Here is a 57,671-nt window from a genome sequence, read left to right on the forward strand (position 1 = left end):
AACATAAGATGAAAGAGAGAATCGCCATAGTCTGCCCCGGTCGCGGCACCTACAACCAAAATGAATTGGGCTACCTGAAACGCCATCATGGCGACCGATTCACCCTGCTCAGCGAATTCGACACCTACCGCGCGCAGCAGGGACAGGTGACGCTCAGCGACCTTGATGGTCGCGACAAATACTCCCTGAAAGAACACTCGTCCGGAGACAACGCCTCCGCCCTTATTTACGCCTGCGCCTACGCGGACTTTCTCAGCATCGACCGGGATCGCTATGAGATCGTCGCCGTCACCGGCAACAGCATGGGCTGGTATATCGCCCTCGCCTGCGCCGGCGCGCTGGCGCCGATGGACGCCCTGCATCTGATCAACTACATGGGTTTGGCGATGCACAACGCGCTTATTGGCGGCCAGTTGGTCTACACCCTGCTCGATCCGCAATGGAATCCGCTTCCCGGTCGGCGCGAGCAGGTCCTGGCGCTGCTTAACGACATCAATGACGAACTGGGCGCAGAAGAAGCCTTTGTCTCCATTGAGCTGGGCGGCATGCTGGTGCTGGCCGGCAGCGATCGCGCCTGCAAAATGATGATGGCGCAGTTACCGCCGGAGCAAGAACGTTTTCCCATGAAGCTGCACAACCACGCCGCTTTCCACACCCCATTGCAGAACCCCGTTATGCAACAGGCGCGCGGGGAACTCCCATCAGCGCCGTTCCGCGCGCCGCAGGCGCCTTTAGTGGATGGTCGCGGCGTTATCTGGACGCCTTGGAGCACGGATACCCAAGCCCTGTGGGATTACACACTGGGGCATCAAGTGGTCGAGCCCTATGATTTCACCAAGGCCGTGGAAGTTACGCTGAAAGAATTCGCCCCTGACCGCGTCGTCGTGCTCGGCCCCGGCGATACCCTGGGCGGCTCAGTGGCGCAAACCATGGCGCGCATTCACTGGCGCGGCGTCGAGGATAAACACAGCTTCTCCGCAAGACAGAGCGCCGATCCGGTTCTGTTGGCCATGGGACGTGAAGAACAAGCGGCTCCCCTGCGTAAAAAATAACGCCGGGGATTTTGCCTGTTGATTCACCGCCAGAGCTTTTGTAAGCTACTGGGCGGTTACGATATTGTTCATGCACCAGAGACCCAGGTTTCAGTGAATATAAAAAACGTCCTGAACATCTTTCTTCCCTCCTCCGTCTGGACTCGATGGCGCTAGGCGCCGCACATCTTTTTTTGCCGTTTCATCGGCATGCCTATATTTCAAATCTTTGTATTTTAGTGCTTAGCTTATTCGAGCTCGGAGGCGAGATTCATCATGACACCCGAACAATTGGCCGCCTATCATCAGGCGGGATATAACCGCGTCCCGGTCGTCCGCGAAGTAATGGCGGACCTGGACACCCCGCTGTCCACCTATCTGAAACTGGCCAACGCGCCCTATACCTACTTACTGGAGTCCGTTCAGGGCGGCGACAAATGGGGGCGCTACTCCATTATCGGCCTGCCCTGCCGCAGCGTGCTCAAGGTCAACGGCCATCAGATCAACCTCTATGATAACAACGCGCTGACGGAATCCACCGAATGCGCAGACCCGCTGGCCTACATCGAAACCTTTCAGCAACGTTTCAAGGTGCCGGACGTAGAGGGCCTGCCCCGTTTCAACGGCGGCCTGGTGGGCTACTTCGGCTATGACACCATCCGCTATATCGAGCCGAAGCTGGCCAAGAGCACGCCTCCCGATCCGTTGGGAACGCCGGATATTCTGTTGATGGTCTCGGATGAGCTGGTTGTGTTCGATAACCTGAGCGGCCGTCTGATGTTAATACATCATGTCGATCCCGGCGCAGCGGAAGCCAGCGAACGCGCCCAGGCGCGTCTGGATGAGTTGGAAACCCTGCTGCGACGACCGATCCCCGAGCATAATCTGCATGTCCAGCAAGACCTGCAGATTGCCGAGGAGGATTTCGCTTCAGGTTTCACGCAGCCGAACTTCGAAGCCGCCGTGGAGAAGATCAAGGAATACGTACTGGCTGGGGATGTTATGCAAACGGTGATCTCCCAACGTATGTCCGTCCCCTTCACCGCCGAGCCCATCAACCTGTATCGTTCTCTCCGCTGTCTCAACCCCTCTCCTTATATGTACCACCTGGATCTCGGCGATTTCCATGTGGTCGGCTCCTCACCAGAAATTCTGGCGCACCTGGAAGATGGCGTCGCCACCGTGCGGCCCATCGCCGGCACCCGTAAACGGGGCGCCACCGAGGCGGAAGACAAAGCGCTGGAAGAAGAGCTGCTGGCGGACCCCAAAGAACTCGCCGAGCACCTGATGCTGATCGACCTGGGCCGCAACGATGTCGGCCGCGTCAGCGATATCGGCAGCGTCGAACTGACCGACAAGATGGTGATCGAACGCTACTCTCATGTGATGCATATCGTCTCCAACGTCACCGGCAAACTACGCCAGGGCTTGAGCGCCATTGACGTGCTGCGCGCCACTCTGCCCGCCGGCACGTTGAGCGGAGCCCCGAAAATCCGCGCCATGGAGATCATCGACGAACTGGAGCCGGTAAAACGCGGCGTTTACGGCGGCGCCATCGGATATCTGTCCTGGAACGGCAACATGGATACCGCCATCGCCATTCGCACCGCGGTTATCAAGGACAAGACGCTTTATATTCAGGCCGGGGCCGGCGTAGTCGCCGATTCCGCGCCGCGCCTGGAATGGAAGGAAACCCTCAACAAAGGCCGCGCCGTGTTCCGCGCCGTGGCTATGGCGCAAAAAGGGCTATGAGCCTGCGATCACATGACGGCGAATACACAGACAGAATTTTGAGGGTTAGAACATGTTGGTGATGATTGATAATTACGACTCTTTTACATACAACGTCGTGCAGTATCTGGGCGAACTGGGCGCCGACGTGCGCGTCTATCGTAACGATGAAATCACGGTAGAAGAAATTGAAGCGCTGCAACCGCAGCATCTGGTGATCTCTCCCGGGCCCTGCACGCCCAACGAAGCGGGGATTTCCGTCGCGGCGATCAAGCACTTTGCAGGCAAGCTTCCCATTTTAGGCGTATGCCTGGGCCATCAAAGCATTGGCCAGGCCTTTGGAGGCGAAGTGATTCGCGCCGGCAAAGTCATGCATGGCAAGACTTCCAAGGTGTACCACAACGACGTCGGCGTATTCAAAGGCCTCAACAATCCGTTTGAGGCAACGCGCTATCACTCACTGGTCATCCGCGCGGACACACTGCCAGATTGCCTGGAAGTCACCGCCTGGACCCAGAATGACGACGGCGATCTGGAAGAAATCATGGGCGTGCGTCACAAGGAACTGGCGATAGAAGGCGTGCAATTCCATCCAGAGTCCATTCTCACGGAGCAGGGCCACGACTTACTGCGTAACTTCTTGCAGCAATCGGTCAGCCACTGAGTCAGAGATCAGCCAACGGCGTAAGCTTAGGTTTAATTGCGCGCCGAAAAAGAAAACAACATAGTCTAAAAACTACGAGGAATTGCGCCATGGATATCAAAGCCGCTATCGCCAAGGTTGTCGATAGAAAAGACCTCACCACCGAAGAAATGATTGAGGTCATGCAGCAGATCATGACCGGACAGGCCACTCCCGCACAGATTGGCGGGTTCTTGGTGGCGCTGAGATTTAAAAGTGAAAGCGTCGGCGAAATCACCGGCGCCGCCCAGGTGATGCGTCAACTGGCCAGCAAAGTCGATATCGATGATCCACACCTCGTGGACACCTGCGGCACCGGGGGCGACGGCTCTAACCTGTTTAACGTCAGCACCGCCGCCGCCTTTGTGGTGGCCGCCGCCGGCGGTAAAGTCGCCAAGCACGGCAACCGCAGCGTCAGCAGCCGCTCCGGCAGCGCCGATGTGCTGGAAGCCGCCGGCATCAATCTGGACATGACCGCCGAGCAGGTCGCCCGCGCCATCAAGGAAATCGGCGTCGGCTTTCTATTCGCGCCAGCCCATCACAGCGCCATGAAGCACGCGATCGGGCCGCGCCGGGAAATGGGCATTCGCACCATCTTTAATATGCTGGGCCCCCTGACCAACCCCGCCGGCGTGACCAAGCAGGTCATTGGCGTATTCAACCCATTGCTGTGCCTGCCTCTGGCGGAAGTGCTGCAACGACTGGGCAGCACACACGTTTTAGTCGTTTCCGCAGCGGACGGCCTGGACGAAATCAGCCTCGCCTGTGAAACCCATGTGGCGGAACTGAAAGACGGTAAAATCTCCGAATACACGCTTACTCCAGAAGACGCTGGAATAATGCGCCGCTCTCTGGACGGTTTGACTGTCGCCAGCGCTGAGGAAAGTCTCACACTCATTGAGGCCGCATTGACCAAAGTGACGGATCAAACGTCGCAAAAAGCCCGGGACATTGTCGCCCTGAACGCTGGGGCGGCGATTTACGCCGCAGACCTGGCCAGCTCTTTCAAAGAAGGAGTGGAAATGGCTCAGGACGCGATAGGTTCCGGGCTGGCCTTTGCTAAACTAAAAGAGCTGGCCAGTTTTTCGGCCTGCTTTAAGGAAGAGGAATAAAGGTCAACCTATGAACGACACGCCTACGATTCTGAGAAAGATCATTGACCGTAAAAAACAGGAAGTGGAAGCGCGCAAGATGCGCCAGCCTTTGTCCGTGCTGAAAGACAGTCTGCATCGGGCGGGCCCGGTGCGTGGCTTCGCCCGCGCCATCGAAAAGCGGTTTCAGCACAATGCGCCGGCGGTTATCGCTGAAATCAAGAAGGCGTCTCCCAGCAAAGGGGTGATCCGGGAAAATTTCGATCCCGAGGCCATCGCCAAAAGTTATGAACAAGGCGGCGCCGCCTGTCTTTCCGTGCTGACTGACATTGACTTCTTTCAGGGCGCCGATCAGTACCTGATCCAGGCTCGCAGCGCTACGTCGCTGCCGGTGCTGCGCAAGGATTTCATTGTGGATGAATATCAGGTGTATGAAAGCCGCCTGCTCAATGCGGACTGTATTCTGTTGATCGCTGCAGCGCTAACGCCGCAGCAAATGAAAAGCTACTGCGCCAAAGCCAGAGAGATCGACCTGGATGTGCTGGTGGAAGTGCATAACGCCCAGGAACTGGAATACGCTCTGGAATTGAATACGCCGCTTGTGGGCATCAATAATCGCGATCTGCACACCTTTGACGTCTCTCTTGATACAACGATCAACCTGCTTGATCGCATTCCGGAAGATCGCATCGTGGTGACGGAAAGCGGCATCCATACACCAGAGGACGTGGCGCTGATGCAGCACCACCGGGTCAATACCTTCCTGGTGGGTGAGTCCTTCATGCGCGCGGACGATCCCGGCGCCAAGCTGCGCGAGCTGTTCCTCTAGACCCAGCCGCGCCGGGTTTTCCACCTGCTACTTCCCATTGACTACGCGCCGCCCTGCTGCGGCGCTGAAGCCGCTTCAATCTCTTGCTGCAGCCACTGGGTGAAATGCCTTAACGCCGCATTGCCGCGGGAGCGTGTTGGCATGACCAGCAAATAGCGCTGGTCTATCTTCAAACTAAAATCGAACAGTCTTACCAAGCGTCCCGCACTCAGTTCTTCTTGCACCAGTATCCTGCGCACCAATGCAACCGCCTGTCCCGCCAGGGCAAGTCGAATCACCTGACTGGAGTCAGAGATGATAATGCGGCGACGCGGCTCCAGGTCAGGATGTCCCGCGGCTTTCTTCCAGGCGCTCCAGTTGAAACTGTCCGGCGCATCCGAATCCACCAGCACATGATCTTTCAATACGCGAAAGTCGCTACCAATGCCCTTGGCCAGTTCCGGACTCGCGGCGAGAAAGATTTCCTCTTCCGCCAGGTCTTTCACAATCAGTTCTGGAAAGGTACGGGAACTGAAACGTATGCCGGCGTCCACATCCACATCACGAAAGTCCACCACTTCATTGGACATAGCGATGCGGATATCAACGTCAGGAAACTCAGCGTTGAATTTATGCAATCGGGGAATGAGCCAGGCGCTGGCGAAGGAAGGCAATACGCTAACGGTAATCTGATTACAGCAACGGCGAATCGCCTCTACGCCTTCTTCCAGATGATCGAATCCTTTACGTAGATGCGGTCCCAGTCGCAGCGCCGTTTGCGTCGGCGTCAGACTTCTCGCGCCACGCTCAAACAGGGGGCCAAACTCTTCTTCCAGAGTCTTGATATGTTGACTGACCGCAGACTGAGTCACGCTCAGTCTCTCCGCCGCCGCTGTAAAGGAGCCGCTGCGCAACACCACATCCAAGACCCACAAGGACTTTAACTGATGAACCAACCTACTCATAAGTTTTACTAATCCATGAATTAGAACATATCGTTTTAACGCCAAGTCTGGCCGCCTTACTATTTTCATAAAATAGGAGGCAAGATATGAAAACCGCAATCAGATTAGCACAGAACGCACAGCAAGCAGAGCCATTAGATTTCCTAACCAGACTTAGAAGCTTGACGCAGCAATGGAGAAAACAGGCGAGAACACGGCGCGAACTGGCCAATTTGAATGACCATCTGCTAAAGGATCTGGGAATTACTGAAGGCGATCGCCGCCAGGAAGCCAGTAAACCCTTCTGGAGAAGCTGAATGAGGCGTCGGATTATTCGCCAAGTTGTAGAACGCCGTTAGCCCCATAATCTCCTTTACAGACAAACGACTGGCGCTGTCGCCGCAAAAATTAGAACATTTTCCGAGCAAATCTGTGAGAACCGCCTATACTTATTTATTGTCAGGCAGACGTCTCGTCTGCCCGCTTTTCGTCAATAAATACAACGATCCCCGCTGGCCCTTTCGCGCCAGCCACTTACACCGCTCTATTAATAAATGCCTTGCAAGGCTTCTGTTTTATTAGGGAGTGCAGTGACAATGAAAACCAACCTCAAAGTCTGCTTGACGGCGTCAACCCTGTTCCTGTCCGCAACCGCTACGCATGCGGCGATGATCAATCAGGTGGACTATTTCAGCTTATCCGGCAATGTCCTCATCGATTTTGAGTCCGTTACAGGCGGCGCGGCGCCGGGTACCAATTACGATGGCGTCATCGACTTGGTCGGCGCCTCGTTCGCCGAAAAGTTTGAAGGCCAAACGCTTTCCACCAGCGGCAATTCGGACATTCTCAGTGGTGCGCCGACAGGCGGGGGATTGACCCTATCGCTTGGAGCCGCCGGTCGTAACCTCAACGTCTTCACCTATAGCGGCGACGGCAACGTTCTCACCGGTCTCGGACATCTGGGGTGGCCCAATTTCGACGCCATCGGCGAAGGCGCCGTCGCCATCCTGTTCGACAACGACCAGTCCGAATTCGGATTCCAGTCAGTAGGCGGCAACCTCGGTTCAGCCGTGTTTGAGTTCTGGGCGCGTGACGGTTCGCTCCTGGACACCATCATGCCAACCAGCCTCGGCACGGACTATTTTGGATTCGCCCGGGAAGGCGGGCTTCAGGATATCGCCGGGATTTCTATCTATAACACTGATCCGGCTGGCATTGGTTTCGACGACATCATCTTTGACGTTCCCGGGCCGGATGATCCACGTAATGTTCCCGAGCCTCCGGTTCTGGCTCTGCTGCTACTGGGCTTATTGGGTCTGCGCCTGACGCCGCGCCGTCAGAAACCCTGACTGTTATGCATAAAAAAACGGCGCCTCGCGCCGTTTTTTTATTCCAATCGCTCGCAGGGCGTTAACGGGTGCCGTACACCACCATGGTTTTGCCTTTGACCTGCACCAGGCCCTGGTCTTCCAGCGCCTTCAATACGCGCCCGACCATTTCCCGCGAACATCCGACGATGCGGCCGATTTCCTGGCGGGTGATTTTGATTTGCATGCCATCCGGATGCGTCATCGCGTCCGGCTCCTTACACAGGTCAAGCAAGGTGCGCGCAACCCGGCCCGTCACGTCGAGAAACGCAAGGTCGCCAACCTTACGGGTGGTCTGCCGTAAGCGCGAGGCCATCTGCTCGCCGATGAAATACAGTACGCGGGGGTCTTCTTGTGCGATTTCACGGAATTTCGTGTAGCTGATCTCCGCCACTTCACACTCGGTCTTGGCTTTGACCCAGGCGCTGCGGGAGCCCATTTGATCCTGATCGAACAATCCCATTTCGCCAAAAAAGTCTCCGGCGTTCAAATACGCCATGATCATTTCACGACCGTCGTCGTCTTCGATGATGACCGTCACGGACCCTTTGACGATGTAAAACAGTGAATCGCTCTTATCGCCAGCATAAATAATGGTGCTTTTGCTGGGATAGCGGCGACGATGACACTGCGACAGGAAGTAATCCAGATGTTTGGTTTTATGCTCGACCGGTTTAGCAATCGTGACCATGTTAATGTCCCATTCATTACCTTAGGCGCAGAAACTTATCCGCCTTGGATGTTTCGCTGAGTTCGGTATAACGTTTTTCTAATTGTTTAATAACCATCACAGGCGTTTCGACTCCGGTATCCGGCGCTTTGGAGTCGCTCCGAAGCCGATCGGCGCTTGGCCGCAACCGCTTAATTATCAAGATGTTCCTTAAATTAAGCACGAATAATCGCTTTAGGCAAGAGACGCCGCGCCCTTAGCCACGCGCCTGACGGAGATCAGGGGACGTCAATGCGGCCTGGATCACATAAGTGTGAATATCTCGCCGGCCGGCCAACTTTCATTTCAACATTTTTCAGTTATTTCAACATTTCAGTTTGCCGGACGCCGGTGATCGTGTTTCACCGTCATGCGACGATCAGGCGTAAATATCCGCCTGCAGGCGTTTACTGCGGGTTACTATCCCCTAGTATAGACCATCTTTTGTGAAACATTTTCCACGACAAGGAGTTATGCTACTCTGACCGCCCCGCGCAGTTGCGGCCATAGCGCATAGCGAGTCAGAAAATCCAGTGGGAGTATGAGATGAAAGCGACCATTACCTGGGGCGGCGACGCCAAGTTCATCGGAAAGTCCGGCTCCGGCCATGACGTAGTGATGGACGGCCCTCCCGATCACGGCGGCCAGAATCAAGGCCCGCGCCCGATGGAAATGCTGTTGCTAGGACTTGGCGGTTGCACCTCTTTTGACGTCATGAGCATCCTGACGAAAGCCCGCGCCGACGTCACCGACTGCGTAGCTGAAATCACTGCGGAGCGCGCCGACGCAGTGCCTGCGGTCTTCACTAAAATTCATATCCACTTCATCGTTACCGGCCGGGATCTGCGCGATCCAGTGGTGAAACGCGCCGTGGACCTGTCCGCCGAAAAGTACTGCTCCGCCTCCATCATGTTGGAGAAAGGCGGCGTGGAGATCACCCACGACTTTGAAATTCGCGCCCCTGAGGACGCCCAGTAAGCGGTTTATTAAAAACTCCACCGTCCTCAAATATTTACACTGTCACCATCGATTACTCTTTATACGGGCGCAACAAGCCGCCCGTTTAATGAAGTTGATAATCGCCCGCCCGGTTTTAATAAGAAAAACTCATAAACGCGACATTAAATTGCACTATCCAACGGCTATCATAGCCTGCATAATATGCGGCTTTTCCGCAGCCGGGACAAATGCCGTCCGGGACCTCTTTTCCGGGCAGTCGTCCGGCGCATTCTCCGGTTTCGCCGGATTGTCTGAAGAGCAGGTCTGAACACTGTGTGAATGTAGGCGCCGGATCTTCCGGCGATGTGTTGAACAGCAAATCTACTGAGGGTCTGAGATGTCTGAAAAGCTCAAACTCCACGGTTTCAACAATCTGACGAAATCGCTAAGTTTCAATATTTACGACATTTGCTACGCGCAATCGGAGAAACACCGACAGGAATATATTGCTTATATTGATGAGCAATATAATGCCGAGCGCCTCACACAAATTCTGACCGACGTTGTGGAAATTATCGGAGCCCACATTCTAAACGTATCCAGGCAGGATTATGATCCACACGGCGCCAGCGTCACCATGCTGATCGCCGAACACGAAGTGCCCCCGCCTGCGGACTCCAGCGAAGAATCGCCCGGACCGCTCCCCGACGCAGTGGTCGCTCACCTGGATAAAAGCCATGTGACCGTACACACCTATCCAGAAAGTCATCCCGACAACGGCATCAGCACATTCCGCGCGGACATCGACGTGTCCACCTGCGGTCTGATCTCTCCGTTGAAGGCGCTGAACTACCTGATTCACAGTTTCGACTCCGACATTGTCACCATCGACTACCGCGTACGCGGTTTCACCCGTGACATCGACGGCGCCAAGCTGTATATCGACCACGACATCAACTCGATCCAAAACTTCCTTAGTGAAGACACTCAGGAAGCCTATCAGATGATTGACGTGAACGTGTATCAGGAGAACCTGTTCCACACCAAGATGATTCTGAAGGAATTTAATCTGGATAATTATCTGTTTGGGACCGGCGTCAGCGAACTGAACGCCAACGAAGCCTCCAACATCAGGGAACGTCTGCAAAAGGAAATGCTGGAGATTTTCTATTCCCGCAATATGCCTTACTGATCCATTCAGTCAGGACAGGCATAAGTTCGACGGAACAGGCATAAATGAGTAATCGCGTATCTTTATCCCTGACGTTGAACAAGATTGGGCTGCTTTTCGCAGCCCTTCTTGTTTTAATGCAAGTCATCTCTCACTGGTACGGCTATCTGCTCAATTTCAATCGCCCGGAAATCATGAGCGGCGATTATTGGCGTTTGATCAGCGGCCATTTCGTGCATCTGAGTTGGGTTCATCTGGCCCTGAACGCTGTTGCGGCCTATCTGATTTACGACTCTTTCGACCACAATTTCAAAAACTGGCGTTTTCCTCTCTATCTGGGACTGCTGAGTCTTTTGATATCCATCGGATTATTGCTGTTTTACAAGACCACCCGCACCTATGTCGGTCTATCCGGCGTATTACACGGATTGCTTGTGCTCGGCGTACTGGCGGGCGGACGCTTTCCACGCTGGGTGTTGATCGCGCTGTTCGTCGGCGTCACCGCCAAGATTATCTGGGAACAAACGCCCTACTACGATGAAGGCCAGATTGCACGCCTGATTGGCGGCCCCGTGGCGGAACAGGCCCACTTGCTCGGCTATTTCAGCGGCTTGATTATCGCCGTAGTCGTACGTTTTCTCGGTAAATTTCGCTGAGTGCGCGTCAGCCCTGGAGCGCTTTTCAGGGCTAAGTCCGACTGCGCTCGATCATCTCCAGCACCATAGGCCGGATAATCAGGTCAATGGCCAGCGCCAGCTTGTTGCCGGGCACCACCAGAGTATCGTGACGGGACGCGAAGGCGTTGGCGATCATGTTGATCAGATAGGGAAAGTCCACTTCCCGGGGATTACGGAAACGGATCACCACAAAACTTTCGTCATGGCTGGGAACCTCCCGCATGATAAAGGGATTGGAGGTGTCCACCGTCGGCACCCGCTGAAAGTTGATATGGGTGTGGGAGAACTGCGGGACGATGCAGCGCACATAGTCCTCCATACGATTGAGAATCGTCGCCACCACCGCTTCCTGGCTGTAACCGCGATCATGCGTATCGCGATGAATCTTCTGAATCCACTCCAGGTTGACGATGGGAGTCACGCCGATCAACAAGTCCACATGGCTGGCGATATCATAATCGTCAGTACTGACGCCTCCATGCAGCCCTTCATAAAACAGACAGTCCGTCTGCCTGGGCAGCGATTGCCAGGGCGTAAACGTGCCCGGCGCCCCCCCGCCGCGAATCAAGTCCAGGTCGTCGTCATGAATATAATGGCGAAACCGACCCTGACCGTTCTGGCCGTAATCGCAGAATAACTCTTCCAGCTTATCAATATGATTGGCGGCCAGAGAGAAGTGATTCCACTGTCCGTAGCGCCCCTGTTTGGCCAGCTCCGCCATTTGTTCTCGGGTGTAGCGATGAAAACTGTCGCCCTCCACAATAGCGACGTTCACGCCCTCTTCCACGAAGATCTTCTGCATGGTGCGGCTGGCGGTAGTGGTGCCGGCGCCGGAAGATCCGGTCAGGGCGATGATGGGATGGCGGGCGGACATGACTGCGTATCCTTCTGTAGCTCCCGGTCGGTGAGCCTTATACGTTTCTGTTTCCGTGCGTTTACTGAACTGGTTGCGCGCGGCGTTTCATGCCGGAGCTGAGGCTATGGTAATCTTGCTTTCAGGATAAACACAACCTTGACGATACCGCAGAGAGCAGAGGCGCCTATGCCCGAAGTACATGACCTGGGACTGATGATTGACTCCCGGATTCCCCTGATTGTGATTCAAAGCCACGAAGAAACCCGGGTGCTGGATACCGTTACCCGTCTGGCGATAAAAAAAAGCCTGCCGCTGTTCTCCTGGACAGTGACGGATGGCCTGAAACGACTGGGTTTCGGCTTTGACCTGGAACAGGAAGATATGCTGAAGGACCCGGAAAAGGTTCTGGAGCATATCAAGCGCAGTCATACCGCCAGCCTCTTTGTTCTTTGCGACTATCATCCCTTTTTGGATGACGAGCCCAAACATATCCGCCTGCTCAAGGATATCGCCCTCACCCATCGTAACAACGGGCACACGGTGATCCTGCTGAGTCATTCTCTGGAGATTCCGGGTGAGCTCAGACATCTCAGCGCGAATTTCAAAATGCGCCTCCCCAACGCGGATCAGTTGATCAATATCGTGCGCGAAGAAGCCGCGCGCTGGTCGCAACAGCACTACGGCGAGAAGGTGAAAACCGACAACAAGACTCTGCAGCAATTGGTGCGCAATATGTCTGGGGTCACCTTCGAAGAAGCCCGTCGTCTGGCTCGCGGCGCTATCTTCGATGACGGAGCCATCACCCAATCGGATATTCCGGAAGTCAATCGCGCCAAGTTTGAACTGATGGAGATGGAAGGCGTGTTAAGTTTTGAATACGACACCGCCAAGTTCACCGACGTGGGGGGATTGGAGTCCCTCAAGAAATGGTTGCAACAACGTCGGGTCGCCTTCGTCGAAGGCAAGTCGGAGGCGCAACTTGATCCACCCAAAGGCATCATGTTGCTGGGCGTGCAAGGCGGCGGCAAGAGTCTCGCCGCCAAAGCCGTCGCCGGTATGTGGGGCTTACCGCTGCTGCGCATGGATATGGGGGCGCTGTACAACAAGTTCTTCGGCGAAACTGAGAGAAACATGCGCGAGGCGCTGCAGCTGGCGGAATTGATGTCCCCCTGCGTATTGTGGATTGATGAGATCGAAAAAGGTCTGGGGCAGGACGGCAATGACCAGGGCGTCTCCAAGCGGGTGCTGGGCACGCTGCTTACCTGGATGTCGGAGAACAAGCACCCGGTCTTCCTGGTCGCCACCGCCAACAATATCAAAGCGCTGCCGCCGGAACTGATGCGCAAGGGCCGTATCGACGAGATTTTCTTCGTGGATCTGCCGACATTGGAGGTGCGCAATATCATCTTCAGTATTCACTTGCAAAAACGCGGACTCGCCCCCGCCAACTTCGATTGCGCTCTATTGGCTGAATCCACCGACGGCTTCACCGGCGCGGAAATCGAACAGGCCGTGGTATCCGCCCTCTACTCCGCCGCCGCTCTGGGGCAACCACTGACGACTGAGTTGGTGCTGGAGGAAATCAGCAACACCCAACCGCTCTCCGTCGTGATGGCGGAAGACATGTTCGCCCTGCGCGCCTGGGCCGCCGCCCGCTGCGTCCCGGCGGACTGAGCCGTTTCCCGATACTGACATGGCGGCGGCCGCCCCAAGCCCGCCGCCTTTTCTTTGACTTCCCCCTACACCTCATCACCTAAGACCAACCGAGAGGCGCCTGTGAGCCCTGAAAACACCCACCCCGTTCGCCCTGAGCCTGTCGAAGGGCGTTATGCAATGCAGGCGTATCAAGGGTTAACCCGCTCTAAAATTTACTGAAGTAAACCAGCGGTGGGGTCTGGCGCTCTGGGAGGTCCTTCGACAAGCTCAGGACGAACGGGGGAATTTTGGAGGGAGGTGGTCCAGTCCTTATTGGGTTACTTCTCGCCAGTAGATGATACGGTCGTGGCCCCGGTATTGCCCAAAGGTGGCGGTGGCGGAAGGGTTGTCGAGGCTGTTGTCGCCATCCCAGTCGAAACGTAGCCACAGATCGGTGTTGTAGCGCAGGCTCACTGTTCCCTCGTTGCCAATGCCGGGACTGGTCAGGTAGACCTCCTGCCCGTCAGGATAGACGGCGGAGGCGAAGGCGCCGCCGGCGCCGGGATTGCCGGCGACTTCCGCCCGGGTTTCGCCGGAATTGAGATTGCCGCTGTATCCGCTCATCGTCAGCGTGACGGGGCTGCTGCTGTAGCTGGTGCAACTGTCCGCAGCGTTTTCGACGAAGCGTGCGCTATTCCAGTGCTCAATGTACATGGGCAGTTCCAGACTGGACGTTTCCGGCCCATAGGCGTTTTCCATGCGCAGGCGGCCATAACGGATTTCTGTTCCGGCAATGCCGGTGATGGTGAAGTTCAGACAGGCGTCCGCATCGCTGGTTTTGTAACAGGCGCCGTCGCTGTCCTGCAGGTCCGCTGCGGCGAAAGTAAGATTCACATTGGCGGCGAAGGGATCGTCATCCGCCAAGGGCGGTGAATTGGATTTCTGATAGGTAAACGTATCGCCGGAGAGGGACAGCGTTCCTGTCCCGTCATACGCCGCGCCGGTATTCAACGACAATGAAGCGCCGCTGCTGTCGAAGCTGAGTATCGAACTGCGTCCGCTGACGTCGCTGTAACTTCGGTTGCTTTGCAGCGAGTTGTTGAATTTAAAGTAGGCGGCGTCGTAGTTCAGCGTCGTGGCTCCCGCTACATTTTTACCAACCAGCGTCAACACCGGACTCACGTCATAGGGGAAACTCTGATCCTGATACGTGAACGCGCAAGCCCAGGGCGGTGTGAATGTCGGCGTGTTGGCGGACACCGCCAGATAGGCGGGGTAAAAACGTCCGATATCACCGCTGGCGCCACTGATTTTCGCGGTTCTGGCTGAACCTGCGCCCAGATAATTACTATCGTCGATGACTGCGCTCAAATTAATGACGCCCACCTCACTGAACTGATAGGCGCCGCTGGCCTGACCGCTGGAGAACAACGTCGAGCCCCCCGGCAGACTTAAATCTCCCGCCAGGGAACCATTCGAGGCCGGCGCAATGCTCGATACGGACAACTGCACCGTCTCCCCTTCATTGCCGAACGACGGAGCCAGACCATTGCCGGACAAATCAGCTCCGGCGTCCGCCTGTCCATCGCCATCCAGATCATCCGCCGCCTGATACAGTACGCCTCCCACATTCAATGTAAAGTCCGCCCCGGCCTTGCGATAGGCCCCGCCACTGGGCCCCACGGCGGCGGGATTGCCCACCGCATCGACCCGAATGACGAACGGCCTGACGATCCAGGGCGCGGAGGCGTTGTCGCTGGCGATAGTCAGTGGATTATCCGACTCGTCCAGAATCAGCCCGCTGCTGTCATCCTGCAGATTCAACACATAGGCGCCCACATCGGACGTATCCCATGCAAAGGTTGCTTCGCCGCTGGTGAAACTCAGGTTGATGTTGGCGCTCGCCGGCTGGGTATCAGGAAGCGTCGCGGTGTTATTGCCTACGATCTGCGGCGCTGCGCCACCAGGATCAGCCCCAGTGCGACTGAGCCAGGCCTTCAGGTTAACGCCGCCATTGTATTCCTCCACCGGCCCACAGCTACCGGCTGCGCCGGGGTCCTTGGCGATCAGCGAGACTTTGAAGTTATGACGACGCCCCGTAATCAGGTCGTAATCAAGGCTGTCGTTCTCTTCGATATACAGAATATTGTCGAGGAACTGGATCGGGCCGCCCGCGCCGCTGATGGAAACGTCCGCATCCGTCGCCGTCAGAGTCAGCGACTCCGCCAGATTATTGCTGAGAGTCAGTTCCGCCACCCCCGCATCCGTCGCGGAAAAGGTATAGGAGGCGGCCCCGTCGTCACTGCTATCCGGATCGGGAGACAAGGTCCCCGCGCCAGTCTGCACCGCCCATACGCCGCGCGAGCGGGAGGTCGTCAACGCTACCGTGCCGGCATAGGTCGATAAGGTGGCGCCGCTGGCGTCCTGGGCTTCGATGCGCACTGTGTGCGGCAGGCAGGTGCTGGCGGTGGCGCCAGTGGTAATAACAAAACGATTCAAGGCGCCGACACTGCACAACGCGCCATAATCCAGCGCGGAAACACTGCCGGAATTGTAGGTGACGTCGACGTCGCTGTTGCTGCTCACATCCTCCGCCGTCATAGCGCCGTAGATCTTGTTCTGATAACCCAGACTCACATCTCCTGCGCTATAGAGCACACCGGAAAATGTCACGGCGGAGCTGAAGGTCACATTGCTATAGGCGTACAGTAAAAATCGACTGGCGTTGGAAGGTGAGCCGCCGGGGGCGTTCAGATAGTCCTGATAACCAATCGATAAGGACTGATTGACAAAAAGACGCGCCGTCCCCGAGCCGGACACATTGATTTCCACCTCGCTTCCCAGCGTGAGCTGGTTAATCCAGTAGTCCCCTGGTTGCAGGTTAACCTTGCCCTGATAGCCAATGCTCAACTGGTTGATAAAATACTCGGAATAGGCGCTCGACACGTTCATGACCGAGGCGTCGCTGACGGACACCGTGCGATACAGGTTGGTGGCGCCGCCCAGTACGCCCGCCCCGCTCACACTCAAATCCGTCACATAGACGCTGGTGTCGGGAAAGGTCCCCGGATTCAGCGTATCCACCGAGTCCCCAGAAGCGACGCAGGTGGTGGCGGTGCAGCTCAACACCGAGGAACCGCCATTCACCGTCACGGTTCCTGCATCCAGGATGTTATCGGGGCTATCGATAACCTGGGAATTATAACCAAAGCTGACGGTTCCACTGGAGTGACTGGAGATAGCGTCCGGGAAAGTTCCAAGACAGGCGCCGCTTCCCGCACAGGGGTGCGTTTCCGCATACAGATCGCCGACTTCCGTCGCGGACAGTGTCTTGTTGTATATCTGCACTTCGTCGATGCGCCCGCTGAAGTAGCGCACGGAGTAGCCCTGATCCTGACCGATCTGCAGCGGATCGGAATTGCTCAACAAGGTTCCAGTATAAGAAGCGGAGCCGCGGGCCACGCCATTCACATAGACTCTCTGCGCGCCGCTTTCGTAGGTGATGACGATATGCCGCCAGGCGTTGGCGACAATATTGGCGCCGCTGGTAGTGATCGAACGCACCGTACCGCCGCTATCGTTCCACCACCAGTATATTTCACCGGCGCTATCGATATGGAACTCGTAGTTCTCGTCTTTGGAGAGGATGGTTTTCAATTCCGACGCCGGAATCTGCGTGGGATAGATCCAGGCGCTCACCGTCAGGTTATCGGTGATGTCCAGCAGATTGTTATCAGCGATTTCAATGTACTGTGAGCTGCCGTTAAACTCCGCATAGGCGCAGGTGCCGGGGTCGCCGGCGATCGCCGGGGCTGTATCCAGTGTCTGCGCGCCGTTATAGGCGCGGCCGCTCAGGTTGTTGCCGCTGGCGTCGCTGACTTCGCCAGCGGAGCCGTTCCAGACCTCATCCTCCATGCGCCAGATGGCGATGGCGGAAAACCCACACGCGCTGGGCGCGCCGCTGGCGGCGATATTAACGTTATCGATATCCATGAACTCGTTAGAGCTATTGTAACGACTATTGATGCGAAAACGGATGCGGGTATTGGCGGAAAGATAGGGCGTCAGATCGATCGTCGCTGTTCCACTTACATCATTACTGTAGGACGCCACCACCGTGTAGCTGGCGCCGCCATTGGCCGACACCGCAACATCAAAGCGGTCCGAGCCTTCGAGATTACCTGAAGTAGAATAGCTATAGGTCAAGGTCGCAGAAGTGTAAGCAGAAAGGTTGACCTCCCGGTCCAAGCCAGGGAGCCCGGAAGAAAAATAGCCATTGAATCGCGCCGCACCTCCAGTTACCTGCACATAGCCTGAACCGGCGCTTCCATTATCATCGACTTCCTGCCAACTACCGCTCCAGCTTCCTAAGCCTCCGCTGTAATCGCCAGAACTGAAGTCATCGCTAAACTCACCAGTAGTGGAATCATCCAAAGTAAACGTAACGCTTTGCGTGGGATAGGTGGTTTGCAGCGTATAGGTCACGCCCGTGCTCAACGAACTCGTGGTGAGCAGCACCGTATCTGAGTCCACCAGGGACGCGCTCAAGACGGAGGCGCCGTTATCCAGGCTGTAATTAGAGGCGTCCACCGCCCGCGCCGGCGAAACCGGTGCGGCGAAATCCACGGTGACCTGAGTGGGCGTCGTACAACTGGCTGCGGCGGCGGACAAGGCGGGAAACTCTCGTCGCCACAGCAAATCAGTGGCGTCATTGACCGAAGCGGCGTCAAAGGAATACTGGGTGTAATCGGAATTATCCACCTCGATACCAATAGTGGCGCTGGCGCCATTGGCGTTGTCATTGCCGTAACGGAACAGCACATTGCCGTTTTCATACAGCACGATCTGTATGGAATAGCTGGCGCCGGCGCCGTTATAGCGGGGAACGCCATTCCAGGAGGCAACGAACCGCCGGTTGGGCGCAGTCCCGGATGTTCCGTAGGTAACGCTGCCTCCCAGAGAGGGCTCCAGATCGTCCCAGTAACCCAGGATGGCTCGGTCGGCGGGCTCTTCATAACCCGGACAGGTCCCGGTGCAGGCCCCTTCTATTGGCAGCGCTTCATTGGTGTAGTCTTTGTAAAACCCCTGGTCTGCGCCAAAATGCAGCGCGCCGTTGGAGAGAATCCGCACCTGGGTATAGCCGGTCTGCCCCAGATAAAACGTGAAGCCGATATTGACCAGTTGGAAGTCGTCATCGCGCGGGTAACCAGTCAATGAGCTATCCCGATTCCAGGTGACTGTCGATGAAGTCGAGTCAAAGGCTGTGCCGGACACCGTCTCCACCACATAGGCGGCAAGCGCGCCCGCACCATGTCCACCCAGACAGACCAGCGCCGTCAGCGTTAACAGAATCCGGCGCAACCGACGCATCAGTGCGCCCTCACTTCAATGGTGCGCGACGCTGTTTCATCGCCGCCGCCGCAGCTTCCCGTGCTGCGGAGGGTGAAATAGTCGTCCCCGCCAGCCGAGTCCGTCAGACACACCACCGATGCGGAACATCCCGCCAGGCCGTCTGCGGTGAAAGTTAAATCCGGAAACCCCACGGAACAATCGTTGTCGGCGCCGCCGGCAGGAAACAAGCGCCCCAACGCCGCCTGCGCGCCGGTTTCCGCCGCGTAGAAGGCGCGCGTGGAGAGTATGTCCATGGATACGCCTTCCGCCGTAGAGCGCTCCAGTTCCGTGATCGCCACCACCAATAGTCCCAATATCACAATGACAAACAAAGCGGCGGGCAATCCCAGACCCGCTTGTCGCTGGCGACGTATCGGATGGATGAGGCGACGATCAGGGCACATTGCGGATGTTGACCTCCTGCTGGATGTCGAAGCTTTCCCCGCCATCGGATACCCGAAAGCTCATCTGCACCACTGCATTACGCACCAGAGACGCGGGCGTATAATTGAAATCCGTCGTGCCCGCCGCCACCAGATTGATCAACATTTCCCGTACGCCGCCGCTTGAAGGAGGCAGATCCGGAGTAGCATTGAAACCATAATTCACATAGCGATAGATCGCCGTACCGGATTGGCAATACGCCACTGGCGTTCCTACCAGATACATCCGGCGTGCGGGTGAGTCCGTGGGAAATTGATGATTCGCGGACAAAGTGACGGTGACGTCATCAGCCCCAGTAGGTAATTGCGCCAGCGCATCGGATAAAGAATTAGGCCCCGGACTTTGCGGGTCATACAGCTCGCTTTGATCAATGGGATAAATAGCCGCCCGTCCAATCACCGCGCTATCCAGACGGGCGCCCACAGCGTCAATGCTGGCGGCGGGACTGGAAATGGGAGCGCTGACATAGTCCGTGCCGGCGAGGACGGGAATAAATTCGATACAGCCGCTGGCGACCCGCACCGAGTTGGGCAGCGCAGAACGGATCGCGCGCGACATTTTTTCCGCTGCGATCAACCCCGCTGTCGCCATTTGCTGACGTTCCGCCGTGTCCACATAACCTCCCACGGTCGCGGTGATAAAGCGGGTCACGCCCACCGCCAGCACGCTGACAATGACGATCACCATCACCAATTCGATCAATGTAAACCCGTGGGAGCGTCCTGTCTTCATACTACGCCTCAAAAATTGGCCCGATAGGCGGAAAAGGTCATCGCCGGGCCGGAAGGCGGCGTTATCGTCACCCTCACCAGCTTGGCGTTCGACGCCGACAAGCCAATGTCCGCGCCCGCGCAGGTCACTGACACGCTCACCAGATAGCCGGGGTAATTATTGAAGTCCGCATCGGTCTGCGAGCGCGGCGCTTCATTGAGGACGCCATCGTAATCGTCCACATCATCGTACTCGTCGCGACTGCCCTCCTCGGTGACGATATTGCAACTGGTCACCGGCGGCGCGCCGCCGGATGGGGTCGCCTCGTCATAACGTTTGCCGAGAATTTCATCCAGATACGCCTGCGCCAATTGAATGGTGCGATTGCGCAACAGCACATCGCTGCTGCGGCCGATGCTGCCGCTCATGGCGGTGACGATCGCCACCAGGGCGACGCCAATCACGATGATGGTGATCACCAGCTCCACCAGGGTGACGCCGCGCTGTCGCTCAGGATTCGCAAAAGCCTTCATAGGCGTATCCCAAGGTGGTGATGCAAATCGGGTAAGCCGTATCGCCGCTGACGCAGATAAGCGTATTGGTGGTTCCGCCGGAAGCCGGATTAATCACATCGCCATCCTGATTAAAGGTGATGGTCGCCGGCAAGGCGCCGCCCCCACAGGAAGTGGTCGCGCTCTGACTCCAGCTGATGCTGACGCCGGAAGCGTCGACCTCGCGTTGCGAGACGTAACCGCCCTGTGCCACCACGCCGGAAAAATCAGCGCCGGACAGCGACAAGGTCAAAGTGGTGGTGGGCGCGGCGCGGCGACCAATGGCGACTTGTTCCGCCAGACGCGCCTGAGAGAGGATTTGATCGGCGACCACACGGGCCGAGTAAGCGTCCCGTGTGGCGAAAAGACTAATGGCCGTGACGGACAGGATTCCGAGCAGAATCATCACCATGATCATCTCGATCATGGTGAAACCGCTATTGAGAGCTTTGACTCCCCCTCGCCGCCGGAATACCTTCACACACGGACCTGACTCAGCTTAAGGTAACGATCAAGGGCAAGTGGTTGTACCGCCAATCACAGGAGCAGTATTTGCCGCCGCGGATTGCGCATAGGTAACCGTACAACTGGTTGCGACAGTGACGGTAGTTGTTCCGCCTGCGTGAGCGACAGTGACATTTCCGCCATCAATTTGTGATGCGGCCTCGATTCCCGTCGCTGTGCCCGCCGGATACCCAAACACGACATCAATCGATGTTCCATCCACAGTCACAGTGCTGGTCGCAGCCTGATCGTCGCAGGAAGTCGTAGCCAGACAGGCGGCATGAACAATCGCCGATGCTGACCTTACTGAGCCCTCTATGCCTGAGCGCGTCGCCGCTTCGGCCTGTGAAGATAAATCCGCAAATTTCGGCAACGCAAACGCCGCCAGTATTCCCAGAATAACGATTACCATGACCAGCTCAATCAGCGTAAAGCCCGACTGCTGTGTCTTTATCTGCCTTTGCATAGTTGTTCCTCCACGAGAACATGTAATCTTTTAATCAAGTATAGACGTCAAGTTATTCTTGTGTTTGTAAAATAGTTAAATATTTCAATCGTTATCAGCGCTTTTGCGTTGTACGGACAGCCTCACTTCGCCGCTTTCGGCGTTATACAGCAGTGAAAAAAAATCCTTCCCCTGTACGCCAATCTGATAGGCGCAGACCGTTCCTACAGCCAATGCATCCACCTTCTCCTGCAACGCCGCCTCCGTCGCGCTGCTGCGGCGCAACAGCAGTGTAGAATACAGGCGCCGGCAGCTTTCATCCGTCATCACCGCCGCGACTGGATGGCTATCGCCAACATCAACAGGCCAGCCTTGCGCGTTCATTCGCAACACGCCGCCGCCCTGCCCCTGAAAATCTTCCGGGCTGAAATCCGAACCCGCCGTCAGCGTCCCCAATTCAACCGAGTCTGAACTCCCTCCCTTCGCCAGCCAGGCGGTATGAGCCAGCCGCAGACTGGTGAGAAACGCCGTCTTCAGTTGTTGCGCGCGCACCTCGCCGGCGTTATCCACCAAGTTGTCCATGGAGCGCAGAAACACACCTGTCAGCACCGCGATCAGCGCCCCAATCACCCATATCTCCACTCGCAGAAACTGGCTCAGCCAACGTCCCGCCATGCTTATTTACCCAGCGCCGCCTGACCCAGACTCCACATGGGCAGGAACACGCCCAGCGCCAGAATCAGCACCATCACGCCCATCACCACCAACAGAATGGGTTCAATGGATTCCGCCAGTCGTTTAAGGGAGTATTCGATTTCCTCATCATAGAAATTCGCCACCTCCACCAGCAGACTATCCACTGAACCGGTTTCTTCTCCCACCGCCAGCATTTGCATTACCAATGGCGAGAACATGTTGGTGGCCCGCGCCGTGCGCACCAGCGTGTCGCCGCGCTCAATACCGTTCCGCATGTCAGCGATAGCGGAGCCGACATATTTGTTGTCCACCGCTTCCGCCACCAAGGTCAGCGCGGAAGTGACCGGCAGCCCCGCCGCCAGCATCATGGAAAAGTTGCGGGAAAAGCGGGACAGCGCCACCAGTTCAAACAAAGGACCAACGATGGGTATACGCAGTTTGAAGCGATCCCAGCGATAGGCGCCCTGAGGCGTTTTTTTCCAACGGATAAAGCCATAAATCGCAGCCGCCAACCCCGCCGCCACAAACCAGCCGTAATTAATCATAAAATTGGACGTCGCCACCAAAATCTTGGTGGGCAGGGGCAAGTCGGCGCCGAACTTGGCGAACACGCCGGCGAAGGCGGGAATCACGAAGAAGTTAACCACCAGCAACGCGATAGTGATCGCCACCACCACCATGATGGGATAGCGCACCGCCTGCCCCACCCGCTTGCGGGTATCCCGCTCCAGTTCGATATTTTCCCCCAATTGCCGAAATGACTCTTCCAGTTGTCCGGTGTTCTCCCCCACCAGAATCATGGAGACGAAAAGCTCATTGAAGGTGCGGGGATGGGCGCGCATGGCGGTGGCCAGGTTCACCCCGCCCTCCAGACGCCGCGCCACGTCGTCCAGCACTTCCGCCAGCGTCTCGGAGCGCGTGGATTCCGCCAGTCCGCGTATGGCGCGAATAATCGGGATGCCGGCGCGGCTGAGCGCATGCATTTGACGACAGAGAATCACCAGCTCATCCAGCGTTACTTTTTTGCGGAAGATGGGCAGTTTTTTCAGCCACAGCAGCACGTCCGTTTGCGCTTCCTGCTCCTGAATGCTGGTGGGCGTCACGCCTTTACGCAGCAGCTCATTGGCCAGCGCTTCCCGGTTGACGGCCTCCTGCACGCCTTCAATCAGCGCGCCCTTGCTGTCGCGCCCTTTAAATGCAAAATTCGCCACGGTCAGCTGAACTCCAGATGGCTCGGTGAGTGCGGCAGATCGCCCAACGACGCCGAGATGCGGAATACTTCGTCCAACGTGGTGACGCCTTCCCGCGCATAGTCCAACGCGCTCAGCGCCAGCGGGCGATAATGCAGAGAACGTTTGGCGGCGTGAGTGAAAGCGCTCTGATCGTTCTTACGCAGCGCATCCAATAGCGCGTCGCTCATTTCCAGTAATTCATAGACCCCGATACGGCCGCGGTAACCGGAGTTGCCGCATTGATAGCAGCCTGCGCCTCTGAAGAAGTGCGTGGGCAAGGATTCCTGAGTCATGGCGTGCAGCCAGATTTTTTCCTGCTCGCTGGCCTGATAAGGCTGCTTGCAGTTATCGCAAATACGTTTCACCAGACGCTGCGCCACCACCGCCGTCAGCGCGCTGGCCACCAGATAGGGTTCAGCGCCCATATCAATCAGGCGCATGGCGCTGGAGATGGAGTCGTTGGTGTGCAGCGTGGATAACACAAAGTGGCCGGTCATGGCGGCGCGCAAGCCGATTTCGGCGGTTTCCTGATCCCGCATTTCTCCCACCAGCACCACATCCGGGTCCTGACGCAATGCGGCGCGCAGCACGGACGCAAAGTCGAGCCCGATTTTCGGGTTCACCTGCACCTGCGTCACCCGCGGCAAGCGGTATTCCACCGGGTCTTCCGCCGTGATGATTTTCACTTCCGGCCGATTCAGTTCCGTCAATGCGCCGTATAGCGTGGTGGTTTTCCCGCTACCGGTAGGTCCGGTAACCAGGAGAATGCCATGGGGACGTTTAATCAGGATGCGCAGCCTGTCCAGCAGCTTCTTCGGCATGCCGGTGGCTTCCAGGTTCAACATGCCTTCGGTCTGATCCAGCAAGCGCATCACCACCGATTCGCCATACTGCACCGGCATGGTGGACAGACGCACATCAATGGAGCGGCCTTTGACCCGCACGTTAAAGCGGCCGTCCTGGGGCAGGCGCTTCTCGGAAATATTGAGGCCGGACATCAGTTTCAAACGCAACACCAGCGCCGCGTTGACGCGTCTTTCCTTCATCACCTGCTCGTGCAGCACGCCGTCGATACGCTGCCGCAGACGCACCACGTTCTCATCCGGTTCGATGTGGATATCTGAGGCGCGCGCCACCACGGCGTCTTCAAAGATGGACTGCAACAGGCGCACCACCGGCGCCTCGGTGTCATCGCCTCCCGCCGCCAGTTCCGCCAGATCGAAGGCGTCTTCGCCGAGCTCGTCTTCCAGTTCGCCGGCGATGCTGGCGATTTCCTCCGTGCGCCGATACACCAGATCCAACGTGTCCAGCAGTTCGCTTTCCCGCACTACCGCCTGCCGTATGGGTTGTTTCAGCACACGCACCAGTTCGTCGTAGCCGAAGATATCCATGGGATCAGACATACCCACCAGCAACTCGCCTTTCTCCTCCGACAACACGATAGCGCGGAAGCGGCGCGCCGCGGTTTCCGGCAGGCGTTTGATCAGCTCCTGATTGAACTGGTAATGGCGCAGTTGCACGAAAGGAATACCCATCTGCTGCGACAGGAAACGCAGCAGGCTGTCCTCATCCATATATCCCAGGTCAATCAGGGTGCGGCCAAGCTTGCGGCCGGCTTTTTTCTGCTCGCTCAACGCCGTCATCAGTTGCTCTTCTGTGATGACGCCGTTTTGCACCAGCAAATCGCCTAAACGTATTTTCTTTTTCGGTTCGACCATAATTACTCTCTATCTCTCCGCTGCGCTTGCGGTGTCAGCCGCCTCCGCCGCCTGGCTCCAATTGCTGGATGCGGCGGCTGGCGTACTGCGCCAGAGTCGTCTGTAATTCCGGATCGCCCACCGCCTGACGGTAGGCTTGCAACGCCGATTGACTGCGCCCGGTCTGATCCAGGGCGATGCCCAGCCCCGCCCACCAGTCGCCCTTGTGAGGGTGCGCTTCAATCAGAGCCGCATAGGAAGTGATGGCCTCTTCATAACGGCGCGCCTGTTGGTATAGCCCCGCCAGCAGGCTGTGGTAATCCGGCGCCGTTTCCACTTCCGGCGCTTCACTCTCTAACAGGGCGATGGCCTGCATGACCGCCCCGGTGGCCGCCAGAGTGCGCGCTTTCATTAGTTTGAAATCCACGCTGCTATATGCGTCGACGCTCTGCATCACTTGCAGCGCCTGGGCGTAATCTCCCCCGCCGATCAACCAGGTCGCCAACTGAAAGCGGCTGGCTTCATGCTCCGGCATTGACGCCAGCAAATCCCGTAAACGTTGCTCCGCCGCCTCAACATTGCCTTGACGATAGTCCTCCCGCGCCTGCTGCAAGGCGCGGGCGGCGATCGCTTCCGGCGTTTGCGACGGCGCAATATTCATCGCGGCGGGAGAGGGCGCCACCTCTTCCACCGGAGCTGCGGCGATAGCAATATGACGCGTCGGCGTAGCCGGCCTTTCCGGCGCGAGTTCCGGCTCCACCGCCCGCAGTGCAGGCGTCTCCAGCGCATTGCGAGACGTCAACGTCGTCCTGGCTTGCTCCTTGAGTTCAATATCCGCCGCGCTATTCATCTGCGCTTCACTGACGACCGGGCTTTCCTGCTTGACGGTGGGGGCCGCTTTTTGCGTCGTCATGGGCTGCAGCGGAGCGTCCTCGACGATCACAACCGGCTCCTGTTTGGGCTGCGTTTGTCGCGCTGGTTCCTGAGCGTATTGCGGCGTCGCGACAACAGGCGTATCCAGCTGCGTGACTTCCGAGGGAGCCTCCGCCATGGGATCAGGCGTCAGCGGCGTCTCGTCCTGAGCCTGCAACGTATTCACCATCGCCACCTGGGACACCACTGGCGTCGGCGGTTCCGATTGCGCCTGCATCCACCAGTAACCCCCTGTCAGTCCCGTCGTCACCAGGGCCAACGCAAGCACGCCTGACCAGCGCCGGGTCGCGCCGGAAGGCGCTTTCTGCAAGCTGTGCGGCGCCGGCGTCCGCAGCGCCGACTCCCGCTTATCCAGATCTCTGAGCACATCGTTGAGTAAGCTCACGCCCAACCTCCCAACCAGGCGAATCGGAGAGGACGGGCGCTTTCCGTATCTTTCACGGCGCGTCGCACATGGCCGGGCGCCACGGTTTTATCGCCATCGCCGTAGGCGGCGAGCATAGCCTTATGCGCCAGTACGTTCACCAGTCTGGGAACGCCGCCGCTGGCGCGAAATATGAGTTTGGCGGCGTCGGCGCGAAACAGGTTGTCACCGTTGTAGCCTGCGGCCATCAGGCGGTGCCGTATATATTGCTCCACCGAGTATTTATCCAGCGGACGGATGTATTCCTGAAACGTGATGCGCTGCTTCAGTTGCCGCAACTGCGGCTGCGACAACATGACATCCAGTTCCGGCTGGCCGAACAGCACGACTTGCAGCAACTTTCGCGATTCGGTTTCCAGATTGGTCAATAAACGCAGCGCCTCAATGGTCTGCTCGGGCATCGCCTGCGCTTCATCGATGACCAGCACGACACGCCGACCTTCCGCGCAATGGGCGATCAGTTGTTCGTTGATGAGTTTCAGCAACTGATGACGACCGCCGTTCAGCTCGCCCAAATTCACCTGCAGTTCGTCCGCCAAAGCCAAATAAAGATCCTGTGGCGACAGGCGCGGATTGGGGATGTAGGCGGACACGTAATCGCCATTGAGAAAATTCAACAAGCGGCGGCACAGCAGGGTTTTCCCTGTGCCCACCTCGCCGACCACTTTGATAAAGCCTTCCATGCTCTCCAGCGCGGCGCGCACCGTTTCAAAAGCGTTACGGTGCGTGGACGCGTCCAGATAAAAATGCGTGTTGGGCGTGAGGGAAAACGGCGCCTCGCGCAATCCGAAATGTGTTTCGTACATACGCCCTCCTTTCGCCGGTCAGAATTGCTCGCTCGCCCGGTGTTGCAGTTTGTCCATGCGCTGGCGGCTGCCGCGCAGATCCTGACGGTAACTTTCGCTGTCGGCGATAATTGGCCGGATCAAAATCACCAGTTCGCTCTTGAGTTCAGTGTCGCGTTTCTGTCTGAACGCATGCCCCAACAACGGGATGTCTCCCAGCAGCGGCACTTTCGCCTGCGTTTTTTCCGTGAGGTTGCGAATCAGACCGCCAATCACCACCACTTGTCCATTGCGGGCCTTGATCACACTGTCGGTCTCCCGCACGGAACTGAACGCCAACGGCAGCACCAGATCATTGGCCCCCAGGGAGATGGTCTTGGTCTGATCCTCCACGTCGCTCACCGTCGGATGCACGTGCAGCGTCACGTCGCCGTTCTCGCCAATCTGCGGGGTGACATCCAGAGCGATGCCGGAGAAAAACGGCGTGATCTCCACTTCCGAAATCAGGTTGCTGGTCCCACTGGTGGTGGTGGCGTCGTTAGTCTCAATGCCGGTGACGAAGAACTCGTCATCCCCCACCTTGATCACTGCTTTCTGGTTGTTGATGGTGGAGATGCGCGGGCTGGACAGCACCTGCACCGTGCCCTGCTCGCCCAGCAACTGCAGCAGCGTCGTGAAGTCGTTGATGCGCAGAGCGGCGCTGAACACGCCTTCCAACCCCGGGTTGGTGACGCTTCGGGAGGTCTGCCCCAACGTCAGGCTTTTGGTGGGGTCGCCGGAAGCGTCCACTTTGGAAGTGAATTCATCGAAATAAGACCAGTTCACGCCTTGCTCAAAGCCTTTGTTCAGCACCACTTCCAGAATTTTCACTTCCAGAATCACTTGCCGCTGCATAACCAGCTGAGCTTTATCGAGATACTCCTCCACCGCCGTCAATTCGCTCGGCGTCGCCCGCACCACCACGATGCCTGCGCCGCCATTCGTCACCACTTTTCGCCCTTCTTCATTGCCGACGATCGTAATCAGAGTCTCCTGCAAGGCGGTCCAGAAATCCGAGTCGGTTTGCGTGGTGATGCGCGATAACACTGCGTTGACGCCGCCGCCGGAATTATTGCTGTTGTTGTTACTATTGTTGTTGCTGGAGCTGCTGGAGGAAGAGCCTGATGAGTTGGACAACTGCCCGGAGCTCACCATGATGTCCGACGCGCCCTTGCGTTTGACGTTCAGGTAATTGATCTGAAAGATGCGGGTTTGCACGCCGCCGGGCAAGACTTTGAACAGATTGCCCTTGCGCTGATATTCAAAGCCATACAGCTGCTGAACGATCTCCATCACCTCATCCAGCGTGACGTTTTTCAAATCCAGGGAAACCGCCCCTTCCACGGCGGGATGCACCACCATGTTGTAGCCGGTGCCTTTCACCAGTCCCATGAAGAAATCTCTGGCCGGCGCGTTATTGACGGTGATGTCAAAGCGCTCCGCCGCCTGCATCGTCTCAGCCGCAGGCATGGTCGGCAGCAGCGCCTGCATGACGTCCGGCGGGGGCGCGGGCTGATGCGCCTGCGCCATCGTTTCTTCGGCTTCCTGCATGGCCTGGCCGATCGCCTGCGCGCTGGTCGGCGGCGGCTCGGGCTCATCCTTCCTGGGCGTAGCGGGCTGACTGGCGCACGCCGCCAGGCCGAAGCCGACCCAAACTGACAACAAGGTCCGCCAAAGACTTCTCATTCTTATCTCCGAATAATCAGCGCATCCTGGGACGCGCCTTGAACACTTTCGTACCAGCGCTGGCCGCGCCAGTCCAATAACACCCTGCGCGCTTCGATTTTCACCACGCGCACGGCGCCGGTTTGCTGTCCTTCCGCCAGGGTGACGCCGTTAATCGTCGCTACCTTGCGGGAAGTGGAATACAGGATCGAGTCCACATTGATCGCCGGACGACTGGGCGCCCCGCTGACCGCCACGCCATCAGCGCGCCATCCCATGGGCCGGGTGGGGTCCGCCAGGACTTCCCCATCCGGCAGCCGGAAGCTCTCTGCGCGGCCATGCATCGCCACGCCCAACAGCAAAAAAAACAGCGGCCATTTCTTTACGTCAAACACCCAGCCACCTCTCATCCAGTCCCAGGGTTTCAAACTCCAGCGTCACCTCCGCCCTGGGATAGACGTCCACCTTGTAATCCATGTCCACAATGCGTAGACGGGACTCATTGCGCTCAATCTTCTGAATGTATTGCAAGGTGTCGAAGTAGCCGCCGGTGAGCACCACTTTCACACGATGACTGAACAACACCGCGGCGGCCTCGCCTTCGCCGTGCTGAATTTTCCGCAGCGGCAGTTTAGCGACGGCGACCACTTGCAAACCGGGATGCTTGTGTAAAAGCGCCATCAGTAATTCAGGCATTTCTTCTGGGGCCACCAGACGCGAAAGGTTTTGTTTCAGTCGCTCCTGGCGGGCGTTGAGCTGGTTGCGCAAGCGCTCGTTTTCTTTGCGTAACGCGGCGTCCGGGTCCTGCGCCAATTGCTTGCGCAGCACGTCCGTCTGAGCGCTAAGGTCCACCAGCTCCAGATTGGCGGCGGCGATCGCCTGCTCCGCCGACCGATTGCTTCGCCACAGCGGCTCCCAGGCGAACTGGGCGTACAGCAATATCAGCGCGACAACCACCGTCGCCAGCAATATGCCTCTCTCCCGTACACTGAAGCGGTTCACGCGGGAGATCCATTTCTTCATCATGGCTGCTTGCCTCCCGCGCTGACCACGGGTTGACTGAGCTCCCGACTGTTCGCCACAGGACGGGACGCCCGCCCTTCCGGCTCTGGCGTCTCCACATAGGTATCCACTTCGAATAATCGGGCGCTGGCGCTTTCCTGCTCCGGTTTCAGGGTCAGCATGTTAAATGCGCGTCCGCGTAAAGCCGGCTCATCGCCCAGCGCCTGCAGATAAGCGGGGAGTAAGTCTGGTTGCAGGGTGGCCCCGCTGAAAATCAGACGCTCGCCGCCTTGTTGAATCCGAATGCGCTGCAACCATAGAGGCTCCTGGCGGTGCCGCGCCAGGGCAACCATCAGCTCGCTGTAGGACATGGCGCCGCCGTCCGCTTTCAGACCGGATTCCAGCGCCGCCAGCAACGCCTCGGTATTCTGCATTTGCAGGCGCAAACGGTTATTGTCCGATTGCAGACGGGTATCGCGGGCGCGGGCTTCCAGTTGTGCGCGCATATTGTCTATTTCCGTCACCAACGCCTGCTTGCGCGATTCGGCGGTTAGCTGGCTCCTCGTCACCTCGGCGCTGCGCCATACCAGATATCCTGTGTAACAACCGCCTAACACCATCACCGCCACTACGGCGGCGATCATCACAGGGATGGAAAGCGGATCTCGTCGCGGGCGAAACGCTTCTACATATAAATTAACCTGTTGCATCAGACGCTTTTCCTTCCCCCGGCGGCCTTGCGCATAGCGCCGCCGCAGGCCACCCAGTGAATGGCCGATGCGAGTTGATCGTCCGGCAGTCCGACTTTGTCTTCCTGCAGCGTTTGCACGGTCAGTCCCAGCGCTTCGTCCAATTGCGACAAGAGCTCCGCCTCATTCACCACAGAGCCCGCCATCAACCGACGGGGCGGCGCTTGTCCCATCTGGCTTTCGAAATAGTCAAAGGAGCGCTGTACTTCCAACGCCAGTTGCTGTCCCACCCAGGACTTGCGCTCGGGGTCGGCCAGCGCCTCCATGTCCGCATCCAGACGACGGGACAGGTAGACGGAGCCGTTTTTGATTAACAGCATGAGGCCGGTGTTTTCCCGCATCATCATCAGGCCAAGGGATTTGCCGTCTTCCTCGAAAGGTTGCGCCAGATTGCGCAGAGCCAATTCTGTGATATCGATGGAAGACAACACCAGGCCGCTGTCGTTGATGACGCGGATGAGTTCTTTTAGCAGGGATTTACGGGCGGTCACGACGTTGACTTGGGCGGGTCTGCCGCGCAAGGCGTCGCTGGGATATTCGAAAACATCGATAATGGCGTCATCAATGGCGTAGTCCAGCAGATCTTTCACCTTCCAGCGCACCGCTTCCCGCAGTTCGCTTTCCTCGACGCTGGGGCGTTCGATTTGATGCAGAGCGTACATTTCCGGCGGCAGCACCAGATTGCAGGCCATTTTCTCCAGTTTGCGCTCGTTCACGAAAGCCTTGAGCGCACCGGCCCGCTGCGCAGCGCGGGCGTCCAGATAATCGATGGCGCGGATATGGGATTGTCCGCCGGCCGGCTCCGAGACGGCGATAGCCATTCCGTCCGGCCTTACTTCAATGCCGACCAGCCCTTTTTTGCCTTTGGAAAAGGAAAGCCATGAAAGCAATCTAATACCTCGTTTTAAGCGCCGACGGCCGCACCACGCGGTGATATCTAACGGCCGGTATCCTTACAACGGGCACACTGATCCTAGTTTTTACATAACTTCAGCTTAGACCACTAACTTATTGTTGCAAATGTAAAAGTGTAAAAAAGGATTTGACAAAAACAGCGTTTTGCAGACTTCTGGAATAGAGATATACGACGTCGTTTGAGGGCTTTCAGGCAGATGAAGATTCAGCGCAGTAATCGTACCTTCCCCTTATCGTTTCACACTGCGCTTGCAACGGAGCGTTAGGTTTCGCCAGCGTCTTACAGCTTGACAGGAAGGCATACGCAGCAACAAAAAAGGGGCGCCGCCGCGCCCCTTGAAAGCCCTTACGGGCGAAGGTGCAAACAAGAGTTCTTACTGCCAGGCCGACAGATTACTGCCGGTCAATTCGGCGACGAATTTCTTCTCGCCGGAGTAGTAGCTGCTGAGCACTTCCCGGCTGTCCGGGTCGATTTTCGGCAGCGGTTTGGAGCTCACATTCAAACGCCTCAGCAGTTCAGGCGCGCCAGTGCGCTTAATGACTTCCGTTAAACGGGTGTAGCCGGATTTGGCCAGCATCCGATAGGTGCGCACCATGATGTTTTCCAGAAACAGAAAACGATAGGAACGCGCCTGATTGCGACGCTGCTCCACGCCTTCGGGCAGGAAGTCCACATCCTGACAGCCGAGAAATTCGTAGACTTCGCGAAAGCCTCTGGCGTAATCCTTGTTGAAGTCCTCCAGCACGATAATTTTGATCTGTTCTTTGGGAAAGCTCGCAAAGAAAGGCTCCAGATACTGGGTGTAACAACCGAACTTCAGGTGCTCTTCATTGCGAATAAACTCCGCAAAAGAAGTGCTGCCGGCGATATCGCCTTTGCGGATGGCGTGCAGGTAATCGGAAAACGTGCGCTGCACCGGATCGCGCACAATAGCGATGATCCTGGCCTCCGGAAAGTGGCGGCGTATGCGCTCCGCCGCACCCGGCCGATACATGTACGTTACCGAGAACTCCCCCTTCAACAGACGATCGTCGCAGCCTTTGAACTGCGACTCATACCAGGCGAATTCATGCTGATCATACAGATCGCTGAAGTAGTTAATTTCTTTTGGGTTGCCGTCGAATATTTCCGGGTGTTGCACCAGATTTTCGAAAAACCAGGTGGACCCGCATTTCCCTGAACCGATGCCGATAAAGTCGACGTTGAATGGTTTAGCCATGTTGCGCCATCCTCTCCTTGGGCTCTTCCACTTTTTCCTCTGTCTTCATGGGAACGATACGCGCGGGATTGCCGATGGCGATCGAGTTGGCGGGCACGTCCGTGATCACCAGACTGTTGGCGCGCACCACCACGTTATCGCCGATGGTGACGTCACCCAGCACCTTGCATCCGGGCTCCAGGGTGACATTGTCGCCAATGATCGCCAGACGCGGCTTGCCGCGAATATTGCCGACCGTGACGCCTTCATACACGGTGAAGTTATCGCCGATCTCCTCCGCCAGTACAAAAATGCCGGAGAAGTTGCACACCACCATGCCCTTGCCGATCCTCGCATAGCTCTGGATGCTGACGCCGGTGAACATTTGCACCAGATAAAACAAAACGAAGTACGCCGCTTTTAACAGCAACGACAAAGGTTTGAATTTGACGTCGCCGGCCTGTCTCCCGAAGCGATACACCATCGCCGCGAGCGTCCCTCTGTGCGGCAATGCGCGCAGACAATTGGCGGTGGAGGCGTCGCCGTAGAGCAGCTCCGCCTTGCGCCTCACATCCTGTTTAATGTTCGTTATCATGTTCCGTCTTCAGTAATTGACCACCTTCTTGCCTTCCCGCTTCTCCGCCATCCAGTTGGTTTCCCGGGAGATAATGCGGGCGGGGTTCCCCATCACCGTGCAATTGTCCGGCACGTCGGAGATCACCACCGAATTGGCGCCGACCACGACGTTATCGCCGATCTTCACACTGCCCAACACCTTGGCGCCAGCGCCGAGGAAGACATTGTCGCCAAGCTTCGGCGGCTCCGGCTGTTCACGCAGGTGACCGGTGGTTACGCCCTGGAACACGATGCAGTTGCCGCCTATTTCGCCTTCGCTGATGAAGATGTTGGAAAAGTTGTGGATGACGAATCCCGGACCGATTTTGGCTTTGGAGGGAATGTAGATGCCGAAACCCAGCACCACCAATACCTTGCCCAGGGCGTAGGGAATGTAAAGAGGAATACGCAGCAGAGCGGGCTTGATGGTGCGCGCCCAGCTCCCATAACGATAGACGATGACGGCGATGGTGCCCGGCTCCAGAAATACCCGTACGTTACGGGTGAACCAGCTTTTCTGGCTGAGAAACCATTGCTGCTTGAATTTGACGTCCGCCTTGATCAGGCTGATAAGTCCCATCTTTTGCATAAGTCCTTTTGCTGTCCGTTGCTCAGACGCCGGCGGATTCCGCTACGCACCCCGCCACATACGTCGCCATGGCGCCGAAGGTGTCGAATGTCTCCGGCTCCAGACTTTCGCTGTCGATTTCGATATCGAACTCTCCCTCCAACGCCACAATCAGTGAAATACGTTGAATGGAATCCAGATTCAGGGGTTCGTCGAGACCCACGCCTTCATAATCGACGCGGGTGACGCCGCCTACAACTGACTTCAAGCGCTCTAGCGTATCCGATTGGCTCATATTATTTTCTCCATGTTCACGTCCATTTAAGCCTTTGTTTCCGTATCCGTTCCTACGGACTGCGCAGCGAAGCGTCAGCCCTTTTTGATATACAGGCGGTAGGGGAATTTCTCAGTTACCTGGATCACCGGGTTGTGACCCACGTAGATATAATAGGTGCGGCAGATCAGTTCGCCGCAATAGTAGCTGGAGCTGCCCGGCACCACTTCCTGTTTGATTTCGCGGTAGATATCGGCGACCTGGCGGTAAGTTTCCAGACCCATTTCCCGCAGCAGCTCGCCAATACCGATTTTACCCTGCAGTAATTGTTCACTGATTTGCTCAGGCAGATCCTGCGTCTTGATGATGGAGGTGGCGTACGCGTAGATGTCGCCGCTTTCCACGCCGCGAATGCAGACATTGCGTCGCAGTACGGTATCGCCTTTCCGGCAGGACATCTCCTCCACGTCCTCTTCCAACGCCTGTTCGTGCTGGCCGAGTTGCTCGACCATCAACGGCTCCCAGTAATAAGCTTCCAGGGTCTTGGTCACAGTGCCGTCAGTGACCAGCAGCGTCCGCAAAATCGGCGGCATCGCGGCGATGTCGAGACTCTCATCGCGCTTGTTGGTAATGATGCCGCCAGCAATATATCCCTTTGCTTTAAAACAATCTAACATGCTCTCCACCTTGTACTTAACTTTGCGGATTAAAGATACTTTCTGAGCACCTTGCCCAGAGGACTCTTTGGAATTTCGTCCACGAATTCGATAATTTTCGGTGTTTTATAAGAAGCCAAATGCTCCGCGCAGCTGGCCGCCACCATCTCCCTGGTGACGCCGGCGCCGGCCTTCACCGCCACCTTGACCATTTCGCCGTACATGCCGTCGGGTTTGCCCAAAGCCACCACTTCCAGCACACCGGGAATACGCCGAATCACAGCCTCCACATCCGCCGGGTCGACTTTATGACCGGCGACATTGATCATCAGCTTTTTGCGCCCGACGATGATCAGATTGCCTGCCTCATCCAGGCGCCCTAAATCTCCCGTATGGTAACCGTCTTTGCGGAAGGTTTCCGCACTTAATTCCGGCAACCCCCGGTACTCATGGGTCATGGCTGGAGAGTCGATCACTACCTCCCCCTCCTGACCTGCCGCTACCGGCTCTCCCTCATCGTCCAGCAGACGAATAACGGAGCCAGACACCGGCTTGCCGACGGAGCGAAAGTTAGCGGCCGAAACATGCGCATTCACCGCCGCGGCGCCGGTTTCCGTAGAGCCATATAACTGCCCCAGAGGTATGCCGAAGGCCTCGCGGAAGCCGGTGAATATGTCTTCCTCCAGCGGCGCTCCAGCCGTATACGCCAAGCGTAATCGGCTCAGATCCGGCGCCTGTTTGAATGGCGTCATCGCCATCATTTTGCACATAAACGGCACGGAAGGCAGCAAGGTCGCCTGATGTTCCGACACCAGCCGCATCATTTTTCGCGCATTGAACTCGCCATGATGAATCAACAGCGTTCCGCCGTTCATCAACGCCGCCAGAAAACAGTTGCCAAAGCCATGAGCGTGAAACAGCGGTACGCTGCAGGCGATAACATCTTCATGGGTGATGCTCAGCGTGGCGGCGGAGCCCTCCACTTCCGCCATCACCTGCGCCTGCGTGCGCGCCACCTGTTTGGGCGAGCCGGTGGAGCCGGATGAAAACATGATGACGGCGTCCGCCGTTCCTGGATAACGGCTTTCCGGGGCGTCCTCATCCGACACAGGCAAAGCGTCATCCAGCCCAATCACACAACGCGCCATCTCAGCGGGAAGCTTCGCTTCCGCTTCAGGAACGACAAAGGCGAAGCGCACTCGGGCGTTGTCGAGGTACAACGCGGTTTCTTCCTGTGTGTAGGCCACGTTTAACGGCAACAGTACGCCGCCGTTGGCCCAGACCGCCAGCGAGATCGCTACGAAGTATATGGAGTTGGGAACCAGCGCCGCCACCGCTTCGCCGGGACCGACGCCAGCCGCCCGCAATACGCGGGCGTATCCGACAGCGGCGCTGATCATTTCGCGATAACTGTAGGAAGTCTCGCGCCAAACAACGGCTTCCTTGTCAGGAAACCGTTGCGCCTGCTCAACAAAACGTGCAAATAACATATGATTACGACTTCACTCTATGCTTTGGTTTGCAGCTCTTTATAGCCGGTGGCCTTCAATTTGCCGTAGAGATTGAACAGCTCTACAAACGCCTTGAAGATGACTAACGGATTGGCGCCGGTGGCGGCCCCTGACAACCTGGGATAGTGACTGACGGGCACTTGCTTGATCGTGCAGTGCATCATGCCCGCCTGAGCCAGAATCTCCGTGTTGATCATGGCGCCTTCCGCCTCAATCCGAATGCTCTGAATAAAATCACGCCGGAAAATCTTGAAGGCGCAATCAATATCCCGCACTCGAATTCCAAACAGGTAGCGCACCAGAACTCCCCAACAGTAAGCGTTCAGCTTGCGATGCCAGGGGTCGGCGCGCTGCGCCCGGTAGCCCACCACGATGTCGTAATCGTTGATGTGCCGCAGCAGCAGGTCGACTTCCTCCAGGTCGAACTGACCATCTGAATCGGAGAAGAAAATAAAATCTCCCCGCCCCGACTTCAGGCCGGTCCTGACCGCGCCGCCATACCCTTTGTTCTGCACATGGTGGATGGGACGCACTTCCTCATGCTCCTGACGCAGGCGTTCGAGGATATCCCGTGTGCCATCGGAGCTGCCGTCGTTGACGACGATGATCTCTACGGTTTCAAAATGCTTCTTAAACGCTCCTATCGCCTTCAGGACCGTCATTTCTATATTCGTTTCTTCGTTATAGGCGGGGAATACAACAGATACGCTAGATAATTTCTTATTTTGCGCGGAAGCCGATGCTTCCGTCTGGGCATCCTCTGTGGGCGCCTTATCCACCTTACGTAATATGATGTCCGCTTCCATTGAACTGTCCTTTGTTTCGCTGGGTTATTCCATTGCGGCGTTGACTTGACCACCCGTAAATCACGCAGCCAGAAATTTGTCCTTGGTGAACACCGTTTGCGGCGTTCGCAGCTCACGGGAACTGCGCCAGGACTGCACGCCAGATAGTTCAAAGTTGAAAGACATCACTTCCACGCCGGCTTTCACCAGCGCTTCCATCACCCGGCGTTTACGGGTGGACTCACAATAGAACATCATGAAGCCGCCGCCTCCGGCGCCACTGACTTTACCGCCCAGGGCGCCGGCTTTCACCGCGTCTTCATAAATCTGGTCGAGTTGACCGTTGGATATGGTCGCCGCCATTTTCTTCTTCTCTTGCCATGCATAATCCAGCAGTTTGCCGAATTCGTCCGGGCGACCGGTCAGCAGCGCTTTTTTCATTTCCACCGCATGCGCCTTGAGGTTGTGCATGGCGTTCAGGCTCGCCTGATCGTTGCGCTCCACGTTCTTGACCTGGGACTCAATGATGCGCGAGGACAGCCGGTTCTTTCTGGTGTACGCCAGAATCAGGTTGTATTCGAGTTCATGAATAACCCAGGGGTCGATGCGCAGCGAGTTGACGATGACGTGGTCTTTCTGGAACTCCATGAAGTTGAAGCCGCCGAAAGCGCTGGCGTACTGGTCCTGCATGCCCCCCAGAATCCCCAGATCGCCACGTTCGATTTCGCAGGCGCGACGGGCGATGTCGTAAGGGCTTAACGCCAGGTTCTTCAATTCTCTGAAAGCGCCGATCAACGACACCACCATGGCTGACGAAGAGCCCAGACCGGACCCTGGCGGGGCGTCATTGTGGGTGACGATGCGTAAACCGGCGGAACCTTCGTAAAAGCGCTTGATCACGCCTTTGGCCAGATCGCTTTCGCCATTGAACTGAAGATCCTTGTTGGCTTTGATGCGGGTAATGCTTTCGAAATCCTGCGAGTAGATTTCTATCTGCGGAACTTCCCGCAATTCCAGATGGGTGTATGCGTATTTGTTTATGGTGACGTTCAGAACATTGCCGCCATATATATCGGAGTAGCTGGCGATATCGGTGCCGCCTCCGGCGAAGCTGATCCTTAGCGGAGCTTTTGATCGGTAAAACATAAAGTCGTCCTTTCCCTAGTTTTGTAACCTAATCACTTTGAATACGTCCAGTTACAACAAACTGCAGTCCTTGCGCTTCAGGAAGCGCGATACAGTGTTGCGTCCCTTTCAACAATAAATTGCTGTGCAATGAGATAACCGATAACCCTCTCCACGCATTCGGACAGGGATAACGCATCGGTATTCAGAGTCAATTCCGGATTGACTGGCGGTTCATAAGGAGAATCAACGCCGGTGAACTTTTCTATGCGGCCCGCACGGGCTTTCTTGTACAAACCTTTGGGGTCGCGTTGTTCACATACGTTGAGAGGCGTCGACACATGGACCTCGACAAACTCGCCGGGCTCCAGCATTTGACGCACTATTTTTCTATCTTCGCGGAAGGGGGAGATGAAAGCGCTCAGAACGATCATGCCGCTGTCGACAAACAACTTGGCGACTTCGCCTATTCGGCGGATGTTCTCGACCCGGGATTCGTCGGAGAAACCCAGGTCTTTGTTCAGCCCATAACGGACGTTGTCACCGTCCAACAGATAGGTGTGGCGCCGCCACTCAAACAACTGCGCCTCCACCGCATTGGCGATCGTGGATTTGCCTGCTCCGCTAAGGCCGGTGAACCACAGTAGGCAAGGTTTCTGCGTCTTGATGGACGCACGCTGGGATTTACTGATTTTATGCTGATGCCAGACAATGTCGGCGCAGACGTCATTCCCAGACTTTATTGTATATTCCTTAGCCACCGTCGTACTCCTGAAGCCATGTGCGAAACGCAAATCCGCGTTCATTTCCTTATCCGTGGGAGCAATCTCAGCAGAGTAAAGCAGCAGCCCAATGTCCTCAGCGAGGCAAAAAGCATGCCCGAGCTACGGCAAAAACAGGGAAAAAACGCAGATGACGCTTATATGACAGTCCAGGGAAAACGCGGGGCCGATGAGCGCCGCTTACGACATGGACAAATAAAGAGCTGTTTTATCTTTCACTTAAGTCGGGTTTAACGATGGCCTACGCGGGAAGAAGTCGAGATAGGAGATCACGACTTTGAGCCTGCGCCTCCGTAAAAAACACTGAGAAAAAATGATTTTTCGCACAGGTCCCAGGATGAAAACGGCCCGATTTTCACACCAAAATTTGATTCATTTAGGGGCGCTGACAAAGAAAAAGGGGCAGCCGCTTATACGCCAAGTGTAAAGAAAATAATAAGATGAATGTCGGTTCAGTTTACGCTTTGGCCATTTTCTCTGCTCACTTATTAATCTCTGTAAACCTTCTCACTACTTTTAACGACCAACAAAACCGGAAGTGTTGAATTTTTTTACATATTGTTTTTGCACCAACTTTGACCATTCAGTCAGATTATCCTCAACATCCCGCGCCACTAAAGGGTTTCCGGCCCATAACCTCTATACATCGGGTATTTCAGCGAGAAAAAGCTGGCGTCAAAAAGGAGAAATTGCGCTCATTTATTGTCATCTCCACGGGTTTTCATTTTACAAACCTGTCATCCTGCCCCACCTCCTTTGGCTCGAATATTGCCTTTTCGGGAGTTAATAACAGGTTAAGCCTGTTTGCTTTTCAGCCAGGATTTACGTCACTTTCAGAAGGAATGCATACAAAGTGAAGCCAGAAAAAAGGAAATTTAAAATCGCCATGGTGGCGGCCTGCCCTTTCCCCGCCAATCATGGATCGCCGGCTTCCATCAGGGAAATGTCGGAAGCGCTGGTAAGCCTGGGCAATGAAGTCCATATCGTCACCTACCCCATTAAAGAGGATATTCCTGTGGTCGGGCCGCACATACACCGGGTGCGGGTTCCGGGGTTCAAGAAAAACGCCATACGGGTCGGTCCTTCCCCTGAGAAGTTCCTGTTTAACCCGCTGATGGTGTTCAAACTCATACGCGTCATCCTCAAATACGATATCGACATTATTCACGCTCACAATTATGAAGGCGTTTTGATCGGCTGGCTGGCCAAACTGATCACGCGCCGACCGTTGCTGTACAACGCGGTCAACAGCATGGCCGACGAATTGCCCACCTACGACTTCTTCAAAAACAAAGACTTCGCCCGCAAGCTGGCGGCTTTTCTGGACAAAACGTTGCCCTTCAAAGGGGATCATGTCACCGCGGTGTCCGATGATCTCAAACACTTTCTGGTGAAACTGGGCGTGGAGGCGGACAAAATCACTGTACTGCCCGCCGGGGTCGTACCTGAGATGTTCGATAACCCCAATCCCGAGCGCATCTACGCCCGTCACCAACTAAGCAAAGACGACCACTATCTGGTTTACACAGGGAGTCTAGACGCCTTTCAGCGAATCGACTATCTGCTGGAGACCATGGCGCGGGTAGCCGCCCGCCGCAATGACGTGAAGCTGTTATTGGTCGGCAATATCTCCAACCCGGAAGCTCATCGAAAATACCAGCGCATGGCGGAGGATCTCGGCATCGCTCATCAAGTGCTGTTCTGCGATCAGGTGCCATTGGACGAGCTGCCGGATTATCTGGCGGTCGCCGATGTGGCGGTGATTCCTCGCCCGGAGTGCCCGGGACACCCGGTAAAAGTGTTGAATTACATGTCCGCCGGCGTCGCCATCGCCGGCTTTCGCGGCGGCGCCAAGGGACTGACTCATGAGTGCAATGCGCTGATCGTGGACAACCATGACTGCGACGCGCTCGCCGACGCTGCGATTCAATTATTGGACGACGGCGCCAAACGCCAGCGTCTGGGACACGCCGCCCGTCAGGTCGTAGACAAGTTCTACACCTGGCGACAGTTGGCGCAAGGCATTGAGGTGCTGTACGAACATTTGTATACGGGAGGAGAACGCGCGCCCAGAGAAAAGCTGCGTGAGTTCATTCTGGAGACTTACTCTCCAAACGACGTAAGATCTTGAAGTGCATAAAAGGAATGGAGTGCGGCAAAGGAACAATCCGTCCTTTTTCAACGCTATCGAAACGCTGGCGCGAATGTGCGGATTCTGGCAATCTGCGCATTCGCCCACATGCAACGGCGAAGCCGGCGTCCGCGTCACGCCGGTGGGGCCTGGCGTCAGCGCCAGCCCTGGGAACGGGCTCTTGCAGCCGATTTATATGGAGGTTAGGTAACCATGGCCGGTTTACTGGCGGCGGATATCCGCAGGAAGCGCTCACACTATGTGCGCATCGACAATTTCGTCAACAAGTACCTGAAAATCACGTTCCAGCTGGGCACGCTCTATCTGTGCTCGTACCGTCTGGGGCACTATGCCGCGCGCGCGCGCAATCCCTTGTTGAAGCTGGCGGCGTGGCTTTTATATTTTCCGACCGAGTTTCTGCTGGGCTCCATCACCGGCATTCGCATCCCTCCCCAGGTCGCTATCGGTCCCGGTCTGGTCATCCATAATTTCTCCGGCGTTTTTATCGACGCGGAAATCGTGGGCGAAGACTGCACCGTCAACCAGTGCGTCACCGTCGGCCCGGACTATCAACGCAAAGGCCGTCCCCGTCTGGGCGACAATGTCTTTATCGGCTCCGGCGCCAAGATTCTGGGAAATATCACCATCGGCGACAATGTGGTGGTCGCCTCCAACGCGCTGGTGATCGACTCGGTTCCGGACAACTGTACTGTCGTCGGCGCGCCGGCCCGGATCGTTTCGCGCAACAACACCAGCAGTTACCTTAAGTTCAAACAACCCAAGCGTTGACGGCGTACTTATGGCGACCACTGTGGCCCACGCACTTTGCGGTATCGACTGTCTCCTGGCGGCCCATGCGCTGCGCGGCGGCGCGGTCATGCCCAAAGCGGCCGCGCTGGCGTTTTTCGCATTGCTCGGCAATGCGCCGGATCTGGATATGCTGGTCGGATATTTCATCAGCGGCGACCATCTCGCTTATCACAGTCGCGCATCTCATGCGCCGGCGACGTTATTGGTTTTGGCCGCCTTATTGGCGTGGCCCCACTGGAGATTTCTGGCGCTCTGGCCAGGCTATTTTCAGCGCTTCGCAGTGATCGTCTGCGCTCTGCTCAGTCATACCCTGCTGGATTTTCTCACCGGCCCACAGCGAGGGCTGCACAGCAGCTTTGGCGCGCCGCTGCTTTGGCCGTTAAGCGACGTCCGCGTCTCCGCGCCGTTCTCTTTATTGATTGGACCTCACCACGACACCCTGGACCGTTTTATCGGCTGGCGCAATGTGTGGGCGGTGGCGTCCGAGTTATTGCTGTTCGCGCCGCTCACCTGGCTGCTTTGGCGCCAGGCGCGCGGGGCCCGCAACACCATAGAAGGATTCAAATGACTGGACGCATGCTGAACATCTTGAAGCGCAATTTCGTCTTTTCCGTATTCATCGTAGCGATCGTCGGATTGATCGGCTACCTGCTGCTGTCCGCCAAGAAGCATATGGAAATCACCAACACGGAAATCGCCCGCAATGTGGGGAACGCCGCGCCAGTGGAGCTGCACAAGGTCGGCGCGGGCGCCGTCACCTCCCGCTTCGCCGCCACCGCCGTCGCCACGGAAGGGGTTTCCGTCGCGATACGTCCGCAAATCGAAGGCGCTATCAGGGCGCAACCGGTCAAGCTGGGCGATCTGGTGGTCGAAGGTCAGGAGCTTTTCCGCCTGGATGACGCCTTGTACAAGTCCAATTACACACTGGCGAAATCTCTGGTGGAGAACCGCAAAACCTTGCTGGACTACTACAGCGCCAATCTCAGTGAAATGAAGAGCCTGCTGGAAGGCGAATATGTTTCTCAGGAGCAGTATAAGACCGCCTTCCTCAACTTCACCCAGTCGCAAAGCAGTCTGGCCGAAGCCACCCATCAACTGAACAACGCCAGCCAGGAACTCAAACAAACGCAAGTGTCCTCGCCGATCTCCGGCGTCGTCAGCGAAGTAAAGAGCTTTCCCGGCGTCTATATCAAGAAGGGCGAGGAAGCGCTGGTCATCAATTCCATCGACCCGATTCTGTTCAAGATTCTGCTGCCGGAAAAAGAGCTGGGCAACTTTTCACTGGGCAAGGCCGTGGATATCCGCCTGTCCGCCTTCACCAACACCACCCTGCGCGGAACGATCTACCGGGTGGACCCGGAGCTGGATGAAAGCCAGGGCGCCGCCCGGGTCTACGTGCAGGCGCCCAATCCCGAGCTGACCGTGAAGCCCGGCATGACCGGCACGGTGTATCTGGAGCAGAACAAAAACACCGTGCGCATTCCTTCCATCGCCCTGATCAATCGCTTTGACGACGACGCGGTGGTGTTTCGGGTCAGCGAATCCGGCGCGGCGGAATTGACCCCGGTGAAGGTAGGCATCGCCGGCGACGGCTATGTGGAAATCATTGAGGGGCTGCATGTGGGAGACGAGATTGTGGTGGCGGGACAGCAGAGTCTGAAAGCCGGAGATAAGGTAAAAGGATAAGGAATTCATGATGTCAGCCAGGTTGTCGCTATCACTCGCCGCCGGCGTCTGCATGACGCTGAGTGCGGGAGTTTGTCATGGCTTTGAAGACCGCCCCGAGTTTAAGGCCCTGTTGAGTAAAATGTGCCGCACCAGCCCGCAATTGCAGGTGCAGCGACTGGAAATCGCCTCTCTGCGCAAAGAGTTCGAATACACATCGGGACAGGCGTGGTATCCGGAAGTGACCCTGAGCGCAGGGCCGCAGTACTACGAAGGCGAATCCGTGGGCAACTTCGCCTTCGAGCAGAATCAGAGCGCCTTCATCGACTCAGACAATGAAACCTCCGTCAGCGGACGCCGCTCCGGATTTGTGAATCAGGCCAAGGTGGCGCTGGACGCGCCCATCTATCGCAATAGCCGCTGGGTGGGACAGGAAACCGACGACGCCGCGATTCTGCGCCAGCGCATCGAATACGAAGCCGCCAAGCATCAGAAGCTGTTTCAGGAAAGCCTGCTGGATCTGGTGGAGGTGCTGGTGTCCCTGCAACAGGCGCAGCAACAGGAAGTTCTGCTGCGGGAACTGTTGGTGGACGCCCAGTCGCAACTGGATATCGCGCACAATGCCGTCCGCGCCCGTCTGATCGAACGCTCGGATCTGCTGGAGGCGGAAGGCGCCGTCGCCGAACTGGAGGGCGAGCTGCAGCAAACGGCGAATAACCGGGATTATCTGAGCCAGAAATTCGCCTTCCTGGCGCAGACCACGGAGGCCATACCAACGCTGGATTTCAAACTGGACTCCCTGCCCCCTGCGGGAGATCTTGAGTCCCTCGTCGAGGCGGCGGAGAACAGCAGCATCGACGTCATTCTGCAACAAGCCCAACTCGCCATCGCCCGCCGCCAGTATGATCAGGCGCGCCACGACAACGGCGTCGCATTTGGCCTGAGCGGCTCCGTGCGCGGTGTGGCGGATGAGGACTTCGGCGAGAGCAAACATCTCGCCACGGTAGGCGTCAGTCTTGAGGTAAAGTTGCAGGACACCCTGCGCGCCAGCGGCAAGTCCCGCTATTGGGCGCTGCAAGTGGAAAAAGAACAGAGGCAGTTGGATCTGATCAGGGCGAACCAGCGCATCGTCACCCTGCAAAATTATCGGGACTATCAACAGCAATTATTGACCTTGAAGAACTCGCTCAGCGCCCTGGAGCGCGCCAGATCCGAGCTGGAGAAGAACCAGGAGCTGTTTCGACTGGGCAAGGTGGGCGTCAGTGAGGTGATCGAATCCCGTTCCGATATCCGACAAATTGAGCTGGGCAAATTGGACGCCTACGCCAAGCTGTGGCTGCTGCAGTTCCGGCTGACGCCGGGCGCGCGATGGTCCTGCTCCGTAAAGGGAGATTAATCAATGTCTTCGAACAAGAAGATTTTCCGCAATATCATCGCCACTTTGCTCGGCGAAGGCGTGGGCGCGCTGCTCAACATCTACGTCATCGTCTTGATCGCCCGCACTCTGGGACCGGAATCCTTCGGCGACTTCGCCTTCATTCTGGCGTTTGTCGGCCTGCTGCAACTGGTCACCGACATGGGCGTCACCAATCTGCTGGTGCGGGAAATCGCGCAGAAGAGGGAGCAATACAAGTATTTCTTCGGCAACGTGCGCCTGCTGGCCTGGACGGTCACCCTGGTCGCCACAGCCCCCACCGCCATCGTCTGCCTGCTGATTCTGGAGGATCGCGACTTCGGCCTGAGTCTTTTCATTATGACGGTCGCCGCGCTGATCGTGTTTCATAGCGTGATTTATGGGGCGCTGTTCCGCGCCTTCGAACGCATGGAATTCAATGCCGCCATTTTCGTCATACACAAAGTGATTCTGCTGGCGCTTACGCTGTACTGGCGCGAGCACGACCCCAGCATCCTCGCGCTATGCGGTTATTATCTGCTGGCGAACATTTGTCAGTTCCTGCTGTTTTACGCTTGCAGCCTGACGGTTTTCAAGCGCATTCCCTGGCGCTTCGATCCCGGCCTGTGGAAATACGTGCTGTTCGAATCGGCTCCCATTGGTTTGTCCATGATGTGTCGTCGCGCCACGCTGCATGTGGACACCCTTATCCTGAAAGCGATGGCCGCGCCCCTCGCACTGGGGTTGTTCAACGCCGCCTATCGGGTGATACAGATCATCGAAATGCTGCCTTTCACGCTGTCCATCCCAATCTATCCCAAACTGGCCCGCCTGGCCCTTGGCGATAAAGCGGACTTCAGTCGCTTTCTCAATCAGGTGCTGAAGTTCTACGCCATCCTGTCGCTGCCCATCGTGGCCTATGTATTCGTCTTCGCAGAGGACATCATTGGACTGATGTATACGCCGGAGTTCGCCTCTTCCGCCAATATCCTGCAAGCGTTGGCGGTAGCGATCTTCTTTATCTTTCCGTCCTCCATCATGATTTACGTTTACTCCGCCATGGGACGGCAACGCCTGTTCACCCTGATCTCCGTCGCCACCCTGGCTACTAACGCCATCCTGGATATTCTGCTGATTCCACACCTGCACGCCTTTGGCGCTGCAGTAGGCACGGTGACTGCAGAAGCCTTGTTCATAGCCGGATCGCTCTGGTTCCTGTATCGCCAGTCCGTGCCGGTGCAATGGGTGCGCATGTCTTACAAGCCGCTGTTGGCGTCATTGTTGGCGGGCTATGCAGTGAACGCGGTTTTCGCCTCTCCGGGACTGTTGCAGTTTATCCTGGCGTCACTGCTGTTCGCCGTCGCCTATCTGGCGCTGATCCTGGTCAGCAAAACGCTGAACCAGCGCGAGTTGGCGTTCCTGACGGCGTTGATCAAGCGTCGCCCCGCCGGCAAAGGTGCGCAGTAACGTCATGAATATGCTGGCGGGGGTTCAGGCGAGTCTGATTCTGGCGATGCTGGGCGCGTTCCTTGCTCCCTGGATCAATCTGCCCTTCGCCGGCGGCGAGTCTGGCGTGCAGTACGCTGCGTCGATGGCGCTGTCTCATCCGGATATGCTGGGCCCCGTCTTATTGCTTTTGATCGCCGCGCCTTTGCTGGCGATCAGCGTCCACTTCAACAAACCAAATCTCGCTTTAACGAGCGCCGCCTTCGCCCTGGCGTTTCTGGCGTGCGTTCCCGGTTACCTCGTCGCTCTCGATCCCCATACGTTGCCGACCTACACCGACAACATTGAGGACTATCGCACGTTGAAGCGGTTCTTCAATTCCTTCTTCACGCCCAATAAAGGCCAGGCTATCGCACTCCCTGACACCGCCAGCTTTGACTCCTTGGGCGGTCGTCTTGAGCTGGCGTTTCTGTGTCTGGAGTGGGGCTGGTATATCTCCATTGGCGCCGCCGTCATCCTCTTCATGATGACGCTGTCCAAGGCCCGCCTGCGCTTCTACCCCATTGCGCTGCTCATCCTGATCACGCCGTTGGCGTTGACGCTGTACCCACCCATGCAGGCGGCCAAATACAAACAGGACGCACAATGGCGTCTGACCCAGGGCAATCCGGCGTCCGCTTTTGGCGCCATGGTCATCGCCTTCAAGCTTGACCCCCTGCTGACTTACTCCGAGCAGGCAAGCCGGCTTTTCTCGCAATTGAACGCAATGGTATTCAAACCGGAAAACCCCGCCTCCGCGCTGTACCAATCGGCGCAGCTGGAAACCGCAGGCAATCGTCAGGAAGCGCTGGACACACTGCATTCCGCCCTGCAACACCGACGCGAGGACGAGTTTTTTCCTTATGTGGCGCATCACACCAAGCGCCGTCTCGCTATTCTGACTGATCGGGTTATCAGCCGCAGCTATCGTCACGAGCAGTGGGACGAGGCCCTGCGGGCGTTGCAGGAAATGCTGCGGGTCTATCCGGAAAGCGACACCCTGCGGGCAATGGCCAGTCTCGCCTATATGCGTCAGGGCGTGCCGGAAAGTTGTCTGAGCAGCGTCTCGGCTTCGCTCGAACGGATACAAGGCTCCAGCCTGCGCGCCGACTTGCTGGCGACACAAGGGGAATGCCTGATGATGATGGGCAAAGTGGATCAGGCGCGACAGTCGTTCCAGCTTTCCATTGACGCGGACAGCGTGCGCAATCTGCGCGCCGTGCGCGGGCTCAGCGGGTCATGACCATGTTGTGGCGAAGCGCGCGACAGGGACTGCAGGCGAGTCGCAAAATCTTTCCGGCGTTGCTGGCTTTCTCCTTGCTGCTGGGGCTGATGACCACTTACGCACTGGAGCTGAAGAACCAGCAAGGCGTACGTTTGAACTGGGACGGAGCCCGGTGGATCACCGCGCCAGACGCCCGCGCCGTCAGTTATTTCCGCAAAGTATTCATTGTGCGCGCCGCGCCTTATAAAGCTTTCTTGAAGCTCGCGGGAACGGAGAATTACAAACTCTATATCAACGGCGTGGAGATTGCGGTGAAATCCGCCCCCACGTCTGAGCCAATCTGGCTCGGCGCGGTGGAGTCGTACTTACGCCCAGGTAGAAATGTCATCGCCGTTCGCGTGGAAAAATCCTCCCTCGGCGGCGCGCCGGCAATGATATTGTCTCTGCGGGTTCAAGACAGCCAGGGGCAGGAACAGCTTCTGGTCAGCGACAACGCCTGGAAAGCGTCCTTCACCCCCGCCAGTGGCGGCGCCGATAACCGCATATGGTATCAGTATGGTTTTTACGACGCTGACTGGCGGACGCCGCATTTAGCCAATGGGTTAGAACCGCCCTCCATCAGCGGCAACGTGGATTACGGCTATTTCCTGTGGAGCCGCACCAGCGCATTGGAGCCAGTCTGGCGCAGCGGCGGCGACAGAGCATCGGAAGCCCGTTTTGTGCTGACCTTGCCTTTCTCCCGCGCCGCGCTGCAAAACGCCTGGTTGATGACGCAATGTAACGGAACCTTCAAGGTAAACGTCAATCAACGCCGTTTGGGCGACTACGCCAGCGACTATCCGCAGATCAAAGTCATTAATCTGTTCCAGCCTTTGGGCGCCGGTCCGGCGAATAAAATTGAGGTATTCGCCGATTGCGATCCGGCGCATGGCATTGGATTGCAGGCCGTGGCGCAGACAGGCGAGGATCGTTTCATCAGCTTTCCCGGCATAGACTGGCGCGTCAGTCCCGTCAGCGCCACGGACGCGCCTGCGCATTACGAGCGCCCCGCCTATACGCCGCATATCCGTCAGGTGTCGACGGAGTCAGTGGAAAACGCGCCAATCCGTTTCGAAGACCCCAGCCTGGAGGTCATGCGGCAAATCAGTTACCCCGAATTGATTTTGCGCGCATTGAAGTGGTGTGCAATCTGGTTATTGCTCAACGTTCTTACCAGCGCAGGACTGTTGTTAGCGCTGGGAGGACTGCCCCGTCTTGTCGCTGCGATAAACTTGCTGCTGACCTCTCTCGCCTGCTTCGGCGCTTTGTTGTGCGCGCTTGCGCTGGATGCGCGTCTGCTCACCACAACGATATTCAATCTGAGCGTCGTCACCGGACTGTTTGGCGCAGCCTTGATGAGCCAGGCTGTATCAGCCTTGCAGTTACGCTCTGCACACTTTGAACCCGGACCTGTTTCCAAAACACAGCAGATCAGCGGCGCGGGCGTCCACCGGCAGGTCCTGGAGGAAAGCCTATGAGCTACCAAGGCGTATCGCAATGGACGAAATGGCCGCGGCTGCGCGACCAGGTTTATTCACTTCCCGTGATCCTGCTGATTGCGACGGCGCTGATTACTCTCTCTTTCAGTCTGCGCATCGGCGGCCTGGATGCGCGCGCGCTCACTATTGACGAAGCCACTATCGCCAGCTTCGTCGAAGGGGTGTTGGACAAGGGTTATCCCCACATTTTCGTCAGCACCATGGAAGTCCCCCTGGCCACTTATGAACTGGTGCCCTACTTTCTGGCGCTGTCAGTGAAACTGGGCGGCTTTTCCGAGTTCACCCTACGGCTGCCGGCGCTGTTATTCTCCACTGGCGTGTTGGGATTGATATTCTGGATCAGCCTGCGTCGCTTTGGACTGGCGGCGGCGATTATCGCCGGATTGCTGTACAGTCTTTCAAGCTGGTCTATCTATTGGTCGCAGAACGCATTTCATCCGGCGCAGACGCAGTTCTTCACGCTGCTAACCGCCACAGCGGTTTATCACCTGATACAGCAGGAGCGGGTTCGGCTGCGTTTCGCATTGTTGGTTTGGGCGCTGTTCTCGGTGACCTATCTGAGCTGGGAAGGTTCTGGGTTTCTGCTTCCAGTGATGGCCGTCATCGTGCTTATCTTCAAACGGAACAATCTGGTCTGGATCTTCCAGCGCAATCTCTGGGTGATGTATCTGCTGGTGATATTAACCCTGGTCGCTCAGGGCGTGCGTCGTGTGGTTCTGCAACAGCCGCACCTGATGCTGGGCTCCGGCAAAGGCGATGTCAGTCTGCCGCAGCTGGGCTTTCTGAAGGACAGCTGGGAGCCGGGCTTTTACTTCATCAACTTCTTCGGCATGGAAACCCATCTCATCACCGGCGCGGTATTCCTGCTCGGCGCTTACTACGCCTGGAAGCGTCCAACGCTGCGCTTTTATTATCTGGTGTTTCTTATCACGCTGTTGTGTCTCAGTAATTTTCTGCTGTTCTACAACGCCCACTATGTGTTCTTCATCTATCCGTTTTTCATTATCAGCGTCGGCGCCATTCTTGCGTTTTTGATTGAGGATGTAACGCGCCTCACTATCCGAGTGAAAGCCCCGGCGGCGGCGGCGATCGCCAGCTTCAATCTGGCGGCGCTCTTATTGATGGCGGTGATGTCGATGAACTCCAACCTGATCCATTTTTACAGCATCGGAAATCTGGGCCATCTGGGCTTTCGTTCTGACTATCGGGACGGTTTCGCCGGCGTGGACTACCGCAAAGTCTCCGCCACATTGAAGCAGGGCTATCGTGAAGGCGACAAAGTCATCAGCATGGCGCCGATGCCGACCAAACTGTACGCCGGCATTACGCCGGACTATTTCCTGCAAACTATTACCGATCGCAAGATCGTCTACGACCGTAACCTGGACTCCCCCTTCTATCGGGACAAGTTTCTGGGCACGGTGGTGCTTCGCAGCGGCAGGGAGCTACAGGATGTACTGAACCAAAACAATCGGGTCTGGCTGGTGGCCTCCCCCTGGAATGCGATGACGCTGGTCATCGACGCGGACACCTTGCAATTCGTCCAACACAGTATGCGCGTGGTGGATGAGAGTTACGACGCCATACTCTTTTTATGGCAGAAATGAACAAGGGGAAATGTAATGAACATGGAAGCTAGAGCAACGCACATTCGCTGCATCATTCTGGCCGGCGGCAAGGGCGCCCGGCTACGTTCACGGGTTGCGGACCTGCCCAAACCCATGGCGCCGGTGGATAACCGCCCATTTCTGGAGTTGCTGCTGGATCAGCTCGAACAGCAGAACATTCACGATATAGTGTTGTCCCTCGGATATAAAAGCGAGCATATCGTGCGCCACTTCGCAGAGCGCCCCCGTGAAACCCAGCGCCTGGAGTTCGTTATCGAAGACGCGCCCATGGGGACCGGCGGCGCCATCCGTATGGCGGCGGAACGACATCCTGCGCCTTACTATCTGGTGCTCAATGGAGACAGCTTTTGCCATACCGACCTGCAGGATTTTATTTCCTCTGTTTACCGCAGTGAGTTCACCAACGGCATGCTGGCCGCGCTACAGCCTGATTGCTCCCGTTACGGCAAACTCACCGTGCACAAACACAGCGGCAAAGTGATCATGATTGAGGAGAAAAAACCGAACGCCGGCCCTGGCCTGATCAACGCCGGCGTCTATTTCCTCAGCGCCGAGTTCTTACATAAACACTGCCTGCAACAGGGCGCGTTTTCGTTCGAACAAACCGCCTTTCCGGCTTTGGTGGGCGGAGGACTGTACGCCTATACCAAGGCCGGTCCGTTTATCGATATCGGCATACCCGAAGACTATGACTTTTTATGCGCCCACAAGGAGCAGTTCTTTCCACAGCGGGAAGCAACCCTTTCTGCGCTTAGTGAGTGAGCCAGGACAATCAGGAGGATGACCAATGAACATTGACATGGAATATGTAAAAGAACGCATCAGAGATTCGATTGCAGTCAAACAGCGCGTGCTCGCGGACCAAGCGCTGATGGAAAAAGTGCTCCGTCTGGGTCAGGTCTGCGTTGAAGTTTATAAAAGGGGCAATAAGGTTATCCTGGCGGGCAATGGCGGCAGCGCGGCGGATGCGCAGCACATCGCAGCGGAATTCGTCAGCCGCTTTGAATTTGATCGTCCCGGATTGCCCGCCCTGGCGGTGACCACGGATACGTCCATGCTCACGGCCATCGGCAATGATTATGGCTACGAGCGGGTTTTCGCGCGTCAGGTGGAGGCCAACGCCAAACCCGGCGACCTGTTTATCGGCATCACGACATCCGGTAATTCCAAAAACATACTGGTCGCTCTGGAGAGCGCCAAAGAAATGGACCTGATCACCGCCGCCTTCGCCGGTTCCGGCGGCAAGGTGCAGGAGCTGGCGGAGCACGTCATCAACGTTCCCTCCACACATACGCCAAGAATTCAGGAATGCCACATCATGATCGGACACATTATCTGCGGTATCGTGGAAGACGCGATATTCGGCGAAGCCGCCGCCTGAACTGGAACTCACAAAACTGACAAGGACACGATTATGTTGGACATACCGCAACTCCTCTCCCGAGTGAAACTGTTCCGTAAAAAGGCCGCTGTGCGCTGCGCCATGTGCTCAATGGGCGGCGTCGGCTCTACCGCTCTGGCGCGCCATATCGGCTCTATCTCCGATAAAACCATCCGCGAGCACGCCTATACGCCCGCTGTATATGACGATGAAGTCGACATCCGGCTCGGTTACATGTTCGGCAATCCTTACGACGCGGTGCTCTCACTGTTTCGCCGCAATTATCAGGACATGCACGCAAAAGCCATGAACGTGAACAGCCCCACTCCGGCGCGTTCGCTGCGCGGCATGACGCTGGAAGAGTATTTGGAAAGAGGCGTGGATGAATTCAATATCGAGCGCCAGTTTGATAACTGGGTCAGTACTTTGTCCCCCAAACACCCGACTATCCTGGTCAAATACGAGAGCCTGGGATCGACCATCGACAAGGTGCTGGAGTTCTTCCAATGCGAGGAGCCGTTCGAGCTGAAACGCAGGAACTCCTCCTGGGTGGATCAGCCTTCACGCATCATTGAAGGGCTGCAGCTGATTTACGGCGATGTCGCCGCCAAGATAGACGCCATGCCGCCATTAAAGATATTACTGCCGGAAAGCGCTCACACCCAGACTCTGAACGCTGTCACCAGCTGATCCCCACACAATCCCGGAGGCGACGCCTCCGGGTTGAGCGCCTACTTGATCGCATTGTTCGCACTGGAGTGAAAACCACCCATTTGCGGAGAAATATCCGTATTCAGTAGGTCCTGGTTCCAGACTTCGATGTATTATTAATCAGGCAGTCAAATAGCTTCCTTCTATTTGTCTGCAACAACAGGGCCTGCACATGTCAGGCCCTGTCTCCCGCGGCTTGCCGCCGCGCAGGCGCATCCATGCGCCTGGTTATTAACATGCCAATATCATTGCCATATTAATAATCTCGCCGCCATGAGGCCTGATCGCATCAGAACGACAGACCACTGATAAGTTCGCAACAACATAGTTTATCCCATAACTTCAGCGCCGGACCTACCGACGAACATGCAATCCATCGCCCGCAACTACCTGAACACGGACATTTGGCGAGGGCATCATATAAGGACGAAACTGATCAAAAAAGAAACGATCTGTAAAAGCAGGGGGAATAGCGACAGCTGTAACCATATTCAAACAAACAGCAATAAATTCATAAGGATATGTTGCAATAAGTGAGTCATAGTCTTCTTTTATAAAGACATGCAACGCTAAAATAGCCAATAAAAAGCATGTCTGTCGCCCAGCAACAACGATGCTGCGAGAGGCCTCAAATCAGCAAAGGGAAGGCAATATGAAAAGCATAATAAAGCTGGCGCTGTCCATCGCCTTGAACGCCAGTATCCTGGGTTGCGCCACGTACTCTCAACCTGTCCGCTTTTACGACGCATCCTCTTGCGAGTACCGAATCACCAGTCTGCGGCAAGACATTCATACCTGTTACGGGGAAGCATTTCCGATCGAGTATGCGGTATTAGTCGCAGCGCAAAGCGACGATCAGATTTTTCGTGGGCAGTTGAAAACGTTGGCGGGCTTCGACTGGGAACATGAACGCGCCATCCTCATTACCGCGCTAGCCAGCAAAGCGAATAACGACGGCTATCACACCGATGTGAAAACTGCTCAGGATGTATTGGGAGCCAGTCATTTCATGATTCAACTGTATTCTCACGAAGGCGAATTACTCGCGGAATCCAATGAGCAGGTGGATTTAGGTTGGATTCGGGCTAATCAGAGGTAGAGGACGGCGAAGCGCTGGTCATCACCGCTTCGCCTTGAGATCGCGAACTGGATTACCAGGGATAAGCCGCTTCTTTCACTTCCGGGGAGGGAGAAGAAGTGACTTTCAGCGCCAACGTCAGTTTCGCGGGAGCGCCGCCTTCGAGCACGATTTTACCTTCTGAAAAAGCGTCATCATCTTTACCGCGTTTACCGATGAGGACTTCTTCCGCGCCATTTTTGGACGCATGGTAAAGCGCTTCCTCCATATCGATCTGAAAGATTCGCCCCAGAATCGTTCGAGTGCCTCTTGCTCTCTCCCATACTTCCAAACAGGGCGAAGGCTTGCCATTTTTGGAGCCCTCTTTAGTGATCAACTCGACTTGATATTCCGTGCCGGTCTCAAAGTCCTTTTTTGCGATATCCAATATTGTAGTCATATCCTACTCCCTTGTTTCTGCTGTTAGTTTTTTTATACGCCGTTATGTCTTAACGGCCTGGCCCCAGCATTATGGCACAATATAACGATTGATTTGGGCGCATGTCCCCTACCAAAGGCCCTCCGTCGCCTTCCAATCACTAACCTACAGGCAGAAACGAGGCGCTCAAGTTACAGCGCCACGGCAGATCCGCTCCAGAAGTTCGGGAAATTCAATACCGGCGGCCCTCGCCGCTTGCGGCAATAGACTGTTCGCAGTCATCCCCGGCAACGAATTACCTTCCAGACACCATACTGCGCCGTTATCCTCCACACGGAAATCGATTCGGCTGTACACGCCCAACTTCAGCGCGGCATGCGCACGCAATGCGATCTCCTGCATAGCGGCGGCGTCAGTCTCAGAAATATTCGCCGGAAATATTTCGCTGGCGGCGCCCACCTGATACTTGGCGTGGTAATCAAATATCTCGTTAGGAACGATGATTTCGCCTACTAGCAACGCCCGCCCATCTAATATTCCGACAGTGAATTCTCGTCCAGGGATGAACTTCTCAATCATGACTTCATCGTCGTAATTCATCGCAAGCTCAATCGCCTTCGCCAACTCCGACGCTTCCCGCACCACGCTTAAACCAACCGTGGAACCTTGCTTGCTGGGTTTGACGACCACTGGCCAACCTAACTTTTGCGCCACTTCATCACTGCTCGCTGGCGCCATCAACCAATCCGGCGTGGGTACGCCGGCGGCGCGGAACAGTTGCTTACTCAGGTCTTTGTCCATGGCCACCGCACTCGCAATATGATTACTGCCGGTATACGCCAGACCAGCCAGATCCAACATTGCCTGAATCCGTCCGTCTTCTCCTGCGCCGCCATGCAACGCCAGAAAAACAACATCAACGTCACGGATATTAAAAGCCTCCGCAGACAAGGCGATAGCGCGACCTCGCACATCGGCGATAACCGACGTCGACGGCGGCTCCGGCGCCACACCCGCTTGCAGAAGACGCATTTCATCCGTCCCAGACAGTTGTCCAGTGGCCGTATCCACGGAAAACACCTCATGCCCCAGACTACGCAGCGCCGGAATAATTTGCGCGGCGCTGGCGATAGAGACATCCCGCTCTTCACTCGTGCCGCCGAATAAAACTGCGATTTTCATGGCCCTTATTCTCCTCACCCGAAACGTAAAAACAAAAAAGCCCCGAGATAATGGGGCTTTCAAGTCAGGCTGTCACAGCGCTACGCCTTAAATATTCTTTAGCTTCCGAATCAAAAAGGAATGTCGTCGTCAAAGTCGTCCATCGGCTCTGGCATGGGCGGCTTAGGTTGCTGAGGCTGTTGCGGGCGTTGTTGCGCCTGATTCGGAGCGGAGTAACCACCGCTTGACGCGCCGAAGTTATTGTTAGGGGCTCCGCCATAATTGTTGTTGGAAGAAGCGCCGCCATAATTACCGGCGGGCGCAGCGGCTGGAGCGCTGCCGTAACTGTCGCCGGAGGGAGCTGATTGTTGCCAGCCGTCATTGTAACCTTGCGAGTTATCCATACCACCGCCGCCACTGCGGCTGTCGAGCATCTGCATCTGACCTTGCATATCTACAACAATCTCAGTGCTGTAGCGATCCTGCCCAGACTGATCCTGCCACTTACGGGTTTGCAGACGACCTTCAATATATACTTTGGAGCCTTTTCTCAGATACTGAGCGGCGATCTCCGCCAACTTACCGAACAGCACAACCCGGTGCCATTCCGTACGGGGAACCAGCTGTCCCGTCTGCTTGTCTTTATAACTCTCGTCAGTCGCCAACCTCAGGTTGGAAATCGCGCTGCCGGAGGGGGTATAACGTGTTTCCGGATCGCTACCCAAATTACCAATTAGAATTACTTTATTTACACCACGCGCCATATCGCTCTCCAAACGTTATCCCTCAACCTGGGCGGTGAGAGGGTAATTTATCAGCGCTTTCTCATCAAAGCGCTGTCTATCAATTTTCAAGTACGCCAAGTGCTCTTCGATCACCAACGTGACGTCTTCAACACCATGAATTTGCGTCAGTTCCTGCGCTATCTTATCCGCTGCGTCCACATTGAACGGCTGCAACGGCAGCACATAACTCGCTGTATAGGGAGGATCAGGCATGAACAGGGACACTCCGCCCCATACTACCGCCATCACTGTACAAAGACCATACACTCCCATCAAACCAAACTTCTGGTAAGCCAGTCCACCTAGGACGCCCCCTAGAAAGGCCCCGAAAAACTGGGAGCTGGAGTACACGCCCATTGCCGTACCTCGCATGCCGGCAGGGGCGACTTTACTGACCAGTGAAGGTAAAGTCGCTTCTAAGAAGTTGAAAGCCAAGAAGAAGCCGAACACAGCCAGGGTAAACCCGATAAAGTCGTTCACTCCTTTCATCACAATCATGAGTGCGACCGCCATTAACCAGACCGCTCCAGTGAAAACCTGCCGCAGAAGTCGTTTCTTTTCACCAATGATGATCAGCGGAATCATAAATACAAAAGCTGCGCCCATCACCGCCAAGTAAAACCAGCCGTGCCGATCTGCAACCATATTAAATTTATCCGCCAATGTAACCGGCATTGCGACGAACATCGCCGTCAAAATCATGTGGAGCGAGAATATTCCCCAGTTCAGACGCATTAACTCTTTATGCTGGAAGACATTTCTCAACGCCGAGCGGAGCACTATTGTTTCCAAGTTACGCCGCTGTTGTAACGGGGTCGGCACTTTATACAACAAAATCATTCCTGACAACGCCATACAGGCCGTCGCCCAAAACAGCCCGGCCAATCCCGCGAAGCCTGAAATAAGCGGCCCTAAAACCAGCG

The 57,671-nt window shown here is 56.4% G+C and carries 57 protein-coding genes (1 of these 57 cut by a window edge); 24 read left to right on the forward strand and 33 right to left on the reverse strand.

Annotated features, from left to right (window positions below; all coding sequences use genetic code 11):
• Positions 1-8 precede the first annotated feature (8 nt).
• The 5 genes from HCH_RS27545 (at position 9) to trpC (ending at position 5,364) form a co-directional block, all read left to right on the forward strand.
• A complete protein-coding gene (locus tag HCH_RS27545; protein ID WP_011399830.1) occupies positions 9-1,052 on the forward strand; it encodes an ACP S-malonyltransferase in 1,044 nt (347 codons plus the stop codon).
• 255 nt (positions 1,053-1,307) lie between these two features.
• A complete protein-coding gene (trpE, locus tag HCH_RS27550; protein WP_011399831.1) occupies positions 1,308-2,783 on the forward strand; it encodes an anthranilate synthase component I in 1,476 nt (491 codons plus the stop codon).
• 52 nt (positions 2,784-2,835) lie between these two features.
• Positions 2,836-3,426 carry an aminodeoxychorismate/anthranilate synthase component II gene (locus HCH_RS27555; RefSeq protein ID WP_011399832.1) on the forward strand — a complete coding sequence of 197 codons (591 nt, stop codon included), beginning with the start codon at positions 2,836-2,838 and terminating at the stop codon, positions 3,424-3,426.
• 89 nt (positions 3,427-3,515) lie between these two features.
• Positions 3,516-4,556, forward strand: coding sequence for an anthranilate phosphoribosyltransferase (trpD, locus tag HCH_RS27560; protein WP_011399833.1), 1,041 nt, complete (start codon positions 3,516-3,518; stop codon positions 4,554-4,556).
• A 10-nt stretch (positions 4,557-4,566) separates the two neighbouring features.
• Positions 4,567-5,364 (forward strand): indole-3-glycerol phosphate synthase TrpC, encoded by a 798-nt coding sequence (gene trpC / locus HCH_RS27565; RefSeq protein ID WP_011399834.1) that lies wholly within the window; start codon positions 4,567-4,569, stop codon positions 5,362-5,364.
• A 41-nt stretch (positions 5,365-5,405) separates the two neighbouring features.
• Here trpC and HCH_RS27570 read toward each other — a convergent pair whose 3' ends face one another.
• Positions 5,406-6,308 (reverse strand): LysR substrate-binding domain-containing protein, encoded by a 903-nt coding sequence (locus HCH_RS27570; protein WP_148212677.1) that lies wholly within the window; start codon positions 6,306-6,308, stop codon positions 5,406-5,408.
• 86 nt (positions 6,309-6,394) lie between these two features.
• On the opposite strand from HCH_RS27570, the gene HCH_RS27575 reads away from it, so the two are divergent.
• Positions 6,395-6,604 (forward strand): DUF1127 domain-containing protein, encoded by a 210-nt coding sequence (locus HCH_RS27575; protein WP_011399836.1) that lies wholly within the window; start codon positions 6,395-6,397, stop codon positions 6,602-6,604.
• A 279-nt stretch (positions 6,605-6,883) separates the two neighbouring features.
• Positions 6,884-7,636: a PEP-CTERM domain protein gene (locus tag HCH_RS27580; RefSeq protein WP_011399838.1), complete on the forward strand. Its 753-nt coding sequence runs from the start codon at positions 6,884-6,886 to the stop codon at positions 7,634-7,636.
• 61 nt (positions 7,637-7,697) lie between these two features.
• On the opposite strand, the gene crp is transcribed toward HCH_RS27580, so the two are convergent.
• The gene (gene crp / locus HCH_RS27585; protein ID WP_011399839.1) at positions 7,698-8,345 is read right to left on the reverse strand and encodes a cAMP-activated global transcriptional regulator CRP; all 648 of its coding nucleotides are present in this window, start codon (positions 8,343-8,345) and stop codon (positions 7,698-7,700) included.
• Positions 8,346-8,909: 564 nt separating this feature from the next.
• Between crp and HCH_RS27590 the strand changes: the two genes are divergently transcribed.
• The 3 genes from HCH_RS27590 to rrtA all read left to right on the forward strand — a co-directional run bounded on the left by HCH_RS27590 (position 8,910) and on the right by rrtA (position 11,129).
• Positions 8,910-9,341, forward strand: a complete 432-nt coding sequence (locus HCH_RS27590; RefSeq protein ID WP_011399840.1) for an OsmC family protein — start codon at positions 8,910-8,912, stop codon at positions 9,339-9,341.
• Between the two features lie 358 nt (positions 9,342-9,699).
• Positions 9,700-10,494: an adenosylmethionine decarboxylase gene (speD, locus tag HCH_RS27595; RefSeq protein ID WP_011399842.1), complete on the forward strand. Its 795-nt coding sequence runs from the start codon at positions 9,700-9,702 to the stop codon at positions 10,492-10,494.
• Positions 10,495-10,538: 44 nt separating this feature from the next.
• Positions 10,539-11,129 (forward strand): rhombosortase, encoded by a 591-nt coding sequence (rrtA, locus tag HCH_RS27600; RefSeq protein WP_011399843.1) that lies wholly within the window; start codon positions 10,539-10,541, stop codon positions 11,127-11,129.
• Between the two features lie 31 nt (positions 11,130-11,160).
• On the opposite strand, the gene HCH_RS27605 is transcribed toward rrtA, so the two are convergent.
• Complete coding sequence (locus HCH_RS27605) at positions 11,161-12,024, reverse strand: phosphoribulokinase (RefSeq protein ID WP_011399844.1); 864 nt, start codon at positions 12,022-12,024, stop codon at positions 11,161-11,163.
• 168 nt (positions 12,025-12,192) lie between these two features.
• Between HCH_RS27605 and HCH_RS27610 the strand changes: the two genes are divergently transcribed.
• Positions 12,193-13,680, forward strand: coding sequence for an AAA family ATPase (locus HCH_RS27610; protein ID WP_011399845.1), 1,488 nt, complete (start codon positions 12,193-12,195; stop codon positions 13,678-13,680).
• 291 nt (positions 13,681-13,971) lie between these two features.
• Here the strand turns inward: HCH_RS27610 and HCH_RS27615 are convergent, their stop codons facing one another.
• The 25 genes from HCH_RS27615 to cysC form a co-directional block, all read right to left on the reverse strand.
• Positions 13,972-19,011, reverse strand: a complete 5,040-nt coding sequence (locus tag HCH_RS27615) for a LamG domain-containing protein (protein WP_011399846.1) — start codon at positions 19,009-19,011, stop codon at positions 13,972-13,974.
• Complete coding sequence (locus tag HCH_RS27620) at positions 19,011-19,436, reverse strand: hypothetical protein (protein ID WP_011399847.1); 426 nt, start codon at positions 19,434-19,436, stop codon at positions 19,011-19,013. Before HCH_RS27620 ends, HCH_RS27615 begins: the two co-directional genes overlap by 1 nt.
• On the reverse strand, positions 19,426-20,208 hold the full coding sequence (locus HCH_RS27625; RefSeq protein WP_011399848.1) for a prepilin-type N-terminal cleavage/methylation domain-containing protein: 783 nt from the start codon (positions 20,206-20,208) through the stop codon (positions 19,426-19,428). The genes HCH_RS27620 and HCH_RS27625 overlap by 11 nt, the downstream gene beginning before the upstream one ends.
• 8 nt (positions 20,209-20,216) lie before the next feature.
• Positions 20,217-20,720, reverse strand: a complete 504-nt coding sequence (locus tag HCH_RS27630; RefSeq protein ID WP_011399849.1) for a type IV pilus modification PilV family protein — start codon at positions 20,718-20,720, stop codon at positions 20,217-20,219.
• On the reverse strand, positions 20,698-21,219 hold the full coding sequence (locus HCH_RS27635; protein WP_011399850.1) for a prepilin-type N-terminal cleavage/methylation domain-containing protein: 522 nt from the start codon (positions 21,217-21,219) through the stop codon (positions 20,698-20,700). Before HCH_RS27635 ends, HCH_RS27630 begins: the two co-directional genes overlap by 23 nt.
• 30 nt (positions 21,220-21,249) lie before the next feature.
• Positions 21,250-21,708: a prepilin-type N-terminal cleavage/methylation domain-containing protein gene (locus HCH_RS35075; RefSeq protein WP_011399851.1), complete on the reverse strand. Its 459-nt coding sequence runs from the start codon at positions 21,706-21,708 to the stop codon at positions 21,250-21,252.
• A gap of 84 nt (positions 21,709-21,792) precedes the next feature.
• Positions 21,793-22,362 carry a hypothetical protein gene (locus HCH_RS27645; RefSeq protein WP_011399852.1) on the reverse strand — a complete coding sequence of 190 codons (570 nt, stop codon included), beginning with the start codon at positions 22,360-22,362 and terminating at the stop codon, positions 21,793-21,795.
• A gap of 2 nt (positions 22,363-22,364) precedes the next feature.
• Positions 22,365-23,594: a type II secretion system F family protein gene (locus HCH_RS27650; RefSeq protein ID WP_011399853.1), complete on the reverse strand. Its 1,230-nt coding sequence runs from the start codon at positions 23,592-23,594 to the stop codon at positions 22,365-22,367.
• 2 nt (positions 23,595-23,596) lie between these two features.
• Positions 23,597-25,333, reverse strand: coding sequence for a GspE/PulE family protein (locus HCH_RS27655; RefSeq protein WP_011399854.1), 1,737 nt, complete (start codon positions 25,331-25,333; stop codon positions 23,597-23,599).
• Positions 25,334-25,367: 34 nt separating this feature from the next.
• On the reverse strand, positions 25,368-26,630 hold the full coding sequence (locus HCH_RS27660; RefSeq protein ID WP_011399855.1) for a tetratricopeptide repeat protein: 1,263 nt from the start codon (positions 26,628-26,630) through the stop codon (positions 25,368-25,370).
• Positions 26,627-27,475 carry an ExeA family protein gene (locus HCH_RS27665; protein ID WP_011399856.1) on the reverse strand — a complete coding sequence of 283 codons (849 nt, stop codon included), beginning with the start codon at positions 27,473-27,475 and terminating at the stop codon, positions 26,627-26,629. The genes HCH_RS27660 and HCH_RS27665 overlap by 4 nt, the downstream gene beginning before the upstream one ends.
• An 18-nt stretch (positions 27,476-27,493) precedes the next feature.
• On the reverse strand, positions 27,494-29,179 hold the full coding sequence (gene mshL / locus HCH_RS27670) for a pilus (MSHA type) biogenesis protein MshL (protein WP_011399857.1): 1,686 nt from the start codon (positions 29,177-29,179) through the stop codon (positions 27,494-27,496).
• Positions 29,180-29,181: 2 nt separating this feature from the next.
• Positions 29,182-29,553 carry a general secretion pathway protein GspB gene (locus HCH_RS27675; RefSeq protein ID WP_158304998.1) on the reverse strand — a complete coding sequence of 124 codons (372 nt, stop codon included), beginning with the start codon at positions 29,551-29,553 and terminating at the stop codon, positions 29,182-29,184.
• Entirely contained in the window at positions 29,546-30,184 is a 639-nt protein-coding gene (locus HCH_RS27680) for a hypothetical protein (protein WP_011399859.1), read from the reverse strand. The genes HCH_RS27675 and HCH_RS27680 overlap by 8 nt, the downstream gene beginning before the upstream one ends.
• A complete protein-coding gene (locus HCH_RS27685; RefSeq protein ID WP_011399860.1) occupies positions 30,181-30,870 on the reverse strand; it encodes a hypothetical protein in 690 nt (229 codons plus the stop codon). The genes HCH_RS27680 and HCH_RS27685 overlap by 4 nt, the downstream gene beginning before the upstream one ends.
• Positions 30,870-31,799 carry a hypothetical protein gene (locus tag HCH_RS27690; protein ID WP_011399861.1) on the reverse strand — a complete coding sequence of 310 codons (930 nt, stop codon included), beginning with the start codon at positions 31,797-31,799 and terminating at the stop codon, positions 30,870-30,872. The genes HCH_RS27685 and HCH_RS27690 overlap by 1 nt, the downstream gene beginning before the upstream one ends.
• 399 nt (positions 31,800-32,198) lie before the next feature.
• Positions 32,199-33,044, reverse strand: coding sequence for a sulfotransferase family protein (locus tag HCH_RS27695; protein WP_011399862.1), 846 nt, complete (start codon positions 33,042-33,044; stop codon positions 32,199-32,201).
• A complete protein-coding gene (locus HCH_RS27700; RefSeq protein ID WP_011399863.1) occupies positions 33,037-33,618 on the reverse strand; it encodes a serine acetyltransferase in 582 nt (193 codons plus the stop codon). The genes HCH_RS27695 and HCH_RS27700 overlap by 8 nt, the downstream gene beginning before the upstream one ends.
• 9 nt (positions 33,619-33,627) lie before the next feature.
• Positions 33,628-34,227, reverse strand: a complete 600-nt coding sequence (locus tag HCH_RS27705; RefSeq protein ID WP_238384937.1) for a serine O-acetyltransferase — start codon at positions 34,225-34,227, stop codon at positions 33,628-33,630.
• A 22-nt stretch (positions 34,228-34,249) separates the two neighbouring features.
• Complete coding sequence (locus HCH_RS27710; RefSeq protein ID WP_011399865.1) at positions 34,250-34,501, reverse strand: acyl carrier protein; 252 nt, start codon at positions 34,499-34,501, stop codon at positions 34,250-34,252.
• A 74-nt stretch (positions 34,502-34,575) separates the two neighbouring features.
• Positions 34,576-35,157, reverse strand: coding sequence for a chorismate--pyruvate lyase family protein (locus HCH_RS27715; protein WP_011399866.1), 582 nt, complete (start codon positions 35,155-35,157; stop codon positions 34,576-34,578).
• Positions 35,158-35,186: 29 nt separating this feature from the next.
• Positions 35,187-36,626, reverse strand: coding sequence for a class I adenylate-forming enzyme family protein (locus HCH_RS27720; RefSeq protein WP_011399867.1), 1,440 nt, complete (start codon positions 36,624-36,626; stop codon positions 35,187-35,189).
• Between the two features lie 17 nt (positions 36,627-36,643).
• The gene (locus HCH_RS27725; RefSeq protein ID WP_011399868.1) at positions 36,644-37,453 is read right to left on the reverse strand and encodes a glycosyltransferase family 2 protein; all 810 of its coding nucleotides are present in this window, start codon (positions 37,451-37,453) and stop codon (positions 36,644-36,646) included.
• Positions 37,454-37,513: 60 nt separating this feature from the next.
• Complete coding sequence (locus HCH_RS27730; RefSeq protein WP_011399869.1) at positions 37,514-38,578, reverse strand: kinase; 1,065 nt, start codon at positions 38,576-38,578, stop codon at positions 37,514-37,516.
• 77 nt (positions 38,579-38,655) lie between these two features.
• The gene (gene cysC, locus HCH_RS27735; protein WP_011399870.1) at positions 38,656-39,318 is read right to left on the reverse strand and encodes an adenylyl-sulfate kinase; all 663 of its coding nucleotides are present in this window, start codon (positions 39,316-39,318) and stop codon (positions 38,656-38,658) included.
• 874 nt (positions 39,319-40,192) lie between these two features.
• Here cysC and HCH_RS27740 point away from each other — a divergent pair.
• From HCH_RS27740 to HCH_RS27800, 12 genes are all read left to right on the forward strand, one after another.
• Positions 40,193-41,470 carry a glycosyltransferase family 4 protein gene (locus HCH_RS27740; protein ID WP_011399873.1) on the forward strand — a complete coding sequence of 426 codons (1,278 nt, stop codon included), beginning with the start codon at positions 40,193-40,195 and terminating at the stop codon, positions 41,468-41,470.
• 213 nt (positions 41,471-41,683) lie between these two features.
• Complete coding sequence (locus HCH_RS27750) at positions 41,684-42,259, forward strand: serine O-acetyltransferase (protein ID WP_011399875.1); 576 nt, start codon at positions 41,684-41,686, stop codon at positions 42,257-42,259.
• Between the two features lie 10 nt (positions 42,260-42,269).
• Positions 42,270-42,848: a metal-dependent hydrolase gene (locus HCH_RS27755; RefSeq protein WP_011399876.1), complete on the forward strand. Its 579-nt coding sequence runs from the start codon at positions 42,270-42,272 to the stop codon at positions 42,846-42,848.
• Positions 42,845-43,966: an efflux RND transporter periplasmic adaptor subunit gene (locus HCH_RS27760; RefSeq protein ID WP_011399877.1), complete on the forward strand. Its 1,122-nt coding sequence runs from the start codon at positions 42,845-42,847 to the stop codon at positions 43,964-43,966. The genes HCH_RS27755 and HCH_RS27760 overlap by 4 nt, the downstream gene beginning before the upstream one ends.
• A 7-nt stretch (positions 43,967-43,973) precedes the next feature.
• Positions 43,974-45,341, forward strand: coding sequence for a TolC family protein (locus HCH_RS27765; RefSeq protein ID WP_011399878.1), 1,368 nt, complete (start codon positions 43,974-43,976; stop codon positions 45,339-45,341).
• 3 nt (positions 45,342-45,344) lie between these two features.
• Positions 45,345-46,805: a flippase gene (locus HCH_RS27770; protein WP_011399879.1), complete on the forward strand. Its 1,461-nt coding sequence runs from the start codon at positions 45,345-45,347 to the stop codon at positions 46,803-46,805.
• A 4-nt stretch (positions 46,806-46,809) separates the two neighbouring features.
• Positions 46,810-48,066 (forward strand): bacterial transcriptional activator domain-containing protein, encoded by a 1,257-nt coding sequence (locus tag HCH_RS27775; protein ID WP_011399880.1) that lies wholly within the window; start codon positions 46,810-46,812, stop codon positions 48,064-48,066.
• 2 nt (positions 48,067-48,068) lie between these two features.
• Entirely contained in the window at positions 48,069-49,565 is a 1,497-nt protein-coding gene (locus tag HCH_RS27780; protein ID WP_011399881.1) for a hypothetical protein, read from the forward strand.
• The gene (locus HCH_RS27785; protein WP_011399882.1) at positions 49,562-51,193 is read left to right on the forward strand and encodes a glycosyltransferase family 39 protein; all 1,632 of its coding nucleotides are present in this window, start codon (positions 49,562-49,564) and stop codon (positions 51,191-51,193) included. Before HCH_RS27780 ends, HCH_RS27785 begins: the two co-directional genes overlap by 4 nt.
• A 15-nt stretch (positions 51,194-51,208) precedes the next feature.
• A complete protein-coding gene (locus tag HCH_RS27790; RefSeq protein WP_049781115.1) occupies positions 51,209-51,976 on the forward strand; it encodes a nucleotidyltransferase family protein in 768 nt (255 codons plus the stop codon).
• 25 nt (positions 51,977-52,001) lie between these two features.
• Positions 52,002-52,595: a D-sedoheptulose-7-phosphate isomerase gene (locus HCH_RS27795; RefSeq protein ID WP_011399884.1), complete on the forward strand. Its 594-nt coding sequence runs from the start codon at positions 52,002-52,004 to the stop codon at positions 52,593-52,595.
• A gap of 33 nt (positions 52,596-52,628) precedes the next feature.
• The gene (locus tag HCH_RS27800) at positions 52,629-53,285 is read left to right on the forward strand and encodes a hypothetical protein (protein ID WP_011399885.1); all 657 of its coding nucleotides are present in this window, start codon (positions 52,629-52,631) and stop codon (positions 53,283-53,285) included.
• Positions 53,286-53,660: 375 nt separating this feature from the next.
• On the opposite strand, the gene HCH_RS34020 is transcribed toward HCH_RS27800, so the two are convergent.
• Positions 53,661-53,888, reverse strand: coding sequence for a hypothetical protein (locus HCH_RS34020; protein ID WP_011399886.1), 228 nt, complete (start codon positions 53,886-53,888; stop codon positions 53,661-53,663).
• 70 nt (positions 53,889-53,958) lie between these two features.
• Between HCH_RS34020 and HCH_RS27805 the strand changes: the two genes are divergently transcribed.
• Positions 53,959-54,405 (forward strand): hypothetical protein, encoded by a 447-nt coding sequence (locus tag HCH_RS27805; RefSeq protein WP_011399888.1) that lies wholly within the window; start codon positions 53,959-53,961, stop codon positions 54,403-54,405.
• Positions 54,406-54,457: 52 nt separating this feature from the next.
• Here HCH_RS27805 and HCH_RS27810 read toward each other — a convergent pair whose 3' ends face one another.
• From HCH_RS27810 to HCH_RS27825, 4 genes are all read right to left on the reverse strand, one after another.
• Positions 54,458-54,823, reverse strand: coding sequence for a hypothetical protein (locus HCH_RS27810; protein WP_011399889.1), 366 nt, complete (start codon positions 54,821-54,823; stop codon positions 54,458-54,460).
• A gap of 165 nt (positions 54,824-54,988) precedes the next feature.
• Positions 54,989-55,984, reverse strand: a complete 996-nt coding sequence (locus HCH_RS27815; protein WP_011399890.1) for a D-alanine--D-alanine ligase family protein — start codon at positions 55,982-55,984, stop codon at positions 54,989-54,991.
• A 110-nt stretch (positions 55,985-56,094) separates the two neighbouring features.
• Complete coding sequence (gene ssb / locus HCH_RS27820; RefSeq protein ID WP_011399891.1) at positions 56,095-56,727, reverse strand: single-stranded DNA-binding protein; 633 nt, start codon at positions 56,725-56,727, stop codon at positions 56,095-56,097.
• Positions 56,728-56,742: 15 nt separating this feature from the next.
• Positions 56,743-57,671, reverse strand: partial view of an MFS transporter gene (locus HCH_RS27825; RefSeq protein ID WP_011399892.1) — the 3' portion only. 454 nt of this gene lie beyond the right edge of the window; 929 of the gene's 1,383 nt are visible here — the last part of the coding sequence; the start codon falls outside the window, past its right edge — the gene reads right to left on this strand; the stop codon is at positions 56,743-56,745.

The organism is Hahella chejuensis KCTC 2396 (genome assembly GCF_000012985.1).
Taxonomy (GTDB): domain Bacteria; phylum Pseudomonadota; class Gammaproteobacteria; order Pseudomonadales; family Oleiphilaceae; genus Hahella; species Hahella chejuensis.

Excerpts from the sequence above, each read along its gene's own strand:
- HCH_RS27605 (WP_011399844.1), bottom strand. The coding sequence starts at position 12,024 with ATGTCCGCCCGCCATCCCATCATCGCCCTGACCGGATCTTCCGGCGCC.
- HCH_RS27695 (WP_011399862.1), bottom strand. The coding sequence starts at position 33,044 with ATGGCTAAACCATTCAACGTCGACTTTATCGGCATCGGTTCAGGGAAA.
- HCH_RS27730 (WP_011399869.1), bottom strand. The coding sequence starts at position 38,578 with ATGTTTTACCGATCAAAAGCTCCGCTAAGGATCAGCTTCGCCGGAGGC.
- HCH_RS27785 (WP_011399882.1), top strand. The coding sequence starts at position 49,562 with ATGAGCTACCAAGGCGTATCGCAATGGACGAAATGGCCGCGGCTGCGC.
- HCH_RS27555 (WP_011399832.1), top strand. The coding sequence starts at position 2,836 with ATGTTGGTGATGATTGATAATTACGACTCTTTTACATACAACGTCGTG.
- HCH_RS27715 (WP_011399866.1), bottom strand. The coding sequence starts at position 35,157 with ATGTTAGATTGTTTTAAAGCAAAGGGATATATTGCTGGCGGCATCATT.
- trpC (WP_011399834.1), top strand. The coding sequence starts at position 4,567 with ATGAACGACACGCCTACGATTCTGAGAAAGATCATTGACCGTAAAAAA.
- HCH_RS27545 (WP_011399830.1), top strand. The coding sequence starts at position 9 with ATGAAAGAGAGAATCGCCATAGTCTGCCCCGGTCGCGGCACCTACAAC.
- HCH_RS27655 (WP_011399854.1), bottom strand. The coding sequence starts at position 25,333 with ATGGTCGAACCGAAAAAGAAAATACGTTTAGGCGATTTGCTGGTGCAA.
- HCH_RS27580 (WP_011399838.1), top strand. The coding sequence starts at position 6,884 with ATGAAAACCAACCTCAAAGTCTGCTTGACGGCGTCAACCCTGTTCCTG.
- HCH_RS27800 (WP_011399885.1), top strand. The coding sequence starts at position 52,629 with ATGTTGGACATACCGCAACTCCTCTCCCGAGTGAAACTGTTCCGTAAA.
- HCH_RS27645 (WP_011399852.1), bottom strand. The coding sequence starts at position 22,362 with ATGGCGGGACGTTGGCTGAGCCAGTTTCTGCGAGTGGAGATATGGGTG.
- HCH_RS27570 (WP_148212677.1), bottom strand. The coding sequence starts at position 6,308 with ATGAGTAGGTTGGTTCATCAGTTAAAGTCCTTGTGGGTCTTGGATGTG.
- HCH_RS27765 (WP_011399878.1), top strand. The coding sequence starts at position 43,974 with ATGATGTCAGCCAGGTTGTCGCTATCACTCGCCGCCGGCGTCTGCATG.
- HCH_RS27780 (WP_011399881.1), top strand. The coding sequence starts at position 48,069 with ATGTTGTGGCGAAGCGCGCGACAGGGACTGCAGGCGAGTCGCAAAATC.
- HCH_RS27770 (WP_011399879.1), top strand. The coding sequence starts at position 45,345 with ATGTCTTCGAACAAGAAGATTTTCCGCAATATCATCGCCACTTTGCTC.
- HCH_RS27615 (WP_011399846.1), bottom strand. The coding sequence starts at position 19,011 with ATGCGTCGGTTGCGCCGGATTCTGTTAACGCTGACGGCGCTGGTCTGT.
- HCH_RS27815 (WP_011399890.1), bottom strand. The coding sequence starts at position 55,984 with ATGAAAATCGCAGTTTTATTCGGCGGCACGAGTGAAGAGCGGGATGTC.
- HCH_RS27760 (WP_011399877.1), top strand. The coding sequence starts at position 42,845 with ATGACTGGACGCATGCTGAACATCTTGAAGCGCAATTTCGTCTTTTCC.
- HCH_RS27620 (WP_011399847.1), bottom strand. The coding sequence starts at position 19,436 with ATGTGCCCTGATCGTCGCCTCATCCATCCGATACGTCGCCAGCGACAA.
- HCH_RS35075 (WP_011399851.1), bottom strand. The coding sequence starts at position 21,708 with ATGCAAAGGCAGATAAAGACACAGCAGTCGGGCTTTACGCTGATTGAG.
- HCH_RS27720 (WP_011399867.1), bottom strand. The coding sequence starts at position 36,626 with ATGTTATTTGCACGTTTTGTTGAGCAGGCGCAACGGTTTCCTGACAAG.
- HCH_RS27630 (WP_011399849.1), bottom strand. The coding sequence starts at position 20,720 with ATGAAGGCTTTTGCGAATCCTGAGCGACAGCGCGGCGTCACCCTGGTG.
- crp (WP_011399839.1), bottom strand. The coding sequence starts at position 8,345 with ATGGTCACGATTGCTAAACCGGTCGAGCATAAAACCAAACATCTGGAT.
- speD (WP_011399842.1), top strand. The coding sequence starts at position 9,700 with ATGTCTGAAAAGCTCAAACTCCACGGTTTCAACAATCTGACGAAATCG.
- HCH_RS27710 (WP_011399865.1), bottom strand. The coding sequence starts at position 34,501 with ATGAGCCAATCGGATACGCTAGAGCGCTTGAAGTCAGTTGTAGGCGGC.
- HCH_RS27665 (WP_011399856.1), bottom strand. The coding sequence starts at position 27,475 with ATGTACGAAACACATTTCGGATTGCGCGAGGCGCCGTTTTCCCTCACG.
- HCH_RS27790 (WP_049781115.1), top strand. The coding sequence starts at position 51,209 with ATGAACATGGAAGCTAGAGCAACGCACATTCGCTGCATCATTCTGGCC.
- HCH_RS27705 (WP_238384937.1), bottom strand. The coding sequence starts at position 34,227 with ATGCAAAAGATGGGACTTATCAGCCTGATCAAGGCGGACGTCAAATTC.
- HCH_RS27795 (WP_011399884.1), top strand. The coding sequence starts at position 52,002 with ATGAACATTGACATGGAATATGTAAAAGAACGCATCAGAGATTCGATT.
- HCH_RS27755 (WP_011399876.1), top strand. The coding sequence starts at position 42,270 with ATGGCGACCACTGTGGCCCACGCACTTTGCGGTATCGACTGTCTCCTG.
- trpD (WP_011399833.1), top strand. The coding sequence starts at position 3,516 with ATGGATATCAAAGCCGCTATCGCCAAGGTTGTCGATAGAAAAGACCTC.
- HCH_RS27810 (WP_011399889.1), bottom strand. The coding sequence starts at position 54,823 with ATGACTACAATATTGGATATCGCAAAAAAGGACTTTGAGACCGGCACG.
- rrtA (WP_011399843.1), top strand. The coding sequence starts at position 10,539 with ATGAGTAATCGCGTATCTTTATCCCTGACGTTGAACAAGATTGGGCTG.
- HCH_RS27610 (WP_011399845.1), top strand. The coding sequence starts at position 12,193 with ATGCCCGAAGTACATGACCTGGGACTGATGATTGACTCCCGGATTCCC.
- HCH_RS27750 (WP_011399875.1), top strand. The coding sequence starts at position 41,684 with ATGGCCGGTTTACTGGCGGCGGATATCCGCAGGAAGCGCTCACACTAT.
- HCH_RS27590 (WP_011399840.1), top strand. The coding sequence starts at position 8,910 with ATGAAAGCGACCATTACCTGGGGCGGCGACGCCAAGTTCATCGGAAAG.
- HCH_RS27685 (WP_011399860.1), bottom strand. The coding sequence starts at position 30,870 with ATGCAACAGGTTAATTTATATGTAGAAGCGTTTCGCCCGCGACGAGAT.
- trpE (WP_011399831.1), top strand. The coding sequence starts at position 1,308 with ATGACACCCGAACAATTGGCCGCCTATCATCAGGCGGGATATAACCGC.
- HCH_RS27775 (WP_011399880.1), top strand. The coding sequence starts at position 46,810 with ATGAATATGCTGGCGGGGGTTCAGGCGAGTCTGATTCTGGCGATGCTG.
- HCH_RS27575 (WP_011399836.1), top strand. The coding sequence starts at position 6,395 with ATGAAAACCGCAATCAGATTAGCACAGAACGCACAGCAAGCAGAGCCA.
- HCH_RS27680 (WP_011399859.1), bottom strand. The coding sequence starts at position 30,184 with ATGATGAAGAAATGGATCTCCCGCGTGAACCGCTTCAGTGTACGGGAG.
- mshL (WP_011399857.1), bottom strand. The coding sequence starts at position 29,179 with ATGAGAAGTCTTTGGCGGACCTTGTTGTCAGTTTGGGTCGGCTTCGGC.
- HCH_RS27725 (WP_011399868.1), bottom strand. The coding sequence starts at position 37,453 with ATGGAAGCGGACATCATATTACGTAAGGTGGATAAGGCGCCCACAGAG.
- HCH_RS27805 (WP_011399888.1), top strand. The coding sequence starts at position 53,959 with ATGAAAAGCATAATAAAGCTGGCGCTGTCCATCGCCTTGAACGCCAGT.
- HCH_RS27700 (WP_011399863.1), bottom strand. The coding sequence starts at position 33,618 with ATGATAACGAACATTAAACAGGATGTGAGGCGCAAGGCGGAGCTGCTC.
- ssb (WP_011399891.1), bottom strand. The coding sequence starts at position 56,727 with ATGGCGCGTGGTGTAAATAAAGTAATTCTAATTGGTAATTTGGGTAGC.
- HCH_RS27625 (WP_011399848.1), bottom strand. The coding sequence starts at position 20,208 with ATGAAGACAGGACGCTCCCACGGGTTTACATTGATCGAATTGGTGATG.